General features: G+C 50.5%; 43 protein-coding genes and 1 pseudogene. 26 read left to right on the forward strand and 18 right to left on the reverse strand.

Translation table 11 applies throughout. The features are described 5' to 3' along the window. Nucleotides 1-434: PTS transporter subunit EIIC (locus ACQY18_RS00580; RefSeq protein WP_428038446.1), on the forward strand; the 434-nt coding region annotated here is incomplete at its 5' end. Nucleotides 435-437: 3 nt separating this feature from the next. On the opposite strand, the gene ACQY18_RS00585 is transcribed toward ACQY18_RS00580, so the two are convergent. Then, on the reverse strand, nt 438-1,259 hold the full coding sequence (locus ACQY18_RS00585) for a radical SAM protein (RefSeq protein ID WP_428038447.1): 822 nt from the start codon (nt 1,257-1,259) through the stop codon (nt 438-440). Between the two features lie 89 nt (nt 1,260-1,348). Here ACQY18_RS00585 and ACQY18_RS00590 point away from each other — a divergent pair, with 89 nt between their 5' ends. Then, entirely contained in the window at nt 1,349-1,789 is a 441-nt protein-coding gene (locus ACQY18_RS00590) for a hypothetical protein (RefSeq protein ID WP_428038448.1), read from the forward strand. Nucleotides 1,790-1,939: 150 nt separating this feature from the next. On the opposite strand, the gene ACQY18_RS00595 is transcribed toward ACQY18_RS00590, so the two are convergent. Then, entirely contained in the window at nt 1,940-4,027 is a 2,088-nt protein-coding gene (locus tag ACQY18_RS00595; RefSeq protein WP_428038449.1) for a SpoIID/LytB domain-containing protein, read from the reverse strand. 52 nt (nt 4,028-4,079) lie between these two features. Here ACQY18_RS00595 and lipA point away from each other — a divergent pair, with 52 nt between their 5' ends. Together lipA and ACQY18_RS00605 are read left to right on the forward strand one after the other, a co-directional pair. After that, complete coding sequence (gene lipA, locus ACQY18_RS00600; protein WP_176777910.1) at nt 4,080-4,970, forward strand: lipoyl synthase; 891 nt, start codon at nt 4,080-4,082, stop codon at nt 4,968-4,970. A gap of 27 nt (nt 4,971-4,997) precedes the next feature. Next, a complete protein-coding gene (locus ACQY18_RS00605) occupies nt 4,998-5,363 on the forward strand; it encodes a hypothetical protein (protein ID WP_428038450.1) in 366 nt (121 codons plus the stop codon). Nucleotides 5,364-5,551: 188 nt separating this feature from the next. Here the strand turns inward: ACQY18_RS00605 and ACQY18_RS00610 are convergent, their stop codons facing one another. The 3 genes from ACQY18_RS00610 to ACQY18_RS00620 form a co-directional block, all read right to left on the reverse strand. Then, nucleotides 5,552-5,764, reverse strand: coding sequence for a hypothetical protein (locus ACQY18_RS00610; protein ID WP_176777912.1), 213 nt, complete (start codon nt 5,762-5,764; stop codon nt 5,552-5,554). A gap of 298 nt (nt 5,765-6,062) precedes the next feature. Continuing rightward, nucleotides 6,063-8,141, reverse strand: a complete 2,079-nt coding sequence (glyS, locus tag ACQY18_RS00615; RefSeq protein WP_428038451.1) for a glycine--tRNA ligase subunit beta — start codon at nt 8,139-8,141, stop codon at nt 6,063-6,065. Beyond that, nucleotides 8,138-9,007 carry a glycine--tRNA ligase subunit alpha gene (locus tag ACQY18_RS00620; protein ID WP_176777914.1) on the reverse strand — a complete coding sequence of 290 codons (870 nt, stop codon included), beginning with the start codon at nt 9,005-9,007 and terminating at the stop codon, nt 8,138-8,140. Before ACQY18_RS00620 ends, glyS begins: the two co-directional genes overlap by 4 nt. A gap of 90 nt (nt 9,008-9,097) precedes the next feature. On the opposite strand from ACQY18_RS00620, the gene ACQY18_RS00625 reads away from it, so the two are divergent. Next, entirely contained in the window at nt 9,098-9,757 is a 660-nt protein-coding gene (locus ACQY18_RS00625; RefSeq protein ID WP_176777915.1) for an HAD-IA family hydrolase, read from the forward strand. Between the two features lie 60 nt (nt 9,758-9,817). Here ACQY18_RS00625 and recO read toward each other — a convergent pair whose 3' ends face one another. After that, a complete protein-coding gene (recO, locus tag ACQY18_RS00630; RefSeq protein WP_428038452.1) occupies nt 9,818-10,528 on the reverse strand; it encodes a DNA repair protein RecO in 711 nt (236 codons plus the stop codon). A gap of 250 nt (nt 10,529-10,778) precedes the next feature. Between recO and rpmH the strand changes: the two genes are divergently transcribed. The 6 genes from rpmH (at nt 10,779) to ACQY18_RS00660 (ending at nt 15,461) form a co-directional block, all read left to right on the forward strand. Next, the gene (gene rpmH, locus ACQY18_RS00635) at nt 10,779-10,916 is read left to right on the forward strand and encodes a 50S ribosomal protein L34 (protein ID WP_087287867.1); all 138 of its coding nucleotides are present in this window, start codon (nt 10,779-10,781) and stop codon (nt 10,914-10,916) included. 6 nt (nt 10,917-10,922) lie between these two features. Further along, on the forward strand, nt 10,923-11,291 hold the full coding sequence (gene rnpA / locus ACQY18_RS00640) for a ribonuclease P protein component (RefSeq protein ID WP_176777917.1): 369 nt from the start codon (nt 10,923-10,925) through the stop codon (nt 11,289-11,291). Between the two features lie 17 nt (nt 11,292-11,308). Further along, nucleotides 11,309-11,545, forward strand: coding sequence for a membrane protein insertion efficiency factor YidD (gene yidD, locus ACQY18_RS00645; RefSeq protein ID WP_176777918.1), 237 nt, complete (start codon nt 11,309-11,311; stop codon nt 11,543-11,545). 78 nt (nt 11,546-11,623) lie between these two features. Continuing rightward, nucleotides 11,624-13,267, forward strand: coding sequence for a membrane protein insertase YidC (gene yidC / locus ACQY18_RS00650; protein WP_428038453.1), 1,644 nt, complete (start codon nt 11,624-11,626; stop codon nt 13,265-13,267). Nucleotides 13,268-13,281: 14 nt separating this feature from the next. Then, a complete protein-coding gene (gene jag, locus ACQY18_RS00655) occupies nt 13,282-14,673 on the forward strand; it encodes an RNA-binding cell elongation regulator Jag/EloR (RefSeq protein ID WP_428038454.1) in 1,392 nt (463 codons plus the stop codon). Nucleotides 14,674-14,750: 77 nt separating this feature from the next. Next, nucleotides 14,751-15,461: a TylF/MycF/NovP-related O-methyltransferase gene (locus ACQY18_RS00660; RefSeq protein ID WP_428038455.1), complete on the forward strand. Its 711-nt coding sequence runs from the start codon at nt 14,751-14,753 to the stop codon at nt 15,459-15,461. A gap of 90 nt (nt 15,462-15,551) precedes the next feature. On the opposite strand, the gene ACQY18_RS00665 is transcribed toward ACQY18_RS00660, so the two are convergent. After that, the gene (locus ACQY18_RS00665) at nt 15,552-16,568 is read right to left on the reverse strand and encodes a PD-(D/E)XK nuclease family protein (RefSeq protein WP_428038456.1); all 1,017 of its coding nucleotides are present in this window, start codon (nt 16,566-16,568) and stop codon (nt 15,552-15,554) included. A gap of 190 nt (nt 16,569-16,758) precedes the next feature. On the opposite strand from ACQY18_RS00665, the gene ACQY18_RS00670 reads away from it, so the two are divergent. Continuing rightward, entirely contained in the window at nt 16,759-17,589 is an 831-nt protein-coding gene (locus ACQY18_RS00670) for an outer membrane protein (protein ID WP_428038457.1), read from the forward strand. A gap of 87 nt (nt 17,590-17,676) precedes the next feature. On the opposite strand, the gene ACQY18_RS00675 is transcribed toward ACQY18_RS00670, so the two are convergent. The 9 genes from ACQY18_RS00675 to ACQY18_RS00715 all read right to left on the reverse strand — a co-directional run bounded on the left by ACQY18_RS00675 (nt 17,677) and on the right by ACQY18_RS00715 (nt 26,322). Beyond that, nucleotides 17,677-19,398: a proline--tRNA ligase gene (locus ACQY18_RS00675; RefSeq protein WP_176777924.1), complete on the reverse strand. Its 1,722-nt coding sequence runs from the start codon at nt 19,396-19,398 to the stop codon at nt 17,677-17,679. Between the two features lie 26 nt (nt 19,399-19,424). Further along, the gene (ispG, locus tag ACQY18_RS00680) at nt 19,425-20,507 is read right to left on the reverse strand and encodes a flavodoxin-dependent (E)-4-hydroxy-3-methylbut-2-enyl-diphosphate synthase (RefSeq protein WP_428038458.1); all 1,083 of its coding nucleotides are present in this window, start codon (nt 20,505-20,507) and stop codon (nt 19,425-19,427) included. After that, nucleotides 20,508-21,632: a M50 family metallopeptidase gene (locus tag ACQY18_RS00685; protein ID WP_428038459.1), complete on the reverse strand. Its 1,125-nt coding sequence runs from the start codon at nt 21,630-21,632 to the stop codon at nt 20,508-20,510. 8 nt (nt 21,633-21,640) lie between these two features. Beyond that, the gene (gene dxr / locus ACQY18_RS00690; protein ID WP_428038460.1) at nt 21,641-22,837 is read right to left on the reverse strand and encodes a 1-deoxy-D-xylulose-5-phosphate reductoisomerase; all 1,197 of its coding nucleotides are present in this window, start codon (nt 22,835-22,837) and stop codon (nt 21,641-21,643) included. Further along, complete coding sequence (locus ACQY18_RS00695; protein WP_176777928.1) at nt 22,834-23,655, reverse strand: phosphatidate cytidylyltransferase; 822 nt, start codon at nt 23,653-23,655, stop codon at nt 22,834-22,836. The genes dxr and ACQY18_RS00695 overlap by 4 nt, the downstream gene beginning before the upstream one ends. A 52-nt stretch (nt 23,656-23,707) precedes the next feature. Further along, entirely contained in the window at nt 23,708-24,217 is a 510-nt protein-coding gene (locus ACQY18_RS00700) for a GNAT family N-acetyltransferase (RefSeq protein ID WP_428038461.1), read from the reverse strand. Next, a complete protein-coding gene (locus ACQY18_RS00705) occupies nt 24,207-24,908 on the reverse strand; it encodes a DNA alkylation repair protein (RefSeq protein WP_428038462.1) in 702 nt (233 codons plus the stop codon). The genes ACQY18_RS00700 and ACQY18_RS00705 overlap by 11 nt, the downstream gene beginning before the upstream one ends. Before the next feature lies 1 nt (nt 24,909). Further along, entirely contained in the window at nt 24,910-25,596 is a 687-nt protein-coding gene (gene uppS / locus ACQY18_RS00710; RefSeq protein ID WP_428038477.1) for a polyprenyl diphosphate synthase, read from the reverse strand. Between the two features lie 138 nt (nt 25,597-25,734). Further along, on the reverse strand, nt 25,735-26,322 hold the full coding sequence (locus tag ACQY18_RS00715) for an inorganic diphosphatase (RefSeq protein ID WP_428038463.1): 588 nt from the start codon (nt 26,320-26,322) through the stop codon (nt 25,735-25,737). A 149-nt stretch (nt 26,323-26,471) separates the two neighbouring features. Between ACQY18_RS00715 and ACQY18_RS00720 the strand changes: the two genes are divergently transcribed. The 12 genes and pseudogenes from ACQY18_RS00720 (at nt 26,472) to ACQY18_RS00775 (ending at nt 38,135) form a co-directional block, all read left to right on the forward strand. Continuing rightward, a complete protein-coding gene (locus ACQY18_RS00720) occupies nt 26,472-26,654 on the forward strand; it encodes a hypothetical protein (RefSeq protein ID WP_428038464.1) in 183 nt (60 codons plus the stop codon). Between the two features lie 29 nt (nt 26,655-26,683). Next, nucleotides 26,684-27,235 (forward strand): VanZ family protein, encoded by a 552-nt coding sequence (locus ACQY18_RS00725; RefSeq protein WP_428038465.1) that lies wholly within the window; start codon nt 26,684-26,686, stop codon nt 27,233-27,235. Between the two features lie 120 nt (nt 27,236-27,355). Continuing rightward, a pseudogene (locus tag ACQY18_RS00730) lies at nt 27,356-27,497 on the forward strand (sugar phosphate nucleotidyltransferase); the annotation flags it as partial. A gap of 132 nt (nt 27,498-27,629) precedes the next feature. Beyond that, entirely contained in the window at nt 27,630-28,406 is a 777-nt protein-coding gene (gene rfbF / locus ACQY18_RS00735; protein ID WP_428038478.1) for a glucose-1-phosphate cytidylyltransferase, read from the forward strand. Between the two features lie 3 nt (nt 28,407-28,409). Beyond that, nucleotides 28,410-29,480, forward strand: coding sequence for a CDP-glucose 4,6-dehydratase (rfbG, locus tag ACQY18_RS00740; RefSeq protein WP_428038466.1), 1,071 nt, complete (start codon nt 28,410-28,412; stop codon nt 29,478-29,480). Beyond that, nucleotides 29,465-30,817, forward strand: a complete 1,353-nt coding sequence (rfbH, locus tag ACQY18_RS00745; protein ID WP_428038467.1) for a lipopolysaccharide biosynthesis protein RfbH — start codon at nt 29,465-29,467, stop codon at nt 30,815-30,817. Before rfbG ends, rfbH begins: the two co-directional genes overlap by 16 nt. Then, a complete protein-coding gene (locus ACQY18_RS00750) occupies nt 30,814-31,674 on the forward strand; it encodes an NAD-dependent epimerase/dehydratase family protein (protein ID WP_428038468.1) in 861 nt (286 codons plus the stop codon). The genes rfbH and ACQY18_RS00750 overlap by 4 nt, the downstream gene beginning before the upstream one ends. After that, nucleotides 31,655-33,376, forward strand: coding sequence for a GtrA family protein (locus ACQY18_RS00755; protein WP_428038469.1), 1,722 nt, complete (start codon nt 31,655-31,657; stop codon nt 33,374-33,376). The genes ACQY18_RS00750 and ACQY18_RS00755 overlap by 20 nt, the downstream gene beginning before the upstream one ends. Before the next feature lie 97 nt (nt 33,377-33,473). Continuing rightward, a complete protein-coding gene (locus tag ACQY18_RS00760; protein WP_428038470.1) occupies nt 33,474-34,904 on the forward strand; it encodes an alanine/glycine:cation symporter family protein in 1,431 nt (476 codons plus the stop codon). 84 nt (nt 34,905-34,988) lie between these two features. Beyond that, nucleotides 34,989-35,999 (forward strand): type I glyceraldehyde-3-phosphate dehydrogenase, encoded by a 1,011-nt coding sequence (gene gap, locus ACQY18_RS00765; RefSeq protein ID WP_428038471.1) that lies wholly within the window; start codon nt 34,989-34,991, stop codon nt 35,997-35,999. A gap of 156 nt (nt 36,000-36,155) precedes the next feature. After that, nucleotides 36,156-36,845, forward strand: a complete 690-nt coding sequence (locus ACQY18_RS00770) for an SIMPL domain-containing protein (protein ID WP_428038472.1) — start codon at nt 36,156-36,158, stop codon at nt 36,843-36,845. Between the two features lie 141 nt (nt 36,846-36,986). After that, nucleotides 36,987-38,135, forward strand: a complete 1,149-nt coding sequence (locus tag ACQY18_RS00775; RefSeq protein WP_428038473.1) for a hypothetical protein — start codon at nt 36,987-36,989, stop codon at nt 38,133-38,135. Between the two features lie 184 nt (nt 38,136-38,319). Here ACQY18_RS00775 and ACQY18_RS00780 read toward each other — a convergent pair whose 3' ends face one another. Beyond that, entirely contained in the window at nt 38,320-39,243 is a 924-nt protein-coding gene (locus tag ACQY18_RS00780; RefSeq protein ID WP_428038474.1) for a hypothetical protein, read from the reverse strand. Between the two features lie 191 nt (nt 39,244-39,434). On the opposite strand from ACQY18_RS00780, the gene pyk reads away from it, so the two are divergent. Both pyk and ACQY18_RS00790 read left to right on the forward strand, forming a co-directional pair. After that, a complete protein-coding gene (gene pyk / locus ACQY18_RS00785) occupies nt 39,435-40,856 on the forward strand; it encodes a pyruvate kinase (protein WP_176777945.1) in 1,422 nt (473 codons plus the stop codon). An 89-nt stretch (nt 40,857-40,945) separates the two neighbouring features. Then, nucleotides 40,946-43,003, forward strand: coding sequence for a DUF2339 domain-containing protein (locus tag ACQY18_RS00790; RefSeq protein ID WP_428038475.1), 2,058 nt, complete (start codon nt 40,946-40,948; stop codon nt 43,001-43,003). A gap of 614 nt (nt 43,004-43,617) precedes the next feature. Here the strand turns inward: ACQY18_RS00790 and ACQY18_RS00795 are convergent. Further along, a partial coding sequence (locus ACQY18_RS00795) for a hypothetical protein (protein ID WP_428038476.1) occupies nt 43,618-47,515 on the reverse strand: 3,898 nt, incomplete at its 5' end.

Here is a 47,515-nt window from a genome sequence, read left to right on the forward strand (position 1 = left end):
TTCCGCTCCATCAGCAATTACTGGATACGCTGGGCAATAATCCGCTTTTCCCGGTGCTGTGTATGGCGGGGGCGGGGCAAGTGGGGGCCGGATTGGCCGTCTTGTTAAAAACCAAAAATCCCCGCTTGAAAACCGTTGCCAAAAACGCGCTTCCGGTGGGTTTACTGGGCATTGGGGAACCGCTGATTTACGGGGTCACCCTGCCGCTTTTTAAGCCGTTTATTGCGGCGTGCATTGGGGCCGCGGCCGGCGGGGCGGTGGTGGCGGTTTTGCAGGTCACGTCTGCCATTGCGTTTGGGGTGTCCGGCGTGGTTTTACTGCTGGCGCTTTCCAATTTGCGTAGCGTGGTTTGTTATGCGGTGGGGTTTTTGATAGCGGTTTTGGTGGGTTTTTTTACTGCGTGGAAACTGGGATTTGACGACCCCGCCGAATAGTTTTTATACGTTGACGGACGGCTTAAAAACATGGCGGAAATCCGCCTGGGCGGGAATGCCGTTTGCGCGGCAAAAGGCGTTAATTTCCTGTTGGGTTTGTTGCCAGTAGGCCGGGTTTTTATCTTCGTAAATAGAAAGGTACAGGGGCAGTTTATCCGTATAATAGCGCATAATAAACCCCAGTACCTTTTTTTGATACAAGGGGCGCAGGTTGAGCGCGTCAAAAATATAGCGGTCCGCATACGGGCGGGTCAGGCGGATAATTTCTTTCCAATTTGTAATTTGCGGGAAAATCGGCGCGATTATCACGGCGGTTTTTAGGCCGTTTTCGTGCAAGGTTTTTAGGGCACTGATTTTTTCTTCCACGCTCCCCGCGCCGGGCTCGGCTAATTGGCGGAACGAGTCGTCCGCCGACGAAAACGAAAGCGCCCCCTCAAAAGAGGGCAACTTTTTGAACAAATCTATATCCCGCACAATCAGCGGGGATTTGGTCAGCACTTGCACATGGGCTTGGCAAAAGACCAACTGCTCCATAATTTTGCGGGTTATTTGAAAGTCTTTTTCGTAGGGATTGTACGCGTCCGTCACCGAGCTTAACATAACCTGCGTATGGTAAATTTGGTACGGGTGCAAAGGCGCCTGGCAGCGGCGTACATCCAAAAAAGTGCCCCAAGGCTCCGTATGGGCGGTAAATTTTTTCATATATTCCGCATAGCAATACACGCATTGGTGGGGGCAACCCACATACGGATTAATGGAGTAGGCAATACCCGGTATTTTGGATTTGGATAAATAGGTTTTTATGTGTACTTCGCCCAATTTCATACTTGCAAGTATAGCAAATAATGGGGCTTTAGAGGCCCCTTGTACTGCGGGGCACTTTTTATTACAATGGAACTAACGGAGGATTTTTTATGACAACTTGGTTAATAGTGGCAGTGGCGGTGGTAGTGGCGGCGGTGCTGTTTTGGCGCGTGCGGCAATCGCCCGAGCGAAAGCAAGCCCAGTGGGCCCAATGGGAGCAAGAGGCACTGGCCGGAAATGAAGAATCCGCCTATAAATTGTTAATGCTGTATTACGAGGAGCCTTCTTCCCGTTGCCATGCGCTGGCTTTTAAGTGGGCCTTGGCGGTGGCACAAAACACGCAAGACCCCGGTGTTTTACTGCAAGTGGGGGAAATGTACGAAAACGGACACGGCACTCCCAAAGATTTACACGCGGCATTGAAATGGTATGAAAATGCTTTAACGGCGGATACTTCTTTAGGGGCCCAATCGCCGCTATCGCAAGACGGTCATTTGTTTTTGGAGTCACGCATTATTGCGTTAAGGCGGGAACTGCACCCCAATACATAAAAATTGCTTTTTGTTTTTATTCCCCCGGGTGACTCCCGGGGTTTTTTATGTATACCGGGCGGCGGCGGTTTAAGGCGCATAAGCCGCGCCCCTCGGCCCACGCTTGCCGCAATATAAGCCGCGGGCGGCGGTTTATAGATGGTTCGCCCGTTATTCTTGGGTGGATTTTTTTAATTCCGCTTGCGGGAAATAATGCTTTAGAATATCCGTATAAAGTTGGCCCGCTTCGGCGCGTCCGGCGGCACCGGTTTGGCAGAAACCCACCCCATGGCCCCAACCGCCGCCGTAAAAAATAAAGTTTTTCAGCTCTTTATTTTCATAATTGGGTTGCACAATAAAATAACTGCTACGCAACATCCCCAAACTTAAATTATTGCGGATGACGTTTTCTTTATTTAAGATAACACTGCCTTTGGTGCCTTTTACCTGTACGCGGCTTGCGTAGCCGCTTTTGCCGCGGTGCAGGGGAATAATGGCGGTAATGCGGCCAATATCTTTTTTCTTGCGGCGGATAACTTGGCGCAGGTCTTCTTCTTCCACCACGCGCGCCCAACGGTAGGCGGCCAAACTGACGTGTTTATCGTAGCGGCTGTAAGCGTCGTGCGCGTGTTGCAAAAGGTCCTTAAACTGGTAGGGTTGCAACGTATCAAAATTAAAATCTTTATAGTCGGAAACAGGATGCAAATAAGGCGTTTCATACCAGCCGGCCTCTTTAGCGCTTTGGGTAATGCCGCCACAGTTGGCCGAAAACACGCTTTCTATGGGGGCATTTTTGTATTGCATGGTTTCTCCGGCGGTGGACTCCACAGAGGCGTTGCCGCGTTCGCTCTCCCCGCTTATGCCTTTATACACTTGGCAGTTTTGGGTGTCGCACAAATCATAGCCGTAATGGCGGTGTTTGCCCAGGTGTTTAAGGGCGTATGTGCGGGCCAGCACCGCTTGCGCGCGCAGGGCATTAATGGGGAACAAAACCGGCATTTCAGACGAAATAACCCCTTGTAAATATTCTTCCAAGGATAGTACATTAATGGGGACCAGTGTGCTTAACGTGGTGTTGTGTAAAATTTCCAAATCCCCGCGGAACTCTTTATCGTCCACACTGGCCCACGTCATACCGGCGCCGCTCATTAAACTTTTTACAATAATGGTGGGGGCATCTTCTCCGCCGGGAGTGTCTGCGGTAATGCGCAAGCCTTTTTTGAACGGATATTTTTTGCCGTTGGGGGCCAGTAAGCGCGTTTGACCGTCTTGCAGTAGGGCCGTCCATTGGGTGTTGGCTTTGCCGCGGGCCAAGCGTTTGCCGGTGGATAAATCTTTTACGGAAAAATTATGCGATACGGAAAAATGAACGGATTTGCGGATACTGGGTTTGCCGTTGGCGCGGGTGCCTAACCCAATGCGCACCTCTGAAAGCGTGCCCGACGGAATGGAAAATTTACGCGCAAAGGTATGCTTTTTGATTTCTTTTACCGTGTCCAGCTCTTTTTCCGGCCGGGTTAAATGGGGGCGCAGGGCCGCCATGGCTTTGTTAATGGCGGGGGAGTTCTTTTCCAACGAATAAATCATACGGTACTGGCGGTAGGCTTCGTTATATTTCCCTTGTGCGGCCAGGGCCATGGCATAATGTTGTTTGGCTTCAATAAATTGGTGGTCCAGTTCGGCCGCTTTGGCAAAATGTTTGGCGGCGTTTTTATAATCTTTTTCCTGCTCGTACACTAACCCCAATAAATAGTTGGAAAGCGGCAAATGGTTTTTGCCCCGCACGGCGGTTTTTAAGTTGTATTTGGCTAAATTATATTCTTTCATGCCCATTTGGGCGCGGGCCAGATTAATCAGCAAAAATTCGGCGCGTTCGCGCTTTTCCACCAGTAGGGAAAGTAAATGTTCCGCGGCGGTGTATTGCCCGTCGGCCAAATACGCCTCAGCCATAAATTCCGTCACGTCGTGGTCGTCGGGATATTTTTTATAGGCGGCGTTCATAATATCTACCGCTTGGCGCGGCTGGCCCAGTTCCATGGCTATAAAGGCCGCATTGAGGAAGGAATCTTTATTTTGCGTTTCTTTGGAAAGTTCCACATATTTTTTCAGGCTTCCTGTCAGGTCATACTCAAAATACAGTTGGGCGGCCTGTTGCAAGCGTTTTTGGGTGTCCGCCGCGGTGGGCGCGGCAAAAAGGCCGCTCCCGTTCGGCAGGGCGGTAAAAGCCAGTAAAAGGAGTACGCAAAGGTGTTTCTTCATAGCTAAATTTTGTAAGATATTACATATCCTTATATTTACATTTTAGCAAAGTATGACCGCACAAATACCACAATGGTTAAAAGATATAGTAGGCCAAAATAAAGCGGCCCTGCGCAAGCAGGCGGCGCTATCCGCCCAAGATTCGTTAGATAAGGGCGCGCTCCACACGGTGTGTGTAGAGGCTAAATGCCCCAACCGCGGGGAATGTTTTAACTGCGGGGATGCAACTGTAATGATTTTGGGCGATATTTGCACCCGCCGTTGCCGCTTTTGCGCGGTACACAAAGGCCGCCCTCTGCCGCCGGATGCGGGGGAGCCAGCGCGTGTGGCCGAAATGGTAAAAAACTGGCACTTAAAATACTTGGTGCTTACTTCCCCTACGCGTGACGATTTGGCCGACGGCGGCGCGGCCCATTTTGCCGCCGTGATGAACGCCGTTTACGCGCAAAATCCGCTGGCCTTGTGCGAGCCGCTCATCCCGGATTTTAAGGGTTCCGTAAAAGATTTGCAAACGGTGCTAAATGCCCGCCCGGCGGTGCTGGCGCATAATATAGAAACGGTGGAAAGCCTGTCTGCCCACATACGCGGCGGGGCGGAATACCGCCGCTCTTTAACCGTGTTGGAAAACGCCAAAAAACTGGCGCCCGATACACTTACAAAATCCGGACTCATGGTGGGGCTCGGCGAAACCGACGGACAAATGAAACAAACCTTGCAGGATTTGCGTAATGCGGGGGTGGATTTGCTGACGATTGGGCAGTATTTAAGCCCCTCTAAAGCGCATCACCCGGTGGAGCGCTACCCGGAACCGGGCGAATACAAAGCCTGGGAAGAATACGCCCTTTCTATTGGGTTTAAGGGTGCGGCGTGCGGCCCGTTGGTGCGCAGTAGTTATAAAGCAGGCGCGCTATTCCGCCAAGCCACCCGTCCCCATGCCAAATAGACAAGCAAAATAGGCTATAATATAATTATGAAGAAATTTTTAGGTTTATTATTTATCATTTGTTTGCTGACGGCTTGCGCGGGTGCGCCGCCCCAATGGTGGAACCCGAGCGCTACTTATGGGAATGAATCCGTTTCCCGCCCGCAACAAAGCACTTCCGCGCGTGTAAGCCCTGCGGTGCGGCCGGAAGAAGTGCCTGTTCCGGCGGAGGAGTCTATCTCCACGCAAGACGATTCTTATGAAGAAATGATTTTAACCCCACTGCAAGACGAAGAAACCGAAGAACCGTCTGCCGGAGCGCAAACGCAAAACACGATGGATATTACCCCGTCCGCGCCGGAAAGTGCCACGGCGGGCAGTGCGTTGCCGTTGCCCAGCGTGTTAAGTGAATAACCCACCGCTAAAGCGCCGTACGGCACAAGGTTTTTTCAACCCTGCGGTTAAACAAATACATAATTTGTAAAACACAATTAGGAACCCCCCGATTTTTTCAACCGGGGGGTTCATTGTTGCGTCTTCATTATTACCTTCCTTGTTGTAGTGCAACCTGCGCACAAGGGCTTATGTTATCCCACTTCTGTTTACCCGGGTACGGCCGAACCAATTACATCAACCGCCTGCCGGAAAACATCCGTCCACTGCTTACTACCGGCGCCGCCTACTGGACTGCGTAGTATGAACCCGCCGTCTTGTTCGGCTAAGCGCGGATACTGCATAACCACTTCCGCACCGTATTCCAAGCTGTCCTGTTGCTCCGGTACGCTTGCGCCCGGCAAGACACGCAACCTGCTCACTCTACGGCTACCGCTTTACTGCTCCGCCGCCGGCTGACCCGACGCCGGACTCCTTCTGCCGCTTTACAACCCTACTGCGCTGCTTCAAATACGGCCCGTTCTTTCAGCACTTACAGCTTTGGCTTACGCCACTGCCGGATAACGCCTCATGCCAAGTTGAACCAGGCTTACTGCTTATTTTTAGTATAAAGGAAAATAAAAAAAATTCAAGGGGTATTTTGAAAAATTATTTTTTCCGTCGGGAAATAACAAAAAATCCCCCGTTTTTGGCGGGGGATTTCGGCTTGATTAAAGCATTTTACAGCTTGGTAATATCTGCCACCGTTTGCGTTAAGTAGCGGCGCACGCGGGCCAATAATGCCAAGCGGTTCGCACGGACGGCCGGGTCTTGCGCGTTTACCATAACGTCGGTAAAAAAGCGTTCCAGCGGGGCCTTAAAAGAGCCGTACGTTTTTAAGATTTGCAGGTATTCGTCTTTGGCTTTGGCGGTGTGAACCGTGCAACCCAAAGCGGAGTCCACCTCGTGGATTTTGTTGTACAATTCTTTTTCGGCGGGGAGTTCAAACAGGTTTTCCTGTACGTTTTCCGTCACGTTTTCCGCCTTTTTGAGAATGTTGCACACGCGCTTGGCCGATTCCAACACCGCGGAAAATTCGGCCCCGGTTTTAACGGTTTCCAACGCGCCGACCAAGGCTTCCACTTGCGTAAGGGGCAGTTCGTACCAATTGGTGACGGCGTTTACCACACCTGCCGCATGGCCGCGCTGTTCCAGTACCAACGCTAAACGCTGGAACAGAAATCCGCGCAGTTCTTTGAGCCCTTTGTCCGGCGTGCCTTGCGGGTAGAGGGCGGCGGAGGCTTCCAACAACTCTTTTAAGGAAACCTGCAAGCCTTTTTCCAGCAAAATACGCACGACGGCAAACGCTTGGCGGCGCAGGGCGAAGGGGTCTTCGCTCCCGGTGGGAATTTGCCCGATTAAAAAGTTGCCTACCAAGGTGTCCATTTTGCCGGCTAATGCCACCAAATTACCCGCCACCGTGGCCGGCAACGCAGAGGTAGACGTAAGCGGATAGTAAAAATCGCGCATGGCGTCGGCTTCTTCTTTATGGCCTTCCAACGCGGCATATTCTCCGCCCATATAGCCTTGCAATTCCGGGAATTCATACACCACATGGCTGGCTAAATCCGCATACGCGTGGGACGCGGCATATTGCACCGTTTGGTTAAGCGCGGTATTGGCGGTTTTTTCACACAGCCAAAGCGCCAGTTTTTCCGTGCGGGCGGATTTGTCTAACATAGAGCCCAACCCTTCTAAAAACAACACGTTGGCCAGTTTTTGTTTGAAAAATTCCAATCCGGCTTTTTTGTCGTTTTCAAAAAAGAATACCGCGTCGGACAAGCGGGCGGACATTACTTTTTTGAAGCCGTCGCGCACTTCGTTTTGGTTGACGGAAACACCGTCGCGCACGGCGATAAAATACGGTTGGATTTCGTGCTTGTCATTCAACACCGGGAACATTTTAATTTGTTTTTTAAGTACGGTGGTGATGAGTTCTTTGGGCAGGGTTAAAAATTTCAAATCAAAATCTCCGCCCACGGCCACAGGGTGTTCCGTAAAAAAGACGGTTTCGTGGATTAAATCTTCGTCCAAATCCGCCTGATAGCCGCGCACGGCCGCTTCCGCCGTCACGGATTTGATTAACGCCTCGCGCCGTTCCTGCGGCAGTACCAAAATGGGCTGCGGTTGGTTTTTAAGCAAATCCACATAATACTGCTTATCGGCGGTTTCTACCTTAATGGGTTTGCGCCCGAAGGACGAAAGCGGATAAGTATAACGGTTGGACTCCACCCCGGCTACGGCAAATTTAATCACTTTATCCCCATATAAACCAATCAGGCTTCTTATCGGGCGGCCGTAGCGCAGGCCGGATTCTTCCCAAACCATATTTTTGGCAAATTCCAACCCCGTCACTAATTGGGTGAAAATTTCCGGGAGGAGCTTGGGGGTCTTTTCGCCCTTGATTTTAATGTTGGCGTAAATGAACGGCCCTTTTTCCGTTTCCACCACGGTTAATTTTTCGGGGGCAATTCCGTTTTTTTGCGCAAAACCCGCGCTTTGGGGGGTAAAATTGCCGTTTGCGTCTTTTAATAATTTAGCGGGCGGCCCTTTTACTTCTTTTTGCACATCAGCGGATTTTTCCGCCAAATCTTCAATAAACAGTACCAAGCGGCGGTAAGTACCAAACGCCTGTACGGATTTATACGTTAAGCGGTGTTCTTCCAGCAGTTTGGCCCCTAATGTTTCCATTTGTTTAAGGGCCGGTTCCACAAAGCGGGACGGTAAATGTTCGGTTCCAATTTCTAACAAAGCGTTCATTGGGCAGCCTCCTTTTCTTCTTGCGGTTCTGTGCTTTCCACATACGCTTTGGCGCACGCCTTGGCTAAATTGCGGATTTTGGTAATAATGTTGGTGCGGTCCGATACGCTGATGGCGCCGCGGGCTTCCAACATATTAAAATAGTTGGAAACTTTCATGGCGTCGTCGTACGCGGGCAAGTATAAGCCTTTTTTGCAAAGGGCAAAACATTCGGCTTCACATTCTTCAATATAGCGGCGCAGGTGTTCCACGTCGGTTTCTTCAAAATAATAGTGGGAAAACTGACGTTCGCCTTCCCAGTGTACGTCACGGTAGGTAATGCTGTCGTTCCAACGGATGTCAAACACGTTGTCTACTTTTTGGCAATACATGGCAATACGTTCCAGCCCGTAGGTAATTTCTACCGTAATGGGGTTTAAGGAATATCCGGCCATATTTTGGAAATAGGTAAACTGGGTGATTTCCATACCGTCTAACCAAATTTCCCAGCCTACACCGCTGGCGCCCAAGGTGGGGGATTGCCAATCGTCTTCAATCCAGCGCACGTCGTGCTGTTTGGGGTCCAAACCAATGGCTTTTAAGGAATTCAAATAAATTTCTTGAATGTTGGCCGGGGCGGGCTTCATAATTACCTGATATTGGTAATACTTGCCCAAGCGGTTGGGGTTTTCGCCATAGCGGCCGTCGGCGGGGCGGCGGCAAGGTTCCACATAGGCCCGGTTGACCGGTTTTTTAGTCAGCGAGCCGAAAAAAGTTTCCGGGTTATACGTTCCGGCGCCTTTTTCAACGTCGTAGGGCTGAACAAGCACACAGCCTTGTTTAGTCCAGTATTCGTTCAAGGCGGATATCATATCCTGAAAATTCATGCCGTATTTCATAAGTAATTACATTATATAAAATAGTGGGGCGCCTTGGCTTGTTGGGCGCAAACGGGCGGTTTATTGTAAAATATACTTATGATAACCAGCGTGATTTTTGATATGGACGGCCTTTTGTTTAATACGGAAGTGATTTACTTTGAATGTTATAAAAAGGCCGCTAAGGAAAAGGGAGCGGAGTTTTCGGAGGAATTGTTTGAATCCTGCGTGGGGATTAGCCAAACGGATGCCGCGCGTCTCATCCGGCACCATTTTGGCCCGCAGTTTGATGTTTCCAACCTGCACGCCCGCACCTATGCCCATTTTGAAACGTATTTAAGCGAGGGGGGGAAGATTGAGTTTCGCCCCGGAGCCAAAGAGGCGGTGGAGTTTTTTCACCGCCGTGGGCTGAAAATTGCGCTGGCGTCCTCCAACATTACCCGCTGGGCGGAACATTTTTTAACGGTGGGCGGTATCAAAAAATACTTTTCCGCCATTACCACTTCCAATGATGTTTCCAACCCCAAGCCGGACCCGGAGGTCTATTTGGTCAGCGCGCAAAAATTAGGGGCGGACGTTTCCCAATGTTTGGTGTTTGAAGATTCCGTAGCCGGTGCCACGGCGGGGATTTCGGCCGGAATGCGTACTTGCGTGGTGCCGCAAATCAAACAGCCGGACAGTTTTGTGCGCAACCATGCGTTTAAGATTTATAAATCTTTGCAGGATATTTACCCGGATATGGATGAACTGCTTGCTTAAAAAATGGCCCGATTGATGGGTCTTTTTTATGGCACTGTGGCGGTAAGTGATATAGCAAAATTAATGGGCGGGCACTAAATCGGGCAGGGCTTCTTGCAAGGCTTCGTCCGCTTGCGTATAAAAAGAGAGGGTTTCTTCGTCCAACGCAAAACTTTGCGCGGTGTGGAGCGGATACGTTAAATACAGGCTTAAAAACCGCCGGCAAACGCTGTTGCATTTGGAAAGGGACAGTAAATCTTGCGGGTCTTCAAAGCGTAAGCTGGAAAGTTCGTCCTCGTGCATGCGCCGCCAAAATTCCGGCGTAATTTGCAAAACAGGCTTTTCCAAACCGAACCCCGCCGCCCGCATGAGCCGCAAGGTAAACGCCGCCGCAAAAGCGGTATTCGGCTCTCCGTATTCCAGTTCCGTTAAACTTTTCAGTAAAAGCTCAAATTTTTCTTCACTCGGTTGGTGGGCCGGAGTGAGGCGCAAAATTAATTCGCAAAAATGCAGGGCCAAGGTTTGGCGTTTTAAGTCCGTGCGGATATGGGGAAAAACGGAGCGGATTTTGCCGCCTGTCACCGTGCCCATCACGCCGCCGCGCCGCACATAAATACGGTACGCCCCGCATGAAAAAGGCTCGCTTAACGCTTTTAACTTGCCTAGTGGCTTGCACACACTGGGGAAGCGCACATTCACACGGCCGTGTTCCCGTGTGTAAAGGGAAACAACGCGGTCGGCCTCGCGGAACGGCTGGCGGAAAAGCACAATGGCATCATCTGTAAAAACCATACAATAAAAATATAGCAAATTTGCCGCGGGGCGTTCCAGTTAAGGGGAAAAATAAAAAAACACTTGCCCGCGCCCGCATAATTTAGGATAATAGATATATGGGCGCATTTGCCGCCCTGAAAAGTTTTGCAAAGAAGCGGCAGAAAAGCTATAATATCTGTAAGTTTCACGCAGAAACGATTTTAATATTAATAATGGGAGATACGTTTTTTCCAGTCCCCGTGGCCAGAAATAACGTATATGATTGAGTATGTTGCCTACCTACAGACCTAATAAAAGAAGAAGAGCTAAACACATCGGTTTCAGAGCCAGAATGGCCACCGCCGGCGGCCGCAAAGTTTTAAGCGCGCGCCGTGCCAAAGGCCGCCATGAGCTGATTAGAGCCTAATAATTTATGCTGTACGGCCTTCCCAAACCGTTCCGCTTGCACCTTAAAAGGGATTTTAAGGACATTATCTCCAACGCCCGCCGGGCGCGGGGGGAAGGAATGGTAATTTGGTGGAGGCCGTCTTTGTGCCCGGGGGCGCGTACGCGCTTGGGTATGGTGGTTAGCCGCAAGTTGGGCGGCGCGGTGGTACGCAACCGCGTCAAAAGGCTTTTAAGAGAAAGTTTTAGACTCAACAGGGAAAAAATACAACCCGGTGTTGACCTGATTGTCAGCCCGCGTTCCAGCGAAACCCTAACGGATTTATTGAACGTCCAGCGTGCCTTTATGGCACTTTGCGGGCGTGCCGGGTTATTAAAAACCTCTTCAGACAAGTAGTGAATTATTGAAGGGAAATGCACAAACTTTCGCTTTTGTTCAAAAAATTGGCGCTGTTTTTATTAAGCGCATTTATGCTGCTGGTGCGCCCGCTGTTGGGCCCCAGGGGCGTGTGCCGTTTTCGGCCGACGTGCAGCCAGTACGCGCGCGAGGCCATTATTAAATACGGCGCTTTTAAGGGGGGCTATTTGGCCCTTAAACGTGTGCTTAAATGCCACCCTTGGCATCCGGGCGGATATGACCCGGTGCCCTAAACACAATTTTTCCGTGCCTAGTCGTGCTTTCTTTTGAAAGCCGTTCCGGCAGATGCCGGAGGTTTCAAAAGGAGTTTTATGAACAGACAGTTTTTATGGGCCATGATGTTGTTTTTATTGGTCATTTCGGGCTACAACCAGTTTGTAGTCTTACCGCGCGAACGCGCCGCCAAGGCCGCCGCTGAAGAACAGCTCAAACGCGCCGTCAACCAAAACCAAAGCGCCGTTGCTACCGTGCAGGGCGCCGCCAAAATAGCCAAAGCCGCACCTTCCAAGCCGGAAGAACTGATTACGTTTAACTGGCAAGATGCGGACGTCACCTTTTCTTCCAAGGGTGCCGGCATTAAAAAATACACCTATAAAGACGTGGTGGAAGATGTAGATATTACCCCGTTTTCCGGCGAGGGTTATTTTGCCACGTTGCCTACGGTGGATTTTGCCGAATCCGCCCGCACGCAGGATTCCATTACTTTTACCGGGGATGTAGTGCCCGGCTTTTCCGTTTCCAAAACGTACCGCTTTGCGCAAAACGGTTTGCATACGCTTTCTTTAGCGTTTGCCAACAATACCGCGCACGATATTACGTTAGAGCCGTGGGCGTTTAACTTCGGCCCCGGTTTGGGTACCGTAAAGAGCGAGGAAGGCGATAACGAGCGCGAATCCAAAGCCGTTTATCTGGTACAATACCAAGGCCGCAAAAAAGCCACCTTGGAAACCTTAAAACCCAAAGGCGATAAGCCCGGCGTTTATAGCCCCGAGGCCGAACGCGCCAAGGAAAAAAACGCGCCGGAAGACGAGTTTAACTGGATTTGGGCCGGCGTGCAAAACCGCTACTTTTTAAGCGTCATTATCCCGCAGAACTGGACTCCGGGCGAACTGAGCGCCAATAGCCATGTGATTGGTGAAAAAGACCGCCTGTGGGGGTTGTTTGGCAAGGGCGAAGTAAAAGGCCCGCAAATGACCGTCCAAATGCCCTCCGTCACGGTGGGGGCCAAATCCCAAAAAGAATATAACAGCGAATTTTATATGGGCCCCAAAGATTACCAGGAACTCTTGGCCTTGCCGTATCATTTGGACCGCAGTATTGAGTTTGGTTTCTTTGGCGCGCTTGGCAAAATTGCCCGCCGCATATTGGAAACGTTTTTCAACTGGACCGGCAATTATGGGGTAGCCATTATCCTATTAACCATTTGTTTACAGGTGCTGATGTTCCCGCTGACCCGGATGTCTTTGCGCTCCACGGCGCAAATGCGCAAAATCGGGCCGGAAACCAAACGCTTGCAGGAAAAATACAAAGGCAACCCGGAAGCCCTCAACCGCGAAATGCTCAACCTCTATAAAAAACATGGGGTTAATCCGCTTTCCGGCTGCTTGCCGATGCTGATTCAATTACCGATTTTTCTGGCCTTGTATAATGCGCTGCGCACGTCGTGGGCGTTGCATGGGGCCGGTTTTATGCTGTGGATTACCGACTTGTCTTCCAAAGACCCGTACTATGTGTTGCCTATTTTGATGGGTGCGGTAATGTTCTTCCAGCAAAAAGGAAATTTACCGCCCGGAACGGACCCGTCCCAAGCCGCTATGTTTAAGTACATGCCGCTTATTTTTACGTTATTATTTATGAATTTCCCGTCCGGGTTGGTGTTATACTGGCTGACTAACAGTTTAATCAGCTTTGGGATTCAAACCGTCGTCAACAAACAAGTTGCCGCTAATAAATAAGGAGTTTACCTACTATGCCTACAAAAGTGAAAGTGCAAGCTAAAGATGTATCCTCTGCCATTGCGCAGGGATTAAAAGATTTAGGTTTAAGACGTGACCAAGTGGAAGTGACCGTTTTGGAACACCCTAAAAAAGGTTTTTTGGGGTTCGGTTCCAAACCTGCGGTGGTGGAAATCCGCCAGAAACGCTGGAGCGCGGCGGAATTAGACGCGCAGATTTATATGGACGTCCCCCGCAAAAAACGCTCCGGCGCCCATGGCCGCGCCAATAACAAACGCCGCAATCACGAGGCGTTTAACGAGGACCGCCGCGATAACCGCCGCCGCGGCCGCAAGTTTGACCGCGCCCCCCGCTTTGAAGCGCGCGAAAAAGCCCCCAAAGCCAACGAGGCGCAATTATTGCCGTGCGAACGCATCCAAAATGCGGTCATCCCGGAAGCCTTAAAAGCGCCCATGCAAGAGGCTAAACAATACTTAAATGACATTTTAACCCACATGGGCGTAAAGGCGGAAAACTTAAATGTATGGTGGGACGAACAACAACAGCGCATTTTGCTGACGTTTGATTGTGACCACCCGGCCATTGTGATTGGCAAAGAAGGCAAAACGCTGGAATCTATCCAATACTTATGCACGCTGGCGTTGAGCCGCCATTTTGATAAGCCGATTTCCGTCATTACGGATACGCAAAACTACTGGCGCAAGACGGAAGATAAAATCAATGCGGAAATTGCCCGCGGTGTGGCCGCGGTGGAAGGCGGAATGACGGTGTACCGTTTCCGCCCCATGAGCGCCCAACTGCGCCGCTACATTCACCGCGCTTTGGAAGGCCATGCCACGGTGGAAACGGCCTCCGAAGGGGAAGGCAAATGGCGTAAAGTGACGTTGCGCGCCAAAAAAACGGACGGTACCGCCCAAACGCAAACTCCGGCGGCTGAAACCGTAGCGGCTCCCGCGCAGGAAACCGTTGCGGCGCCGGAAACCGCGCAAGAAACCGTTGCGGCACCGGAAACTGCCGCCGCGCAAGATTCTGCCGCGGTGGTGGAAACGGAACAAACGCTCGGCGTGCAGAATGTTTCTGCCCAACAACAAGTTTTTGCCGAAACCCCTTGCTATGCCCAACAGCCGGTATCCAGCCAGCCGGTAGTGCATGTGGAATGTGCCTGCCGCACTTGCGCTTGTGACGAGCCCGCTGAGCAAATGGCCCCGGCGGCGGAAAATGCGCCTGCCGAAACGCCCGCCGAAACCACGGCCCAGCAAGCGGCCCCGGCGCAGGAAACCGCGCAAGAAGTAGCGGCCCAACCCGCCGCGCAAGAACCCGCCGAAAAAGCCAACCCGGCTTGCGGGTGCTGTGCGGATTGCGGCCCGCTGTTTGGTGCTGTTCAACAAGGGCAGGAAAACAAATAGCCAGGTTGTAAGTATTTTTATAAAATGAACAACAAAGCCGCCCCGGTAAAGGGGCGGGTTTGTTATACTGAATATATATGAAAAAAAGAAAAGCCAAAGTAAACAGCTTTTGCGGGCGTGCGGCGCGTTGGGTCAATGCGCATTTGCTTCGCCCGTTTGGTTTGGTATTGGTGCAAGATATGCACATAGCGCGCCCCCGTTCCTGCCGGAATGTGGCTTACGCGGGAACCGATTTTATCCGCTACAATACCCTTGGGCTTTTGGCACAGGAAATCCGCCAAAACAAGGTGCCCGGTGCTTGTGCGGAATTAGGTGTTTTTCAAGGGGATTTTGCTTGCGAAATATCCAAATTATTGCCCGAACGCAAAATATATCTCTATGATACGTTTGAAGGTTTTGCCGCGCAGGATTTAACGACGGAACAAGCGAGGAAATTTTCGTTAGCGGATGAATGTTTTGCCAATACGGATGTGGCGTTGGTACGGGCTAAAATGCCCCATATTAACCAATGCGTATTCCGCAAGGGGATTTTCCCACAGAGTGCCCAACAAGACGGGCAAGAGCGTTTTTGTTTGGTTAGTTTGGATGCGGATTTGTACGAGCCGTTATATGCCGGATTGAAATTTTTTTACGAGCGGTTGTCTCCGGGGGGATATATATTGGTGCATGATTACGGCAACCCCCGCTATAAAGGTGCGGCGCAGGCCGTGCGGAACTTTGCTCGCGAATATAAACAAAACTTTGTGCCCCTTTGTGACCATTTGGGCAGTGTGGTTTTTACCAAATAATCATGCTATTTTGAAACTCCCCGGTGTTTCTGCCGGGGAGTTTTTCGTCTTTTCTACTTCATTTTTTTGCAAAAGTTTTTAATGGTTGCGTTAAATGCCGTTTTGGGCGGCATTTATATACGCTTGCAACAAGGTGATACATTTTTGAATTTTGGCCAGCGCCTGCGCTTGATTAAGCGGTTTATCCGCATCTCCCAACCAGTTGGGTATCAGCGCGGCGGTGGCGGTGGTGCCGCAACGCATACGTTGGGGCTTTTGTATTTCCGGCAAGCCGTATTGCTCTTTTAATTGCATTAACGCTTGGTAAAAATGCTCTTGGCCCGCTTTGGTGGCGTCATAGAGCTTAAAACAGAGGGCGTTTTCTTCAATTTGCAAGTAAACTTCGTAATCTTTAACCGCGTGGAGTGTAAACCAATAGCCCCAAAAGCCGCCTTTCGGGTTGGATACATAATTCCACCCCGCGGTTTCTTGCGGGATTTGCGTTTCCAAAAACTTATAAAAACCAATCCACTGGGCACTACTCCAATCTTTTAGGGGCAAGGTTTCGTACAATTTTTCTTCGGCCTCTAAATGGGCAAGATACTGGTAAAAATCGGTAAAAATACTGTTTTTTACGGTGTTTTTAGCCCATAATTGCAACAGTTCCGCTCTTACCACGGTGGCATAGCCCTCCTTTTTTTCTATGTTCAGCAAATCCGTATGGGAAACAGGCCCGGTTTTCAGATAAATAAAAACCGGCGTATAGTTGTTTTCCCGGCAGATTTTTTCGGCCTGCTCTTTATAGCGCGCCAGTTGGTTGCTATGGGGGCCGGTAGCGGTTTTGTCTTCAATAATAATTAAAAATTTATTATTGACCAGGGCCCACACGTCCACATCCGGCAGTTTATCGCCCTGCGGAAGTACCCCTTTTTTGCCGGCCGTAATAGCGGTAATAGCGTCCGGCGCTTGGGTTTGTTTTTGGATAAGAAATTTAACAAAGGCACAAGCGGCCTCGTGCAAATTTTTATCGTTTTGTTGGTTTTGCGGGTCTGCCCACAGCAAAAGCCAAGTCAAAAAACCGTCTTGCGTCAGTTCTTTGGTTGCACATTGAAATAAGTTCGGTTGCATATTTCCTCCTGTAAATAAATATATCTTATCACTTTAGGGCGACAATTCTTATGTCGCAGAAAATGCAGGCCGCGTTTTGCCCCTATAAAAATGCGTTCTAATTACTTTTTGGGCTTGCCGGGTGGGGTGTTAAGTTTTATGATAGGGGGGTAGTGCAGTATAAAGAAATAATAAAATGAGGGGGTAAAAAATGAAGAAAGTATTGTTTGCCGCGGCTTTATGGGTCTTGGGCAGTGCCGCGGTTTTTGCCCAACACGCGGCTGTGCAACCAAACAAAAGCGCGGCCGTAAAAGCGGCTGATGCCAAAGTGGAATCGGTCCGCCGCTCCATGGATAGCACCGTGACCACCAACGTATACGGTATGCAGGAAAAGGACAAATACGGCACCATGGATTACGGCGTGGCGTCCACCACGGTAAACGGTCAAAACCAAGGGGACGTAATGTACGCCACTTACGACCCCAGCCGCTCGGCCGTAGCCAATTCCTACGATATGGAAGTTTCTTTGACGTACGGCGGCAGTTATTCCACTAACAAAGCAGAAGGGGGGGATAAATATGCCAAAATGGGGCAAGCCATGGGCGCAAACATTTTGTGGGACAAGTGCCCGTACATGGGGATTGGGATTGACTATATGTTTTTGAACCCGGACGGCCGCCACTACGGCTCCGGCGCCGACAGAGTCAGCTTTCACCGTTTCCGCGCGCATAATATTGCGTTAGCCGGTAAGTTAAACTTAAACGCGTGGAGCAACTGGCGGGTGTATATCCCGTTTGGGGCCGGTATGATGAACGCGCGGCTGAAAACGGATGCAACGGGCGCTTCCACCAGTAAAGATAAATGGGGGGCTTCCCTGTATGCGGGGTTAGGCGTACAGTATGATATTACGTCCACTTTGTTTGCCGGATTAGAATACCGCTATGCGTATGCGTTTATTAGCGATAAGCACCTGTCCGACTTTAACAAAGACAAAAACCTGCAATTCCATAATGTGTTTTTCCGTATGGGAATGCGGTTCTAAACAAACTAAAATATTGAGTCTGCTGATAATAAAAACCCCCGGCAATTTTTATATGCCGGGGGCATTTTATGAAGGGTTAACCGGGCGTTATTTGCCTGCGGCGGCGGATAGTTTTTCCACCGCGTCCGTCAGGTTCCAGCGCTCGGACTCTTTGGCGGTGCGGGGTTTGTATTCGCATTGGCCGTCTTTCACGCTGCGGCTGCTGACTACCAAACGGTGCGGAATACCAATCAAATCCGCATCTTTGAATTTAATGCCGGCGCGTTCGTCGCGGTCATCTAACAATACGCTAATGCCTTTGGCTTCCAGCGCGGCGGTAATTTCGTCCGCGTGCTTTTTAACCTCCGGGTTGGAGTCGTAATCAATAGCTACCAAGCACACATCAAACGGAGCCAACGGCGCGGGCCAAATAATGCCGTTATCGTCGTGGGATTGTTCAATGGCGGCGGCCACCACGCGGCCTACGCCAATGCCGTAGCAACCCATAATCATAGGTTGGGCTTTTTGGTTTTCGTCCAAAAAGTTGGCGTTCATGGCTTTGGAGTATTTGGTACCCAGTTTGAAAACGTGCCCCACTTCAATCCCGCGCGTAAACGTAAACGGTTTACCGCAGTGCGGGCAGCAGTCGCCTTCGCTGGCTACTTTCAAATCCGCATAGGCATCCACCTGAATATCGCGCAAGGGGGTGACGTTAAGCATGTGGACGTCTTTTTCGTTCCCGCCGGAAACACCGTTGACCACGCCTTTTACATAGTTATCGGCGTAAATCGGCAGTTCGGGGTGCTTTTGCTTGAGTCCCTGTGCGCCCGCAAAGCCCACAAAAGAGCCCGTCACGCGGGTATAGGTTTCTTCGTCGGCTTTTAATAATTCTTCGCATTTCAAAAACGCGCGGAATTTAGCTTCGTTGAGTTCGTGGTCCCCGCGTACCAACGCCACCACGGGTTTGCCGTCTGCCATAAAAAGGAGCAGTTTAATGAGCTTGGACGTAGGCACTTTAAGCATAGCGGCCACGTCTTCCACCGTGTAGGCTTTGGGGGTGTCGGCCTTTTGCATGGGTTTGAGTTCGGCCTCGTTCAGCGCGGGGAATTGCGGGCATTGGACGGCGGCTTTTTCCGTATTGGCGGCATAACCGCAGTCGCTATCGGCAATGGCATCTTCGCCATTGGCGGCCAGCACCATAAATTCGTGCGAAAAATTCCCACCGATAGCGCCGGTATCGGCTTCCACCGCTTTGAATTTGAAACCGCACCGCTTAAAAATGCGTTGGTACGCATCATACATACGTTGGTACCAATCGTCGGCCTGGGCATCATTGGCGGCAAAGGAGTAGGCGTCTTTCATATAAAATTCGCGCGAGCGCATGACCCCAAAGCGGGGGCGGATTTCGTCACGGAATTTGGTGCCGAACTGGTACAGGCATTTGGGCAGTTGTTTGTAGGAAGAAATATCCTTGCGTACCAAATCGGTCACTTCTTCTTCGGCGGTGGGGGAAACGCAAAACCCCGCCCCTTTGCGGTCTTCCAGTTTTAATAACTGGTCCCCAAAGTGGGCCCAGCGGCCGCTTTCTTCCCAAAGTTCTTTGGGTTGGATAATGGGGAGCCAAATTTCGTTCGCTCCGGCGCGGTCCATTTCTTCGCGGATGATTTGCTCTACTTTTTTAAGCACTTTGAACCCCAGCGGCAGCCATTCATACAGGCCGCTGCCCAGTTTGCGCACCAACCCGGCGCGAATCATCAGTTTAGCCGATAAGTTATCGGCATCTTTGGGAGCCTCTTTTAAGGTGGGAATGTAATAATTGGATAATTTCATAATTTTTCCTTATAGTTTATTAAAAGTTATTTTTTCCAGGTTTTAATTTTTTCTACTAAAAAATCTACCCATTGTTCTTGCGGGAGTTTGAACATGGTTTGGCCTTTTTCAAAATACAAGCCTTCGCCTTTTCCTCCGGCAATACCAAAGGCCGCGTCGCGCGCTTCGCCGGGGCCGTTTACCACGCACCCCATTACGGCAATTTTGAGGCCGGTGGCTTTTTTCAAAAGTTCGGGGTCGTTATAAATGCGTTCTTCCAATGCGTGTACCGTGCCCGTCACGTCTACTTGCGTGCGGCCGCAGGTGGGGCAGGAAATTAAGTTCGGCCCGTATTCACGCAAGCCCAACGCTTTGAGGATTTCGTACGCGGTGCGCACTTGCAGGCGGGGGGCTTCCGTTAAGGAAACGCGAATAGTGGCCCCAATGCCTTTTTGCAACAGCGTGCCGAGGGCGATAGAGCTTTTAACGGCGCCGCATAAAAAGCTGCCCGCTTCCGTAAGGCCGATATGCAGGGGAATATCACTCTGGGCGGCAAAAAGTTCGTTGGCTTTTAACGTGCGGTAAAAATCGTCCGATTTTAACGATACCACCACGTCGTGAAAGTTTAGCTGTTCCAGTACATTGGCCTGTTCCAAGGCTTCCTGCACCATCACTTCGGCCCATTTGTCGTCGGTCAAGTCCACTTGTCCGGCTACGCTTTTTAAGTATTTTACGGAGCCCGCATTTACCCCAATGCGTATGGCAACGCCTTTATCCTTACAGGCGCGGACGACTTCTTTGGTGTTTTCTATACTGCCAATGTTGCCGGGGTTGATGCGTACTTTATCTACCCCTTGTTTAATGGCTTCCAAGGCCAGTTTATAATCAAAGTGAATATCCGCCACCAAGGGGGAATGAATCCGCTTTTTAATTTCGCCCAGCGCTAGCGCGGCCTGCATATCGGGCACGGCTACGCGGTTGATTTCACAGCCGGCGGCTTCTAATTGGTTAATTTGCTCGGCCGTTTTTTGCGGGTCGCGCGTATCGGTATTGCACATACTTTGCACACGCACCGGGTGCCCGGTTCCCAACGTGTACGGCCCTACTTTAACAAGTCTGGTTTTATACATTTAATTTGCCTCTTGGGGTTTGTCGTCCGTTTGGGGGGCGGCGGTTTGCGTGGCCGCTATGGCGGCGGGTTTAGGCTTAAAGAAAATGCGTTTTACATCTGCATAAGACGCATACAGCACTAAAAGTATAAGCGCATAAAAACCGCAGTTCATGGCTATATTTACTACCCGTTCCGACGGTAAACGCCGCGTAATGCCTTCCAGTAAAAATACCAGCGCGTATCCGCCGTCTAATATTGGGATAGGAAACAAATTGAACATCCCTACCGCTAAAGACAACATACCTATTAAGAAAATAAAATTAACCAACTCCCCATGGGCCGTTTTGTGGATGATGTTTACAATGCCAATCGGCCCGGCCAAATCCGGCGCTTTTTTGTGTGTAAAGCTCTCCCACAGAGAGGTCAACGAGTATTTCGTCCAATACCAACATTGGTACAGCCCAAACCCGACGGCTTTAACCGGCCCTACTTTAACGAAAACCGGCTCCACCGCTATCCCCAACATATTGGGTTTTTCGGCATTAAAGGAGCTTTCCGGCAAGGTGAGTGTAAGGGTTTTTCCTTCGCGTTTAACGGTAAGCTGTAAAGCGCCTTGGCGGGCCTCGGCGGCGGGGGAAACTTCATTCCAGGAAGAAATGTCTTTGCCGTCTATGCGCACAATTACATCCCCCGGTTTAATACCCGCTTTGGCGGCGGGGTAGTCTTCCACCGCTTGCCCCACCACGGCAGGTACTAGCGTAGGGTCTGTTTGCGGCACCCCTTTTACATATACCAAGGCGGAAAAAATAACCGCCGCCAGCACATAGTTAAACAACGCACCGTTAATGACCATAAAAAATTTGGCATACCACTTTTTGGCGGCAAATTCATACGGTTTGGGGGCTTCTTTAGCGTCTTTGGGGTGGAACATAGGCCCGGCCGGTTCCACAAACCCGCCAAAGGGAATTAAACGGATTTGGTAGTCCGTATCGCCCTTTTTTTTGTGCCACAAAATTTTGCCGAACCCAAAGGAAAATTCATTCACGCGAATCCCGGTTAGGCGGCAGGCCAAAAAATGGCCAAATTCGTGAATAATTACAATCGGGCTGAGCACCACCAGTACAGCCAATGCGGATAAAAACATTTCTCCTCCTAAATAATGGCTTTTTTATAGCTTTTGTCTTGCAGAACAGCCAGGGCCAGTTCGTGCGCCTGTTCGTCTGCCTGTGCCGCTTGGGCCAAATTTACTTTGCCCGTAAAAGACGGCGTTTTTTTGAGTACGGTATAAATGACTTTGGGAATATCCGTAAATTTAATTTGCTCTTTTAAGAACGCATCCACGGCTACTTCGTCCGCCGCGCTTAATGCCGCCGGATAAAACCCGCCCGCGCGGGCCGCCTCAAACGCCAGGGCCAAACACGGGAAGCGCTCAAAATCCGGCTCCATAAATTCCAGTTTGGCCACTTCAAACAGGTTGAGTTTTTGCACCGGGGAGGGCTTTTTTTCCGGGTAAGTAATGGCGTATTGGATAGGCAAGCGCATATCCGGCGCGCCCATTTGGGCCAAAATAGAGCCGTCCTGATACTCCACCGCGGAATGGATGATAGATTGCGGATGAATGACAATTTGCACCTTTTTTTCGGGCAAATTAAATAAATTCATAATTTCAATAGATTCAAACCCTTTATTCATCAGGGTAGCGGAATCTATGGTAATCTTTTTGCCCATTTTCCAACGCGGGTGTTGGAGCGCTTCCTGCGGCGTGACGGTAGATAGTGCCGCTTTGCGTTTGGCAAACGGCCCGCCGGAAGCCGTTAAAAATATGCGGGAAATACTATCAGCCATTTGGTGATAGTTGGTTTCGTTCGCCCCGGTTAAGCATTGGAAAATGGCCGACGGCTCACTATCCACCGGGATAATGGCGGCCTCCCAGCGGACACATTCTTCCATGAGGGTTTTTCCGGCCATAACCATAGGCTCTTTATTGGCCAGGGCAATCGTTTTGCCGGCTTTAATGGCGCTTACAAGCGGCAAAAAACCCACCGCGCCCACCAACCCGTTAATAACCAAATCGGCCGACGGTAAAGAAGCTAAAAAGGTAAAACTGTCCATTTCCGGCGGCAGTAAGCGCGTGGCGGCGGGCATTTGGTCCTTAGCTTTGGCGTAGGCATCCGGGTTCATTAAGGCCGCAAAGCGGGGCTTAAATTCGTGTACTTGTTTGAGGAATAAATCCACGTTATTATTGGCGGTCAGCCCAATAACGCGGTAATCTTCCCCCAGGTGGCTAATGGCCGAGAGGGAAGACGTACCGATAGAGCCGGTGGAGCCTAAAATGACAATGTTTTTCATAACAGATACAACACCGTATAGTAGAATACAGGGGCAAGCAACAGGTACGAGTCAAAGCGGTCCAAAAAACCCCCGTGGCCGGGCAATAAATTGGAAGAATCCTTTACCCCGGTGGAGCGTTTTAAGACGGATTCCGCCAGGTCGGACACTTGGCCGATAACCGCCACCAAAAGCCCCAGCCAAATAGCCGGCTGTACGGTTTTGATAAATTCCGGCAGTAAAGTTTTTTGCATAATTACCGCCGCGCCGACGGCGAGCAGGGTGCCGCCAATGGAGCCTTCCCACGTTTTTTTAGGGCTTACTTCCACATTTAGTTTCGTGCGCCCGAGCAAACGGCCGGTAAAGTAGGCGCCTGTATCGCTCACCCACACGGTAATAAACATAAAATAGGTTAAATATTCCCCGCAGTTGGCAATATCACGGATGTTGATTAAATGCGCCAAGGCCCACGGAATTAAAAATACCCCTGTAAACGTGTTGCAAACGCGGTCCCAAGAGCGATGGGGGGTTAAAATTTCTACAAACAAAATGCCAAAGATAATAACGCTCATGGCTAACGGATAGAGGTTATCGGGCAGTTCCAAACCGTTAAAATGGGTGCGCCCCAATACGGCGGCCACGGCCATTAACATCCCAAAGAAAAGCAGGCTGAAACGGTGGACCGGTTTTTTCCCGGCGGTAAGCACCAAACCGTATTCATACAAGCACAGGGCAATAATGCCCGCAACCAACACCATATAAAACACGCCGCCGTAGTGAATGGCGGGGAGTATAACGCATAAGCCAATAATGGCAGTGATAATTCTGGGTAATAGCATACTATTATTTTAGCATAATTGGGCGGGTGGTACAGGCAGGAAATCGCAAATTTTACAAGGGTTTTTCAAAGGCATCCCGGTTTTGACCGCCGTGAACGTAAATCACCCCGCAACGCTTAAAGCCGCGGCGCACAAAAAAATATTGCATGGAGCGGTTGTCCGGGTGGGTGTCACCCCGCAACGCGCGGCAGTGGGCCGCTTGCGCCCGGTGGAGCCAAAATTGAAAGATACTTTCCACCGCGCCGCTCCCGCGCAAGGCGGCATTTAACATCAAACGGTGTAAGGTGGCATACGGCGCTTGCGTGTGCCAGGCGCCGTTTTCTATATAGTGATAGTTGGGGTCTTCGGTCAATAAGACCGCAAAATATCCGGCCACTTGCCCGGCGTGGCAAACCGCAAACCCGGCTCCGGCGCGCAGGTCTTGCTCAAAAAGTTCCTGTTGCGGGTAGTCGTCTTGCCATTGGTTGATGTTTCTGGCTTTTAATAAGGCTTTGGCTTCGGCCGCCAAGGTTAAAATGGCGGGGATGTCCGCCGGGGTGGCGGCTCTTATTTCAACGGACATGGTTTTTTTCTGTTTTTTGCAGGCTGATACGCGCGTTTTGCGCTACCCAGCGTGCGGTGTGGTTGGTTTCAAATAAATAGATAATTTCGTCGGCACAATCCAGGGCGCGGGCCTGTAAGGCCGCATTTTTTTTGCCCAACATTTTTAAGGCTTTGTTGACGGTTTTATAAACAAAAGGGGACGGGTCCGCCGCGCCGTTTTTGAGGAGCGCAAACGCTTTTAATAAATCCGCCTGTGCGGTTTTGGCGCGTGGGGCGGCTAGCGCACACACAACGCCAAACCCGGCCCGGCGGGTCATTTCCCGCGGGTGTTTTACCCAACGCGCGGCCAGTTTAAGCGGGTTTTTTGTCTTGCTGAACAGCTCCGCGGCGCATAAATCGCATACGTCTTCGGTTTCCAGGGTTTCGGCCCAACGGCACAGCTGGGGGGGAGTCATGGCGGCGGGGTCGGCCAGTAAAACCGCCAGTTGGCGCGCCCCGTGGGTTCCTGTTTGCCATAAAGCGTTGGCTAACTCTTGGTCCGGCCGGGGGAGCCCTTTAACCAGTTGGCGGATAAGCGTTAAGGGTGCGCCGTCTGCCTGCGGGGCGGAAAGGCCCTGTTTGGCGGCTTGGCGTTTTTTACAAGCGGGGGTGGCGTGGCGCGTTAAGCGGCGCAGGAGTTCTTCCGTGCGGGCGCGGGTGACACTATCCATATTATAACCCTCCAAAACGGCGGGTGCGGCGGGAAAAATCTTCCACCGCGGCGGAAAGGTCTTTTTCGGAAAAATCCGGCCAGAGGGTATCGGTAAAGTAAAATTCCGTATAGGCGCATTGCCATAACAAAAAGTTGGAAAGGCGTTTTTCGCCGGACGTGCGGATAAGCAGTTCCGGGTCCGGCACGGCGGGCTGATACAGGCGGGCCTGTAAATCGGCCTGTGTGGGGTTTTTAATGCCGTCTTGCACCAGTTTTTGCACCGCGTCCAACAGTTCCGCGCGCGAGCCATAATTGAGGGCCAGTACCACCGTTAAGCCGGTTTTGTGGGCGGTTTCGGCGGTGAGTTGGTCTATTTTAGCCAGTAAATGGGGAGGCAGAGGCTCGCGCCGCCCGCTGATTAAAATGCGCAAATTGTTGGTTTTGGCTTCGCGCATATATTTATCCAGCGTTTTTTCCAGCAGGTTCATCAGCCCGTTGATTTCCTCTTGCGGGCGGGACCAGTTTTCGGTAGAAAAGGCGTAAAAGGTTAAAAATTCTATTCCCAGTTTTTCGGCGGCGCGGATGGTGCGCTCCACCGCTTTGGCCCCGGCGTTATGCCCGGCCGAGCGCGGCAAATTTTTTTGTTTGGCCCAACGGCCGTTTCCGTCCATAATAATAGCAATATGGCGGGGGAGTGTATGGGAAATAGACATACTTTTATTTTACCTTTTTAAGAGGCATTTTGTAATAAAAAAGGGGGCCATAAGGCCGTAAAAACAAGGGCCGCGGGCCGGGAAACCATAAAAAACCCCGGCCGGAGCCGGGGAATTAAAAAAACCGGAAACCTATTTTTCTTGTTTATCCAGCGTGCGGGCAAAGTTGCTGTAAGTGACAAACTTTTCCTCGTACGCAATAAAGGCTTCTTTCAAAATTTTGATAGCCGTTTGCTTGTCAAAAATCTTTTCCACCACCACGGTTTTATTTTCCAGCTTTTTATAGTCTTCAAAAAAGCTCATGGTTTCCGAAATCAAATGTTCCGGCAACTGGGAAACATCCGTATAGTGGCTTACGTTCGGGTCGCCCTGGGCCACGCCGATAATTTTATCGTCTGCCTCGCCGTTATCCAACATGCGCATAACGCCGATAATGCGCGCCGGAACAATGCACATAGGCACAACTTCGGCCTGGGATAAAATTAAAATATCCAAGGGGTCTTTGTCGGCCCCGTAGGTGCGCGGAATAAAGCCATAGTTGGCCGGATAGTACACAGACGAATACAAAACGCGGTCCAAGCGCAACAGGCCGCTGGCTTTGTCCAGCTCGTACTTCGCGCGGGTGCCTTTGGGAATTTCAATAATTCCGTTTACAACGTAAGGTAAAGAATCTTTATCGCCGGGCGAAACATGGTGCCACGGGTTGAAATTTGCGAACATTTTTTCCTCTTTATAAATAATTTACTTATCTATTATAGCAATTCTGGCAGAAGAACAAGCCGTTCCTCTTAAAAATAAAAAAACGCGACAGGGGGTTGTCGCCACTTTATGCTATCCTATAATCCGCCCAACCGGGCAAGGAGAATAATATGGAATACTGGATTGGTTTGTTTGTAATGATATTAATAGGTGCGGCGGTGTATGGGTTCAGCCCCAAAAAATTCCGCAAGCGTGTGTTATGGTCGGAAATAAGCTTTTTAGTGATTTTTATGGCGGTTCAAGTGATATTTTACCAATACCGTATTTGGCGGATGCTGGAAGTTTTTAGGTAATAAAGCCATAAAATAGTACAATAAGGACTATGTGGATTACCTTGCTGTTTACCCTATTTATTATAGGCAGTTTGTGGGGCATTTGGGCGGGCGGCGTTTGTTTGCCCGCCAAGGCCCGCGCGTGGTATTGGCGGGTGTGGGGGGTGCTCTATTTAGGCAGTGTGGCTTATTTGGCCCTGTTGTGCCGCACCCCCAAGGTGGTGCGCGTGTGGAAGCTGGAGCCGTTTGAGGTGTACCGCCAAGCCGGGCAGTGCCTTTGGGAAAACAGCTCCGCCCCGGTCTGCCGGGCGGTGTTCAGCACGCGGCAGAATGTGTTTCGCATTTTCCAGGGGGCACCATTACAAGACGAGTGGCTCAACATTGTGTTTTTTATGCCGCTGGGGTTTTTGTGGCCGCTTTTATGGCCTAAAAAGGGGTGGAAAAGTGCCGTTTTGGGCGGGTTTTTACTGTCGCTTTTGGTGGAAGTTTTACAGGCGCTTACCCGGCGCGGCGTGTTTGAAACGGACGACCTTATTAATAACACGTTGGGCGCCCTGTTGGGGTATGGCTTGTACCGCTTGCTTGCTCGCCCGCGCGTGTAAAGCGCTTGGTTAAGCACGGCGCGTTTTGGCGGTGGCGGTAGGCCGAAAAGGGGAATAACGCGGGGTTGTTGCCCAAATATGTTAAAATAATAAAAATTATTTGCTCTTGGCGGAGGAAAAATGAAAGGTATTATTTTGGGCCGGAGGAACAGGCAACCGCTTGTTGCCGGCAACGCTCGGCGTATCTAAACAGCTTATTCCTGTTTATGATAAACCCATGGTTTATTATCCGCTTTCCGTGCTGGGGCTGATAGCGCCCCGGTCCGCTTTCCCCCGGCTGCTGTTTAACCAGTGCCGGGGATTTTTATTATATATTCGGTTTGACTTGCCGTTCAAAAACAGTAAAATATAGTATATCTCGGCGCAGGACGGAAAATATATGAATCAGCAAACCATGAAAGTTTTAATTTTAGCCGGCGGCTTGGGTACCCGCCTGGGGGAAGAAACAGACTTAAAACCCAAACCCATGGTGGAAATCGGCGGCTACCCGGTTTTGTGGCATATTATGAAGATTTACTCCGCTTACGGATTTAACGATTTTGTCATTCTGACCGGCTACAAATCCCAGATTATTAAAGATTATTTCGTCAATTATTACCAACGCTATTCCGATATTACCGTGGATATGGTACACAATAGCGTTGAGGTGCATAAAACCCGCCACGAACCGTGGACCGTCACCCTGTTATATACCGGCCAAACGGCCCAAACAGGCGCGCGCATTAAAAAAGCCCGCCAATATGTAGGCAACCAGCCGTTTATGCTTACTTATGGGGACGGCGTGGCCGATATTAACATCCCCGCTTTACTGGATTGCCACCGCGCGGCCGGAAAAACCGTTACCATGACGGCCGTAAAGCCGCTGGGCCGCTTTGGGGCCGTTCAACTGGACGGACAGGATAACATTTCCACCTTTACCGAAAAACCGTTGGGGGACGGCGCTTGGATTAACGGCGGCTTTTTTGTGTGCCAACCGGAAGTGTTTGACGCTATCCCCGACGGAGATAATGTTATTTTTGAACAAGGCCCCTTAAACAGTTTGGCCCAAAGCGGGCAACTGCACGCCTATAAACACACCGGTTTTTGGCGCCCGATGGACACCTTGCGCGATAAGAACGATTTGACCGCGCTTTGGTGCGCGCAAAACGCACCGTGGAAGATTTGGGAGTAGCCCGTGGCGGATTTTTCCTACCGTTCTTTGCGCGTTTTAATTACAGGCCACACGGGTTTTAAGGGCTCGTGGCTTGCGCAGTGGCTCCTTATGCAGGGGGCGCAAGTGTGCGGCTATGCCTTGCCGCCTAATACCAAGCCCGCTTTGTTTGAGGTGTTGGATTTGGCCCCGCAACTCACCCGCCACGAACTGGGCGATATTTTGGATTATCCCCGCTTGCAAGCCGTTTTTAAGGCGTTTGAGCCGGATATAGTCTTTCATTTGGCGGCCCAGCCTTTGGTGCGGCTTTCCTATACGCAGCCTGTTCAAACGTACGCGGTAAATGTAATGGGTACGCTTAACGTGTTGGAGGCGGCCCGACAAACGCCGTCCGTGCGGGCGGTAGTGAACGTGACGACCGATAAATGTTATGAAAATACGGAAACGCACCGCGCCTACCGGGAAACAGACCCATTGGGCGGGTACGATATGTATTCGTCCTCTAAAGCGTGTTCGGAAATTTTATCCGCCTCGTACCGCCGCAGTTTTTTGCAGAATAGCTTTGCATTAGCCACCGCCCGCGCCGGAAACGTCATTGGCGGCGGGGATTGGGCCCAAGACCGTTTACTGCCCGATTGTATGCGCGCATTAGCCGCGGGCGCGCCGATTGTACTGCGCAGTCCGCACGCACTTCGCCCCTGGCAGTTTGTGTTAGAGCCTTTGGGCGGCTACCTTTTACTGGGGGAAAAACTCCTTACGCAAGGCCAAAAATTTGCCCAGGCGTTTAACTTTGGGCCGGATAACCGCCACCCGCTTACGGTAGAAGAAATGGCGCGTTTAGCGGTAGCGTGTTATGGGAGCGGAAGCGTAAAAATTCAGCCGGATAACGGCCCGCACGAGGCCGCCCTGCTTACGCTAGACAGCACCAAAGCCCACGAACAACTGGGGTGGAGCCCGGTTTACTTAGCCGCCGAGGCCGTGCGGGAAACGGTGGCGTGGTACAAACAATTTTATACCGCCGGTAAAGAGGTAAAAAACTTTACCGCCCGGCAAATCCAACAATTTCAAGAGTGTTTACCATGGAAAAAGAATTAAGACAAGCCGTTAAAAATGCCGCGCGGGCGTACTTTCAGGCAGTCCACGCCCAGCCGAAAGATTTAACTTACATTCCTGCTTCGGGCAAATGTTTGGACGAAGAAGACTTGGAAATGCTGGTGGATGCCTGTTTGGATATGTGGCTTACCGCCGGGCGTTTTAATGATAAGTTTGAGGAAGATTTAGCCGCTTATTTGGGCGTGCCTTTTGTGGCTACTACCAATTCCGGCTCGTCGGCCAATTTGCTGGCGCTTACGGCGCTGACGTCGCCCAAACTGGGGGAAAAACGATTGCACCCCGGGGACGAAGTAATTACCGTAGCGGCTGGATTTCCCACCACGGTAAACCCCATTTTGCAAAACGGCTTAATCCCGGTATTTGCGGATGTAAATGTGGGGACATATAATTTAGATGTGGCCCAGCTGGAGCGCGCATTATCCGCCAAAACCAAAGCCGTTTTTCTGGCGCACACGTTGGGCAATATGTTTGATATGCCCGCCGTTTTGGCGTTTTGCAAAAAACATAATCTTTGGCTGATTGAGGACTCCTGCGACGCACTGGGCGCCACTTGGAACGGCCAAAAAGCGGGCACATTGGGGCATATCGGCACGTTTAGTTTTTATCCGGCCCACCATATTACCATGGGCGAGGGCGGCGCCGTGGCCACGCGGGACCCGCTACTATACCGCATTATTTTATCCTTGCGCGATTGGGGACGGGATTGTTGGTGCAAGCCGGGGGTGGATAACACGTGCAAAAACCGTTTTAGCCGCCAACTGGGCAAATTGCCCTTCGGCTATGACCATAAATATACTTATTCCCATGCCGGATATAATTTGAAAATTACCGATTTTCAAGCCGCGTTAGGGGTCAGCCAACTTAAAAAATTGCCTGCTTTTTTGGCTAAACGGCGCCAAAATGCCGCGTTCCTGGCGGAAAAACTGGCGGATTTGGCCCCTTGGTTTATTTTGCCGCAAACCGCCGCAGGGGTGGAGCCGTCTTGGTTCGGGTTTTTGCTTTCGGTACGGGAAGGCGCCCCCTTTACCAAACAACAACTGGTGGAGTATTTGGAACAAAACGGCGTGGGCACGCGCCAATTATTTGCGGGCAACCTTTTGCGCCAGCCGCTGATGACGGACAACGCCTATCCGGTGCGTATAGCGGGGGAAAAACTAAAGTATTCCAACCAATTAACCGAGCATGATTTTGCCTTGCTCCCCAATACGGAATTTATTATGAACCACACTTTTTGGGTGGGCACGTTCCCGCGGTTGGGGGAAAAGGAACTCACCAAAACCGTGGCCCTGTTGCACCGCTTTGCCGGAGCCTTGCCATGAAGCCCCGCGTACTATTAACCGGCGAAACCGGGTTTATCGGCCGCAGTGTGTTGCGCGTACTGGGGGATTTATATGAATTTTTTGCACCTTCCCGCGCGGAATTAAATGTAAACGATTTGGCTTCCGTACGCGCTTATTTGGCCGGAAAACAGTTTGATGTTTTACTGCATTGTGCGCTTAATTCTCCGCTCCATAATCCGCAAGATAAGCCGGAAAATACGCTAGCTTTGACGTTGCAGGCGTTTTTTAATTTAACCGCCTCTCAGGCGCATTTTGGCAAAATTTTATATATCGGTTCCGGCGCGGAGTACGATAAGCGCCGCGACATTCACTTGGTGCGGGAAGAAGAAATCGGGCAGTATATTCCGGCGGACCCGTACGGGCTTGCTAAATATACGCTCAACCAACTGGCCCGCCAAAGCCAAAACATTTACAACTTGCGCATTTTCGGCTGTTATGGGCCGACGGACGCCAAAACCAAATTTATCCGGGACGCCATAGACTGCGCACTAGCCGATACGCCTATTACTATCCGGCAAGATTGCCTGTTTGATTATTTGTATGTGGACGACCTGGCCCGCCTGATTGCGTGGTTTATAGAAAATACGCCGCAATACCACGATTATAACGTGGTTTCCGGCCGCCCGGTGGCGCTGTCTGCTTTGGCAAAAACGGTGGCCCGCTTAACCGGCCATACGCGCGGTATCCAAATAGCCAAACCGGGGCTCAATAAAGAATATACCGCCTCCAACGCGCGGTTATTGGCGGAAGTAAAAAACTTTGCATTTACCCCGTTGGATGAAGGCATTTCTCGCCAACTGGCCTGGCAGAAAGAATATGTTAAACAAACTCATTAACCGCCTAAAAAGCCTGTTCCCGGGCCGGCAACTGGGCGCGTATGCCTTGGTGGGGGTGTGGAATACATTATTCGGCTACGGCCTGTATGCGGCGTTGGTGTGGGGGCTGGACGGTAAACTGAAATTTGCCTATATGTGGGCGAATGTGCTTTCCAACTTTATTGCCATTACGCAGGCGTTCTTTTTATACAAATTTTTTGTTTTCAAAACCAAGGGGCATTATTGGCAAGAATACATCAAATGTTGGATGGTGTACGGCGCGGCGGCGCTTATCGGCCTGGCGGTTTTGCCGCTACTGGTGGAAACACTCCGCGCGCTGTTGCCGTTAGCTTATAAAACCTATGCGCCTTATGCGGGGGGCGCGCTCCTGACCGCGCTGACGGTTTTATGCAGTTTTTTGGGGCTTAAAAATTTTTCGTTCCGCACGGTGGAAAACAGCCTGCTTTCCCGCGTGAAAGAACGCTGGGCCTTGCAAACCCAACCCCAGCGGCGCGTGATGTTTTTGGGCCTTATTTTGGCGGCGGGCTTTTTAATAGCGCTGGCCGTGTGCGCTTTGGGGCTGATACTCCATTGGCAATACTATCCGTACACTACTTTTTTGTTTGACCCGCGCTACCGGTTTACGGATTTATATGAAACACTCATTTTGGCCAGAGGCCATACGGCCGGATTAAATTATTTCCCGCTTTTAATGGGTTTTATGCGGGCGGTATCGCAGGGGCCGGAGCGTATTTTATGCGCGGTTTTTGTCAGCCTGTGGGTGGCTTTTTATGTAAGCATTGTTTACAAAGGCTTGCCGCAACTGCCGCATAAAGCCGGGTGGACGGTGTTGTTGGCGGTGGGGAGTTTCCCTTTGTGGTTTTTGGCGGATAGGGCCAATTTGGAAGGGTTTGTGTTTATGGCCTGCGCGGGGTTTGTTATCAGTTTTTGGCGCGGGCGGATGAACTGGGCCGCCTTTTGGCTAGCATTGGCGGTAAATATGAAACCGCATCCGGCGGTTTTTATGGTGCTTTTCATACGGGATAAACAATACAAGGCGTTGGCAAAATGGTTGGTTTTATGCGTACTAATAGGGGCGTTGTGCAGTTGGGCCGCCCATTTTGATTGGCTCTCCTTTCAAAGAAACGTGCAAACTTTTTCCGACTGGCAACAATTTTTGCCCTTTGGGTTGGAATTTTCCCACACGTTTTTTAATTTACTGCGCCTGCCTGTCTTTTTGCCCACGCAAAACGGCTTGCCGGACTCGTGGCAGGCTACGGTCGCTTTCTCCCGGTTGGTGGCGCCCGGTTATGCCGTGGCTATGCTCGGGCTGTTTGCCTTTATCAGCGCACATGTGGTGTTTGTACGGCCCGCCTTTTGGAAAGCCCTTTTACTGCTGACGTTGGCGGAAGTATTTTTCCCGTTTGTATCGCACGATTACACGCTTATCCATTTAATTTTGCCGGTGCTGTTCTTTTTGAACGCGCCGCCCATGCCGCCCAAACAAAGCGTGTTTATTACCGTGTGTTTGGCGGTGTTGCTAATCCCTATGAATTTTTGGACTTATTCTTTTTATCATTCCCTTATGTACGATTTAGTGCTTAATGCGGGCACGTTTTTGCGCCCGCTGGCGGCGGGGGTTTTACTGGCGTATTTGCTGAAAGATTTTTCTTTCGCCCGCTTGAAAACAGGCATTAAAAATTATTTTTCCGCAAAAAAATAACACACGGTGCTTTCAAATTATGTATACTTGCAGAATGTGTTTTTTAGAAACACAAGCCTATTTTATCTTGTACCCGCAAATAAAATAAGGAGTATACATGACAGAGAAATTAATTGAGTACATATCCTTAATTAACGACCGTTTTTTAGGATATGTTTTGATGGCCGCACTGGTCTTTTGCGGAACGTACTTTACACTGGCCTTGCGCGGCGTGCAGTTCGCCCGCCCCAAAGAATTTTGGAAACTGATTACAGAACGGGCAGGATATTCCAAGCAAAAAGGGAATATTTCGTCTTTCCAGGCATTTGCTATCAGTACGGCCTCGCGCGTGGGGACCGGCAATATCGCCGGGGTGGCTATTGCCATTACGGTTGGCGGCCCGGGCGCTATTTTTTGGATGTGGCTGATTGCCGTTATCGGCGCGGCTTCCGCATTCGCGGAAAGCACCCTGGCGCAAGTGTATAAAGTAAAAAAAGGCGCGCATTTTATCGGCGGCCCGGCGTTTTATATGAAAGACGCTTTGGGTAAACCGTGGATGGGCGTGACGTTTTCCGTCATTATTACGCTTACGTTTGCGTTTGTGTTTAACTCCGTACAGGCTAACACGATTGCGCAATCTTTGCAAGCCTCTTTTCAGGTTTCCCCGGCCGTCACCGGAGGCGTGCTGGCCTTTTTGACGTGTGCCATTATTTTTGGCGGTTTGCGCCGCGTGGCAAAATTTTCTGCGGTGATTGTCCCTGTTTTTGCACTGGGTTATATAGCCGTCACGTTAGTAGTGCTTGCGTGTAATTTTGAAAAAATCCCGGCCATTTTCCAACTTATTTTTACGGATGCGTTCTCTTGGCAGAATGTGGCGGGGGGAACCTTGGGCGCAACGGTGATGACGGGCGCACGCCGCGGGTTGTTTTCCAACGAAGCCGGTATGGGCTCCGCTCCCAATGCGGCGGCTACGGCCAACATCTCCCACCCGGTGCGCCAAGGCTATGTGCAGGCGTTTAGCGTGTTTGTGGATACGCTGGTAATTTGCAGTTGCACGGCGCTAATTGTGTTGTCTGCCGATTATACGGCCCTAGCGGGGGAAGGCATTACGCTTACCCAGCAGGCCTTGGGGCAAACTTTGGGCGGCGCGTTTAGCAACGGGTTTATATCCGCCAGTGTGCTGCTATTCGCGTTTACCTCTATTATCGGCAACTATTATTACGGGCAGGCCAACGTGCAGTATTTAACGCACAGCCGCCGCGTAATGGTTTTGTTTAGAACACTGGTTGCGGGCATGGTGTTTTTGGGCTCCGTCGCCCAGCTGAAACTGGTGTGGAATTTGGCCGATTTGTTTATGACTCTTATGGCACTGCTTAACATTACGGCAATTTTAATGTTGCGTAAACAAGTGTGCGCCGTACTGGCCGATTACCGCGCCCAAAAAGCCAAAGGCATCCAAAACCCGCAGTTTAACCCGGCGCTGGTGCCGGAGGTGCGCGGGGCGCACGCGTGGGAAAACACGCCCGGCGCCACCGGGGAAAAAGCCTAACCTAAAAAAGTTGCTTTTATTCCTGCTAAAAAAAATAGTATTATATATACAGAAGTAAAAAATCTATGGAGGATAGTAATAACTATGATTAAAGTAGGTATTAACGGTTTTGGCCGTATCGGCCGTTTCGTGTTCCGCGCGGCCCAAGAACGCAATGATATTGAAATCGTCGGTATTAACGATTTGTGCCCGGTTGATTATTTGGCTTATATGCTCAAATACGATACCATGCACGGTAAATTCAACGGCACCGTGGAAGCGGACGTTGCAAACAGCCAGCTTATCGTAAACGGCAAAAAAATCCGCGTCACCGCTTGCAAAAACCCGGAAGAATTGGCCTGGGATAAAGTGGGCGCCGAATATGTGGTAGAATCCACCGGTTTGTTCTTGACTCAAGAAAAAGCGCAGGCTCACATTAAAGCCGGTGCTAAATATGTGGTTATGTCTGCTCCGTCCAAAGACGCTACCCCGATGTTCGTCGTTGGCGTGAACGAAAAAACCTACGTTAAAGGCACCCAATTTGTGTCTAACGCTTCTTGCACCACCAACTGCTTGGCTCCTATCGCCAAAGTTTTGAACGACAAGTTTGGTATTAAAGAAGGTTTGATGACCACCGTACACTCCACCACCGCCACCCAAAAAACGGTTGACGGCCCGTCTATGAAAGACTGGAGAGGCGGCCGTGCCGCTTCCGGCAACATTATTCCTTCCTCCACCGGTGCTGCTAAAGCCGTGGGTAAGGTAATTCCGGAACTTAACGGTAAATTGACCGGTATGTCTATGCGCGTACCCACCTTGGACGTGTCCGTCGTGGACTTGACCGTAAACTTGGCTAAACCCGCCACCTATGCGGAAATTTGCAAAGCCATGAAAGATGCCTCCGAAGGCGAATTGAAAGGTATTTTGGGCTACACCGACGAAGCCGTTGTGTCTTCCGACTTCTTGGGCTGCCCGTTGACCTCTATTTTTGACGCCAAAGCCGGCATTGCGTTGACCGATACTTTCGTTAAAGTAGTTTCTTGGTACGATAACGAAATCGGCTACTCCAACAAAGTGTTGGACCTCATTGCCCACATGGCTTCCGTCAACAAATAAGTTGATTTAGCCGCATAAAGGCGGGCCCGCAAGGGCTCGCCTTTTTTGTCTGTAAGCGGGATTTTGCTATGGTAAAATAGGTAAAAACGAAACATATTTTCCGGCTTTTATTTTACGCAGAATTTGCTACAATACAAAAAACAAGAGGGGGTTTTTATGAAAAAATATTTTGCTGTTTTTGCCGCCGTTTTATTGGCGGCTCCGTGTGTGTTCGGCGCGCAGGCGCGCACGTTGCGCGTGCAAGCCGCGGCCGAGGTGCAAGTGCCGCCCAACCGGGTCACCATTACCGTCGGCGTATCGGCCCAAAACGCCAACTTAAAACAAGGGGCCGAAGCGTTGCAGAAAACCACGGCGCAAATTTTGCAGTTTTGCCGCCAATGGAACATCAAAGAGAAAAACTTGCAAACGCAAAATGTATCCGTCTTTCCGCAATATCCCGGGGAGTATTCGCCCAAGCAAACCCAAACGCTCTACCGTTTGAACCAAACTTTGTCCGTCACGCTGGAAGATTTAACCCAGTACGATAAAATTTTATACGGTTTACTGCAAAACGGAGCTAACCAAATAGAAAATGTGGAGTTTTATTCTTCCCAAGAGGCTAAATACCGCCAAAATGCGTTGCGCCAAGCCGTTCAAAAAGCGCGCGAAAAAGCCGAAATTTTGGCGCAGGAAGCCGGCGTAAAGCTGGGCAAAGTGCTTACGGTGGAAGAAGAAAATGCCTCTTTTAGCACCTTTGCAAACGCCAAACAGAACCTTTTTGCGGCCGATTCGGGCGCGCAAAACACGTTGGCTGTGGGCCTAGTTTCTGTGCGTGCGCAAGTGGGGGTTGTGTATCAGATAAATTAATTCTCCGTCGGAGTGCATTTCAAAAAGTCCTATGTAAAATTTTTACATAGGACTTTTTATTTTTGAATTTCCGACGACAAATACATAAAATATTATAAGTAAATGAATTTTACATATCTTAATCAGGACAGGAAAAAGAAAATGAAAAAAATATTAATTAGCCTTTTGGCACTGCTGGTACTGCCTGGCTTGGTGAGTGCGCAAAGCAAAAAGCAAATCATCAAGCAAGTGGAACAAAGAGTGCAAAGCGCTGTAAAACAACAGGCTTTGCGCGGTTCCGGCGCGGCTGTTAAAGGGGTTGCTAAAAAAGCCACCCAGGCTACCGCTAAAAAAGCGACGCAAGCCACCGCCAAAAAAATGGCGGCCAAGGCTACCGCTAAAAAAGCCGTAGCGAAATCCTCTGCCAACAAAGGAACCCAATTTGCCGCCAGAAAAGCGGGGCAAGTAATGGAAGAACGCGCCTTGCAAGCCCGCAAAAAAATGCACACCAGCACGCTTTCTCCCCAAGAGCGCGAAAAACAGATGGACGGACTCCTGCGTGCCCAGTTATTCGGGGATGAACCCATTTTTACCGCTACCTCTTATGCGGCTTTGCGCAAGCAAATGAATTCTTTGGATGTGGCTATTGCTAACAAGGATATCCAGCTGGCTCCTGCGGGGCGGTTATCCAAAGAAACCCGCCGTATCAATACGGGGTTGGCCCAGTATATGTTGCAGAAAGCGGATATTAAAGAGGAGATTATTAAAGGCTATGCGCTGACGGATGCCTTTTTGGAAGGATATTACTTGCGCCGGATTTACCCGTATTTGTCTAAACCTACTTATCAGGCGGATAAATCCGGGCGCATGTACCGCGGTATTTATATGACGGTGGACGAGTTGGCTTCTACCTTAAAAACCGGTTTTTTAACCAAAATGAATACTTGGTCTACCGGGGCCAAAGACGGCAAACAAATTATTAGTTTTTCCACCTCCACCGGGGAAGCCATGAGCTATATTTTCCAATCGTCCGGGAACCACCCCAACGGCATTGGTGTTGTGTTTGAAGTGGACCGCGATATACCCGGTTTGGAATACTGGGAAGACGCGGACCTTAACTCCACCAAAACAATCTATCACGGGTATCAGGACATTCCCGCCAACCGCATCCGCAACGTGTATGTGTATGGGGAATACGGCCTGGAAAGTTTAGTGGAAATTTTGATTAAAGCCCAAAAAGGCCAAGTAAGAAGCAACAAGCAGTGGGTGTCTGTATTTGACGGTGGGGCTTTCGGCGGATTTTCCCGCTAAAAAATTTAAGCGGACTCGCCCGGTATTATAAAAACCCGGGCTTGTTCGCTAAGGGTACAAGATAGGCGGAGTGTAAAAGCTCCGCCGTTTTTTATTTCCGGGCGTGTGGCGTGGAACGCCGCCCTATTTGTAATCAAAAAAAACCCTGCTTTTTACGGCAGGGGTTTTTGACAAAATGCGGTTTTTATTTGACGGCCGGTTTATCTAAATCCGCCTTGGAAACCAAAGATTTTACTTTGGCTTGCTTAAAAATATGGCTGAAAGACAACGCCACGCCCACATACACATTTTCCCCGCGGGGGCCCATATATTTGCCTTGGGCCGTGTAATAATTGACAAACGGGGCAATGTATACTTCTTTGAACATCTGCACTTCTACGCGCGCGTCCAGCTCAAATTCGTAATCCAAATCGGTCGCTTGGCGGCGGGATTCGTGTAAGTAATCGCGGAACAGGGCGGAAAATTGCGCTTTTACGCCCTCACGCATGGGGGCTTCCAACCGCAGGCCTGCTTCCCAGGCCAACTTTTCCGAAGACGGATTATACGTCTGGTTCGATTCGCCCACTACCGCCGCATACAAGGCTTTTAAGTAGTTGCCGTCAAAAAGTTTGGCACCCAACATACCGCGGTAAATTTTGCGGCGGGGGGAATTGGCTAATTTGGTAAATTCGGTCTCGTAGCCGATGTTGGCAAACGGGCCGGCTTCAAACCCGCCCAAAAAATCGTTGGCGTGCCAAAGGCGTTGCGTGTAGCCGGTGGTGAACAAAATGCGGTCGGCATTTTCGTTCGTCAGGTTTTCTCCGTCCACGGGGCGGATGCGCGTGCGGCCGTAATCCATCAGCAACGTGTTGGACCAGAGCCAATTTTGGGAATAATAATCGGCTAACCCGTGGAACGTGCCCGTTAAACTGGTTTGGGAATCCGCCGTCAGGCGGGCATCCGGGAAACCCTGGTATTCTTTGGCGTAGCGGACCTCGGTAGACGTGGCATTTAAGGCCAGTTTTTTTAGCTCCACTTGCCAGCCGCTCACGCCCACTTTTTGGGCAAAAGCAGGCACTGCCGCCGCCACAATAAGGGGCAAAACGGCATATTTTACAAATTTTAACATGTGTTCTCCTATAATAAATTTGCAGCTTTGGGCGGAATTATCCGCCTGTATATTGTAGTTAATTTGGGGCAAGCACCGCAATTTTTGAGGTTGCAGAGTGACAAGACGCTCCAAAAATAATAAAATATATACGGAAGGGAAAAACCTAATACCCTTACTCTAGATGTTAATTAAGGAAGAATATTAAGATTATGCCTAAAAATACAGACTTTTGCAAAATTGTCGCGACCATCGGTCCCGACACCAGCGATGAAAAATCTATTGACGCGTTGGTACAAGCGGGTGTGTCCGTGTTCCGCTGCAACTGCAGCCACGGCTCCTTGCCTGAATATCAGGAAAGAGTGACCAACATCCGCAAGATGGAAAAAAAATATAACTGCACTTTGGGTATTCTGTTTGACTTGCAGGGCCCGAAACTCCGCGTGGGTACCTTCAAAGACTACCGCATTAAACTGGCCGAAGGGGATAAATTCCGCTTGGATATGAACCCGGAACCCGGCGACCAAACCCGCGTATGCTTGCCCCATAAAGAAATTTTTGCCGCTATGAAACCCGGCTTGGAACTGCTCCTGAACGACGGCGTAGTGCGCTTGCGTGTAGATGCCTGCACCGCCGATACGGCCGACTGCACCGTGATTGCGGGTGGCGAACTTTCCAACAAAAAAGGCGTAAACGTGCCCGGCGTAAAATTGCCGCTTTCCGCGTTGACCGCCAAAGATAAAGAAGATTTGAAAATTGCCGAAATGTTAGGCGCGGACTTTATCGGTTTGTCTTTCGTACAGGAACCGCAGGACTTAATTGAATTGCGCAGCCTGATGAAATCCAAAGCCCACATTATCGCCAAAATTGAAAAACCCTCCGCCATTGAACACTTGCGCGAAATTATTGACCTGACCGACGTAATTATGGTCGCCCGCGGTGACCTGGGTGTGGAAACCAGCCCGGAATTGGTGCCGGTTTTGCAAAAGAAGATTGTTTCCGGCTGCCGCAAAGCGGGCAAACCGGTTATCGTGGCTACCCAAATGTTGGAATCTATGGTTCACAACATTATGCCCACCCGCGCTGAAGCCTCCGACGTTGCCACCGCCGTTTATGACGGTGTGGACGCGGTAATGCTCTCCGCCGAAACCGCCCAGGGCGACCACCCGGTTGAAGCCGTCACCACCATGCGCCGCATTATTGAAACCGTGGAAAACGACCACCGCTACCGCAAAGGGCTTTCCTTGTTGGAACGCCGCAACGACACCACCAAAGAAGGTGCCATCACTGCGGCCGCCGGCGTGGTTGCTACCAATATGGATACCGCTAACGTAATCGTCACGTTTACGGATTCCGGCTCCACCACCTTGCGCGCTTCCCAACAGAGAAACGGCGGCTTGCCTATTTTGTCCTTAACGCCGAACATCACCACCGCCCGCCAAATGGCTGTGGTTTGGGGTGTCACGCCTATTTTGGTTGAAAACTTGCGCAATTTTGATGATATTGCCATCGAAGCCAAAAAGGCCGTCTTGGCGCAAAAATTGGCCCATCCGGGTGATAACATTGTAGTGACTGCCGGTATTCCTTTTGCACAAAAAGGTACTACCAACTTGCTCTATGTGGTGGCCATCTAACAAGCAGTTTTAACGCTAAAAAGGGGTTTGCATTTTTGCAAGCCCCTTTTTTGCTATACTGTTAGATATTTGGTTGTAAAGGAGCGGATATGTTTTTATTAGTAATTGCGGTTGCCGGGTTGATTTTTTGGTTGATTGCCACGCAAGAAAAAATTGCCTCTTTGCGTTGGCGGGTGGAACGGCTGGAAAAACGCTTGGAACAGCAAGCGCCGTCCGTTAAACCCGCAGTGAACGCCCCGGCGGCGCCTGTAATGCCTGCTCCTGCCATGCAAGCGGCCCCGGCCCCCGCTCCGTCCTCACTTGCGCCGGAAAAAGCGGCACCCGCTCCGGCGGCGCCTGTACTATCTGCGCAACCTGTTCAGCCTGCCTCTGCCCCGCAAGCGGCGGCCCCGCAAACTTGTGCGGCGGCGGTTGCTCAAGCGCCCAAACCTCTGCCGCCTGCGCCAAAATCCAACGCGGCCGGGAACGCGCCCGCCGCAACACCCTTTTCGCCCGTTAAACTGCTTTCTTGGGTGGGGGGATTTGCCTTTTTACTGGCGGCCATTTTCGGCGTGAAATACTCTTTGGACCACGGCTTTTTATCGCCCACGTTGCGCTTTGTAGGTTTACTGCTGGTGGGCGCGGCGGCGTGGATTAGCGGCCTGTGCATTAAAAAAGAAGCCTATGCCACCACCGCCCACACTTTAACGGCGTGCGGCGCGTGTGTGTTTTGGGCGGCCTGGTTTGCGGGGTATGCGTTTTATCACATTATGGGGATGTACTGCGCGTTCGGTTTTATGACTTTAACGGCCCTCTTGGCCTTTGCCACCGCCGTATGGAAAAAAACCGCGTATATGGGCGTTTTGGCTCAAATAGCCGCTTTTTTAGTGCCGCTACTCATGCACAAAACGCTGGGCGAACTGCCGTTTTTACTGGTTTATTTGGGCATTATCAATACGGCCGCACTGGCCGCCGCGTATTGGCATAAATGGAAACACCAGGTTATCCTCTCTGCGGTGTTGACGGGGATTTTTATGTTTGGGCTAGGCATCGCGTCTTCCCCAAGCCAGTCCTCTGTATTCATGGCGGCGGTATTCTTTTTCTGCGCCTTGTATGCGGTGGGCGGCGCGTTGTTAAAAAGCGGCTCCGTGCTTCTTGTTGCCTTTATTTGTATGGCTTTTAATATGTTGTTTGTGTCGGAAAATTACACGGCCCCGTGGGTTTGGGTGGTGTTGGCCAATGCCTGTTTTGTGGCGGTTCCTTTTGTGCGCAAGCGGGATTTTTTAAGCAACCGTTTGGCGTGGGGCGTTGCGGCGGTGGCCGGGTTTTGGGCGTTCCTGGTGCTTGCTTTTGGGTTAAACCTGCCAAACGGGCTGGTTGCCTGTATTTTTGCGGTGGCGTATGCCGCCCTGACGGCCTATGCGTACACTTGGAAAGAACGCGAAGAACCGGCGTATAGCGAGCGCCTGGCCTGGTTTGCCGCAACCACGGTAATTATGTTCAGTATTGCCCTCACCCAACAGTTTGAAAAAGCCGGCCTGACGACCGCTTTAGCCTTGGAAGGGTGTGCGTTGGTATGGCTTCAAAAATGGCTCCGCGTGCCGGTTTTGTCCGCTTTCGGCAAGTGGATTTTAACGGTGGCTACGGTGCGCCTGGTGCTTAATCCGGCCGTACTGGAATACAGTATGCCCAAAAGCATTTTTAATTGGTTTTTGTATATTTACCCCACTTGTGCGGCCACGGCATTTTTGGCGGCGCAAGGGTGGCCCGATAAGGCGCAAAAAATCAATATCAGTTGGTTGCGGGCGTTGGGCGGGCTGATTTTGTTTGCGCTAGTCAATTTGGAAATTGCCGTCGCCTACTCCACCGGCACCCGTATTTCTTGGAATATTTTAGGCTCCTTTGCCGAGGCTACCGCCTACACCGTGGCGTGGCTGTTGTGCGGCGGGATTTGCCTGTGCGTGGCCCTGCGCCAAAAGAGCGTGTGGCTCAACCGTTGCGGCTTAGTGTTAATCGGTGCGGCGGTTTGTAAATTGTTCTTGTATGATGTCTGGCAACTGCCTTTAGGGGTACGGGTGCTTATTTTGTTAGGGGTTGCCGTGGTGTTGATTGCGCTTTCCTTTATGTATCAGCATTTTTTGGCCAACAAAAAACAACAGGAAAAATGAATTTTTTGTGGAGCTTATTAGGGGCGTTATTGCCGGCCGCGGCCGGAATGTTGGTGTTGGTAATCGGCGCCTTTTGTTCCTTGTTTTCTTAGATGCTAACAGCCAAATGGGGCCCGGGATTGGGCTTATTTTTGTGGCGGCGGCTATCCGCTTATTTGAAAGGAAAAAGCGCTTGATGGTAGCGCCCCGGCCGTAGCCGCGCCAAACCGTTTGCAAAAGCACTTGTATTTGTATAAATGGCCCCGGAGTATGTCCCCGGGGCTTTTTATTATGCCCAAACGCCTGCTAGGCGTTTTTTTGTTTTCTAACAACGTGTATGTATTTTTGCGCCAAAACGGCGTTTTAGGCCGGATTTTGGGGAAATTTACCTATAAATAAACTTTTTGTCCTATCCTGTTCTTGCGTGCCTGCCTATCCTTTGCCGGGAAATTTACCCATAAATAAACCGGGCGCAATATCCTTACCGTTTTTATTGGGCGGATTTTTAGGGGGGGAGCCTATAAATAAAAACTCCGGCGCTCGGGATATGAAGTTGTATATCCTAACCGTTTTATTCCCACAATAAAAAACCCCGGCACTTGGGGTGCCGGGGTAAAATCAAACCACTTTACAGCTTAATGGGCGGGATAATCCAACAACATGGAGTTGCGGCGGGTCAGATTATCCAACGGCCACTGGCTGTTGCCCTTTTTGGGGTCGGTCTTTTCCGTCTTGCCGGAGGATGCCTTAACCGATTGTTTTTCGGCCGGCGGGGTTTCCCGCATAAAGTCTTCGTACAAGGCATCCATTTTGGCTTTCAATTCGTCAATACGTTTTTCGGTAATCGGCTGACCTTTTTTGCCGTTTACTTTGGCGTATTTCTTCAGGTCTTTTAACGCTTGGGCGTAATAGGTTTGGAAGTCCTTGCGCATACCGTCGTAATACTTTTTGTCTTTCATTTCTTTCATCAAGGTTTCCAATTCGCGCTCAATCGCTTTAGCGCTTTCATACGCACGCACGTCAGAGCCGGTAAATACGCCGCGGGCAGGGTCTCCGCCAAAGGCTTTGCGCATACTATCCCACAGGGAAAGTTTCACTTCCGGCAGGTATTTAAGCGTTGCCGAGTTGACGGTGGCGGTTTTGAGCTTCATAACTTTTACAATTGCCGCGCCGTCTTTGGCTACTTGGTTTACCTTTGCCGTGGAAATACGGCTGGCCGTCATCATATCTTTTACCGCACCGAGGGCGTTTTCCAAGCGGGCTAAATCACCCTGGTGCATATAGGCTTCCATTTGGTCCACCAGCGTTAAGTAGCTGGGGTCTTTAATGTTGCCCGCCTGCAGTTTTAAGCCTTGGATAAACTGCCGCATTTGGTTATCGGAAGATACCATAATGCCGGAGGTAGAGGCAAACAACTGGTCCGCTTCCCGGCGCAAGGCATCCGAAACGTCGTTGCGTTTGAGCATGGCGCGGAAGGTAGCCACAGACTGGCGGAAAGATTGCAATTCTTCCGATACCATACCCACATCTACGGCGGTATTATCCAATACGGCTTTCAAGCGGTTGTTCGTCCAAACCATACGGTTCATTACGCTTTGCAGTTTTTCTTCCGAGGTTCTCGCACGCGCATAACCCTGTACGGATTTGGCCACTTCTTCCACTTCTTTGGAAAGCGCTTCCATATTGCTCTTTACTTGGTCCGGTTTGAATTTCAAGCGTTCCAAGATGTTGTCGTTCTTATCAATATCTTCCTGGGTCAATACGCCCGATTTAGCCAACCGGCTGAAACCTTCTTTAATCATTCCGCTGTTTTGCGCTAACAATACACAGGAGATTAAGAACGGCACCACAGCCGCCAAGCGGTAGATGGACAAGTCAATCGGCGCACCTTTTTTAATTTCTTCGGCGCTCGGGTCCGCACCAAACTGGCGCAAGATGTCGGCCACTTGGTCGGCGTATTGGCCTAATTGGTCGGCCGCGGCGGTTTCCTTGAACAGCAGGAACAACGCGGCGATACTGGCAATCGTAAAGAACCCTTTGGCGTTGAAGCGGTTATAAGCGGCGGCGGCTTCCATTTTCATAGCGGCTTCGTCACTCTTTAACTGTTTCATTTGGGCCTCTTTTTCTTCGGCCGATAACGCTTCGTTATTGCGCACGTTTTCGCGCTCTTTCTTATAATAGGACGCCACATGGTTCATCATACGCGTATTTTCGGATACACCGAACGTAGGCGTTGCCAAGTACATTAAGAGCCAAGAGGTCAACATACCTACCGAGCCGAAGGGGCTAGTCATAAACAGCCCGATACCGGTGGCCATGAGCGGCAGGGAAAGACCCGTTAATTGGTCGTCCGTAATTACTTTTTGTTTAATCAGGCGGTCCGCCATTTTGCGTACCAACCAGCTGATAAACAACCCGCTCGCGCTGATAGCTAACGCCGTATCCGGTTCGTACAACATACCTGCCATTACGCCGATAGCTACGGAGTTGATAGGCGCATAGGCTTCATAAATTTTACCCAAACGGCTGGTAATAGGATACAACGGTTCCTTAAATTCCTTTTGATATTTTGCTTTTTGTTGTTTTTTAGCCAATTTGTCCGCGCGTTTAGCCGCCGCTTTTTGGGCTTTGGCTTCCGCTTTGGAAACTTGCTCGTGCGGTTGCGCTTTGGCTTGCGCTTTAGCCTTGTTGGCCTCTTGTTTGGCGGCCACATGTTCGGAATGTAAGCGGCTGTTGCGCAACATCCAAATACCGGCTAAAGACAGTGCCCCCATAACAGGTACCAACATGGACCAGTTCGGCTTTGCCATGTCCGCAGGCAGGACATCAAAGTTTCTGCATACGGAAATAACCAACGCGGGGATAATCGTCACCAGTAAGCGCGATAACCCTTTGGTGGTGGTAAATGCCATATTCTTGGAAGAAAATACCGTAGAATCCGAATACGCATTTTTTAATACCGGGCTAGCCAAGGTGCTAAACAAGCTGGCGGTAATAATAGCCGTAGCCATAAACAACAGCGGAATAGCCAGCGAGGTTTTGGCCGCATCAAAGTTAAAATACATCCCGTCGGCCACGCCCACGGCGGAAATAGCCGCCATGGTGTACAGGCCCGCTCTAATCATATTATAGAACCCGTACTTATTGATTAACGGTTTAAGGATGTTTACCACCAAGGGGGAAATATACCCAAATCCGCTCATCAGTACAATCATTACGTCCGAGGAGAACATCTTTTTGAACTGGCTGCTTAACGAAGCACCCAAGTCCGCCCCGGCCACCAAGGCCACCACTTGCATTAAGTTTTCAAACTGGTCGGACTGTTTGAGCGGCAATACGGCCACGCGCTCAAAGCTGTTCGGGCGGGAAAGCACATAAGACAGCGAGCTTAATTCCGAGCCTTTCAAGTCCGTTTCAAACACGCGGTGGCGTGCGGCCTTTTCCCAATCGCGCAAGCGTTTGGGGTTGTTCTGCACAAAAGGCACACCGTCCAAAAAGTTGGGTTGCGCTTTGAACAAATGTTTGGGGTACGGCATTTTACTGCGTTGAATTTCGCGAATATTAGACGGAGAGAGCTTAAACTGCCCGATTTCGTCCAATACCATTTGGAACCCTCTGGGGATAACAACGCTCTGTTTACTGCCCAAAATCAAGTATACTTGCGGTTGGGCAGACGTGGTCCCGTCGGCACCGCGTACATATACCGGCAGTACATCCCGGTAGCGGGTGTTGCCCCAGAAAGTTTTGCTGGTGCGGGGGGTAAGTACGCCGCGTACGTCATTGGCGGAATAAAGCACGGACTGCAATTTCTGGCTGTCCACCCCAACCAACTGGTCTTCCGTCACACCCATAGAAAGCAACTGTTCTTCCGCAGGCACCATACGCATACGGTTTTCCTGCTCGTTCATCATGCGGATAATCGCTTCCGAAATTTCAATATTATCTTCGCCACTTAATTCCATTTCCCCGGTGGCTTTTACGCCTAAGCCGGAATGGACCCGCAATACTTCCGCCGCCGTGGGCGCTTTATACCCGGCGTTTACAATGCGGTCGTGGGCCGCAATCTTTTTGTCCGCGCTGGCGGCACTGGCCATAATCCAAATTAAATCCGCGCGGGAAGGATTCAGCTGTTTTAAGATGAAATCCGCGATAGTGTTGGATTTCTTTTCCGCCGCTTGCGGGTTTTGATACTGCGCTTGCGTGGAAACAAAGTTGTAGTTTTGGGCAATCGTGTACAGTTTGCTTCCTTTAGGCGCATCTTCTTCGGGCTCCAGGTCTTTCACTTCGCCCGTTTTGGGGTTATACGCCACTTGGTGATAAGTATAAGAAACATCTGTACCGCGGCGTTTAGCCAACGCTTGCGCAAAATTGGTAGAAGCCAACCATTTGGGCGTTAAATTGTATAAAGCCCCTGCCATGCGCCCTTTCCAAGAGGAAGACGGCACATAAGCCGATTCGGTTTCCATCTGATAGCGTGAGGCTTGGGCGCGGGAGTCGCTCAAGTTATTGGCAATGTTCGCCGCGTTTAAGGTG

The sequence above is a fragment of the Candidatus Avelusimicrobium faecicola genome, from assembly GCA_900540405.1.
GTDB classification, from domain to species: Bacteria; Elusimicrobiota; Elusimicrobia; order Elusimicrobiales; family Elusimicrobiaceae; genus Avelusimicrobium; species Avelusimicrobium faecicola.

Coding starts and splice junctions, on each gene's coding strand:
- ACQY18_RS00585 (WP_428038447.1), bottom strand. CDS start 1,259: ATGAAATTGGGCGAAGTACACATAAAAACCTATTTATCCAAATCCAAA.
- ACQY18_RS00590 (WP_428038448.1), top strand. CDS start 1,349: ATGACAACTTGGTTAATAGTGGCAGTGGCGGTGGTAGTGGCGGCGGTG.
- ACQY18_RS00595 (WP_428038449.1), bottom strand. CDS start 4,027: ATGAAGAAACACCTTTGCGTACTCCTTTTACTGGCTTTTACCGCCCTG.
- lipA (WP_176777910.1), top strand. CDS start 4,080: ATGACCGCACAAATACCACAATGGTTAAAAGATATAGTAGGCCAAAAT.
- ACQY18_RS00605 (WP_428038450.1), top strand. CDS start 4,998: ATGAAGAAATTTTTAGGTTTATTATTTATCATTTGTTTGCTGACGGCT.
- glyS (WP_428038451.1), bottom strand. CDS start 8,141: ATGAACGCTTTGTTAGAAATTGGAACCGAACATTTACCGTCCCGCTTT.
- ACQY18_RS00620 (WP_176777914.1), bottom strand. CDS start 9,007: ATGAATTTTCAGGATATGATATCCGCCTTGAACGAATACTGGACTAAA.
- ACQY18_RS00625 (WP_176777915.1), top strand. CDS start 9,098: ATGATAACCAGCGTGATTTTTGATATGGACGGCCTTTTGTTTAATACG.
- recO (WP_428038452.1), bottom strand. CDS start 10,528: ATGGTTTTTACAGATGATGCCATTGTGCTTTTCCGCCAGCCGTTCCGC.
- rpmH (WP_087287867.1), top strand. CDS start 10,779: ATGTTGCCTACCTACAGACCTAATAAAAGAAGAAGAGCTAAACACATC.
- rnpA (WP_176777917.1), top strand. CDS start 10,923: ATGCTGTACGGCCTTCCCAAACCGTTCCGCTTGCACCTTAAAAGGGAT.
- yidD (WP_176777918.1), top strand. CDS start 11,309: ATGCACAAACTTTCGCTTTTGTTCAAAAAATTGGCGCTGTTTTTATTA.
- yidC (WP_428038453.1), top strand. CDS start 11,624: ATGAACAGACAGTTTTTATGGGCCATGATGTTGTTTTTATTGGTCATT.
- jag (WP_428038454.1), top strand. CDS start 13,282: ATGCCTACAAAAGTGAAAGTGCAAGCTAAAGATGTATCCTCTGCCATT.
- ACQY18_RS00660 (WP_428038455.1), top strand. CDS start 14,751: ATGAAAAAAAGAAAAGCCAAAGTAAACAGCTTTTGCGGGCGTGCGGCG.
- ACQY18_RS00665 (WP_428038456.1), bottom strand. CDS start 16,568: ATGCAACCGAACTTATTTCAATGTGCAACCAAAGAACTGACGCAAGAC.
- ACQY18_RS00670 (WP_428038457.1), top strand. CDS start 16,759: ATGAAGAAAGTATTGTTTGCCGCGGCTTTATGGGTCTTGGGCAGTGCC.
- ACQY18_RS00675 (WP_176777924.1), bottom strand. CDS start 19,398: ATGAAATTATCCAATTATTACATTCCCACCTTAAAAGAGGCTCCCAAA.
- ispG (WP_428038458.1), bottom strand. CDS start 20,507: ATGTATAAAACCAGACTTGTTAAAGTAGGGCCGTACACGTTGGGAACC.
- ACQY18_RS00685 (WP_428038459.1), bottom strand. CDS start 21,632: ATGTTTTTATCCGCATTGGCTGTACTGGTGGTGCTCAGCCCGATTGTA.
- dxr (WP_428038460.1), bottom strand. CDS start 22,837: ATGAAAAACATTGTCATTTTAGGCTCCACCGGCTCTATCGGTACGTCT.
- ACQY18_RS00695 (WP_176777928.1), bottom strand. CDS start 23,655: ATGCTATTACCCAGAATTATCACTGCCATTATTGGCTTATGCGTTATA.
- ACQY18_RS00700 (WP_428038461.1), bottom strand. CDS start 24,217: ATGTCCGTTGAAATAAGAGCCGCCACCCCGGCGGACATCCCCGCCATT.
- ACQY18_RS00705 (WP_428038462.1), bottom strand. CDS start 24,908: ATGGATAGTGTCACCCGCGCCCGCACGGAAGAACTCCTGCGCCGCTTA.
- ACQY18_RS00715 (WP_428038463.1), bottom strand. CDS start 26,322: ATGTTCGCAAATTTCAACCCGTGGCACCATGTTTCGCCCGGCGATAAA.
- ACQY18_RS00720 (WP_428038464.1), top strand. CDS start 26,472: ATGGAATACTGGATTGGTTTGTTTGTAATGATATTAATAGGTGCGGCG.
- ACQY18_RS00725 (WP_428038465.1), top strand. CDS start 26,684: ATGTGGATTACCTTGCTGTTTACCCTATTTATTATAGGCAGTTTGTGG.
- rfbF (WP_428038478.1), top strand. CDS start 27,630: ATGAAAGTTTTAATTTTAGCCGGCGGCTTGGGTACCCGCCTGGGGGAA.
- rfbH (WP_428038467.1), top strand. CDS start 29,465: ATGGAAAAAGAATTAAGACAAGCCGTTAAAAATGCCGCGCGGGCGTAC.
- ACQY18_RS00750 (WP_428038468.1), top strand. CDS start 30,814: ATGAAGCCCCGCGTACTATTAACCGGCGAAACCGGGTTTATCGGCCGC.
- ACQY18_RS00755 (WP_428038469.1), top strand. CDS start 31,655: ATGTTAAACAAACTCATTAACCGCCTAAAAAGCCTGTTCCCGGGCCGG.
- ACQY18_RS00760 (WP_428038470.1), top strand. CDS start 33,474: ATGACAGAGAAATTAATTGAGTACATATCCTTAATTAACGACCGTTTT.
- gap (WP_428038471.1), top strand. CDS start 34,989: ATGATTAAAGTAGGTATTAACGGTTTTGGCCGTATCGGCCGTTTCGTG.
- ACQY18_RS00770 (WP_428038472.1), top strand. CDS start 36,156: ATGAAAAAATATTTTGCTGTTTTTGCCGCCGTTTTATTGGCGGCTCCG.
- ACQY18_RS00775 (WP_428038473.1), top strand. CDS start 36,987: ATGAAAAAAATATTAATTAGCCTTTTGGCACTGCTGGTACTGCCTGGC.
- ACQY18_RS00780 (WP_428038474.1), bottom strand. CDS start 39,243: ATGTTAAAATTTGTAAAATATGCCGTTTTGCCCCTTATTGTGGCGGCG.
- pyk (WP_176777945.1), top strand. CDS start 39,435: ATGCCTAAAAATACAGACTTTTGCAAAATTGTCGCGACCATCGGTCCC.
- ACQY18_RS00790 (WP_428038475.1), top strand. CDS start 40,946: ATGTTTTTATTAGTAATTGCGGTTGCCGGGTTGATTTTTTGGTTGATT.